Consider the following 57,671-nt stretch of genomic DNA (forward strand, 5'->3'; position numbering starts at 1 on the left):
TGCTGGCTGCTATACCACGCACCCTGGTTCATCGGTTCTTCCTGGCACCACACTACATTCTGCAGGTTGGTGTAAGGCGCAATCGCCTCCATCAGGTCGTCTTCCGGGAACGGGTACAGCTGCTCGATACGCACGATGGCGATATCTTCGCGGCCTTCGGCACGGCGTTTTTCCAGCAGGTCGTAGTAAACCTTACCGCCGCACAGCACCAGACGGGTCACCTTGGCGGCATCGAGGGTGTCGATTTCCGGGATCACGGTCTGGAACGAACCTTCGGCGAGATCTTCCAGGGTAGAAACGGCCAGCTTGTGACGCAGCAACGACTTTGGCGTCAGGACGATCAGCGGCTTACGCAGCGGACGGATGACCTGACGGCGCAGCAAGTGGTAGATCTGCGCCGGTGTAGTCGGTACGCACACCTGAATGTTGTGCTCGGCACAACCCTGCAGGTAACGCTCAAGACGTGCCGACGAGTGCTCTGGCCCCTGCCCTTCATAACCGTGAGGCAGCAACATGGTCAGACCGCACAGACGGCCCCACTTGTGCTCGCCGCTGGTGATGAACTGGTCGATAACCACTTGCGCACCGTTGGCGAAATCGCCGAACTGGGCTTCCCAGATAACCAGCGCATCTGGCTGAGTCGTCGAGTAGCCGTATTCGAATGCCAGCACGGCTTCTTCCGAGAGGAAGGAGTCATACAGATCGAAACGTGGCTGACCGGCATACAGATTCTGCAGCGGGATGTAAGTCCCGGCGTCTTTCTGATTGTGCAACACAGCGTGACGGTGCGAGAACGTACCGCGGCCGATGTCCTGACCCGTCATGCGGATCGGGTGACCTTCGAACGCCAGGGTTGCGTACGCCATGGTTTCGGCGTAACCCCAGTTGATCGGCAGGCCGCCAGCTTGCATCTTCTGACGGTCTTCGTAGATTTTCTGAACCTGACGCTGAACCACAAAACCTTCTGGCAGCTCCATCAGCTTGGCTGACAGTTCCTGCAGAGTCTTGAGGTCAAAGCGGGTGTCGTGACGTGCAGTCCAGGCGTGACCCAGATACGGACGCCAGTCCACGAACAGCTCTTTGTTTGGCTCTTTGACCAGACTTTTCACAACATGCAGACCGTTGTCCAGCGCGTTGCGGTAGTCGTCGATCTTGGCCTGTACGCGAGCCTCGTCCAGAACGCCGGCCTTGATCAGGCTTTCGGCATACAGCTCACGCGTGGTGCGCTGCTTGGTGATTTGCTGGTACATCAGAGGCTGAGTGCCGCTCGGCTCATCCGCTTCGTTGTGACCGCGACGACGGTAGCAGACCAGATCGATAACCACGTCACGCTTGAACTGCATGCGGTAGTCGATAGCCAGTTGGGTCACGAAAACGACGGCTTCAGGGTCATCACCATTCACATGGAGAATCGGCGCCTGAATCATCTTGGCAACGTCGGTGGCGTACTCGGTGGAACGCGAGTCCAGCGGGTTGCTGATGGTGAAACCCACCTGGTTGTTGATGACAATGTGGATCGTGCCACCCGTCTTGAAGCCGCGAGTCTGCGACATCTGGAAGGTTTCCATGACCACGCCCTGCCCTGCAAAAGCAGCATCACCGTGGAGGGAAATTGGCAGAACCTTGTCACCGTTCGGATCGTTACGACGATCCTGACGGGCGCGAACCGAACCTTCAACCACCGGAGAGACGATCTCCAGGTGAGACGGGTTGAACGCCATGGCGAGGTGAACTTCGCCGCCAGTGGTCATTACGTTCGAGGAGAAGCCCTGGTGGTATTTAACGTCACCGGAACCCAGCTCGACTTTCTTCTTGCCTTCGAACTCGTCGAACAACTCGCGCGGGTTTTTGCCGAAGGTATTGACCAGCACGTTCAGACGGCCACGGTGGGCCATACCGATAACGATTTCCTTGGTGCCATAAGAACCAGAACGCTGGATCAACTCGTCCAGCATCGGGATCAGGCTCTCGCCACCTTCCAGACCGAAGCGCTTGGTGCCCGGATACTTGGTGCCCAGATACTTCTCAAGACCCTCTGCCGCGGTGACGCGCTCGAGCAGATGGCTCTGAATTTCGGCAGAGAAAGCAGGACGGCCACGGACACTCTCAAGACGCTGCATGAACCAGTTGCGCTGCTCGGAATCCACGATGTGAGTGAATTCGGCGCCGATGGTGCGGCAATATGTCTTATGTAGGGCGTCCTGGATTTCACGTAGGCTCGCTTCCTCTTTGCCAATGAACAAGTCACCGGCACGGAAAGTGGTATCCAGGTCAGCGTTGGTCAACCCATAGTGATTGATCGACAGGTCAGCTGGCGCCGTACGTTGCCACAGCCCCAGCGGGTCGAGCTGGGCAGCCTGATGGCCGCGCATACGGTAAGCCTGGATGAGCCGCAGTACTTCGACCTGCTTCTTTTCATGCTCGCTGCTCACGCTGCCGGCGGATACCGGTTGGGCGCGGCGCTGGTTTTTCGCCAGCAACACGAAATGATCGCGAATCGTCGAGTGCGATACATCGGTGGCAGAGTTGCCGTCAGCGGGCAACTTCTGAAAGTAGGTGCGCCATTCCTCTGGCACAGCGTTAGGGTCGTGCAGGTAGAGCTCATAGAGCTCTTCCACATAGGCAGCGTTACCACCGGAAAGGTGGGCACTGTTCCACATGCGCTGCATCACGCTTTCTTGCATGCTTGGTCACCCTCGGTAAGGGGACACCACCGGCGAAGACACCACAGCAAACCTGAGATAGTCATGTGCAGCGACTGTATCAAGCCACTTAGGATCACGCAGATAGTCCGGGTACCAGCCCGGATGCCCCTGCTGGTCTTATTTCTTCAAAATAAGAGCCGCAGCGTTACTCGCTGCTGCTCAGGTTAAAACTACGGCGCCGGTTGAAGCCTGCGCCGCAGCGGTTACGGGTATTACGGCATTACGATGTAACAGTCAAATCAGACGCCGTTTTGCAGAAGCATGTTGCGCACGTGACCGATAGCCTTGGTTGGGTTAAGACCCTTCGGACAAACGTTGACGCAATTCATGATCCCGCGGCAGCGGAATACGCTGAACGGGTCATCCAGCGAAGCCAGACGCTCGGCGGTCTTGTTGTCACGGCTGTCAGCCAGGAAACGATAGGCTTGCAGCAGTGCAGCTGGACCGAGGAACTTGTCCGGGTTCCACCAGAAGGACGGGCAGGAAGTCGAGCAGCAAGCGCATAGAATGCACTCGTACAGACCATCCAGCTTCTCACGCTCTTCAGGAGTCTGAAGACGTTCGATGGCCGGAGCCGGGGTATCGTTCAACAGATATGGCTTAACCTTCTCGTACTGCTTGTAGAAGATGCTCATATCAACAACCAGGTCACGTATCACAGGCAAACCAGGCAGTGGACGCACCACCAGCTTGTTGCCCTTGACCACGGCGGACAGCGGCGTGATGCACGCCAGGCCGTTCTTGCCGTTGATGTTCATACCGTCGGAGCCGCAAACACCTTCACGGCACGAACGACGGTAAGAGAACCCTTCATCCTGTTCCTTGATCAGGGCCAATACATCCAGCACCATCAAGTCTTTACCACCGGTATCAACGTCGAACACCTGGGTTTTAGGCGCAGAGTCGCTGTCGGGGTTGTAGCGATAAACTTCGACTTTCAACATAGCGGCCACCTTTAGTAAGTCCGAATTTTCGGTTCAAACGCCGGTACTGTCTTCGGCGCAAAGTTGACTGCACGTTTGGCAACCCGCTTCTCGCCAGGGAAGTACAGGGTGTGGCACAGCCAGTTTTCATCGTCACGATCTTCATAGTCTTCGCGAGCATGAGCACCGCGGGACTCTTTACGCACTTCTGCAGCAACTGCAGTAGCTTCGGCAACTTCCAGCAGGTTCTGCAACTCGAGCGCTTCGATACGCGCCGTGTTGAAGCCCTGGGACTTGTCGTTGATCTTGACATTGCCAATACGAACGCGCAGATCAGCCAGCTGAGCGATACCTTTCTGCATATATTCGCCGGTACGGAACACGCCGAAGTAGTTCTGCATGCAGCTTTGCAGCTCGCGGCGCAGAGTAGCGACGTCCTCACCTTCGGTACGCTCGTTGAGGCCATTGAGACGGCTCAGCGCGGCATCGATATCGGTTTCGCTAGCGTCCGCATATTCAATGCCTTCGGTCAGCACTTTCTCAAGGTGCAGGCCGGCAGCACGACCAAATACCACGAGGTCGAGCAGCGAGTTACCACCCAGACGGTTGGCACCGTGCACAGATACGCATGCTACTTCACCTACAGCGAACAACCCGGGAAGGATCTGATCGTTGCCGTCAGCATCCTGGGTCATGGCCTGACCATGAATGTTGGTGGCAACACCACCCATCATGTAGTGGCAGGTAGGCACAACAGGTACAGGAGCAACGACCGGATCCACGTGCGCAAATGTCTTCGACAGCTCACAGATGCCTGGCAGACGGCTGTGCAGCACTTCTTCGCCCAGGTGATCTAGCTTCAACATCACGTGATCGCCATCAGGACCACAGCCATTACCCGCGATGATTTCCTTGACCATGGAACGCGCAACAACGTCACGACCAGCAAGGTCTTTCGCGTTCGGCGCATAGCGCTCCATGAAACGCTCACCATGCTTGTTGATCAGGTATCCGCCTTCACCGCGGCAACCTTCTGTGACCAGTACACCTGCGCCAGCAATGCCGGTTGGGTGGAACTGCCACATTTCGATGTCCTGAACAGGAACACCGGCACGCAGTGCCATGCCGACGCCGTCACCGGTATTGATGAGGGCATTGGTGGTAGAGGAATAGATACGGCCAGCGCCGCCGGTGGCCAATACAGTCGCCTTGGCGCGGATGTACATGGTTTCGCCGGTTTCGATGCAGATCGCAATCACACCCACGAACGCGCCGTCCTGGTTCTTCACCAGATCAACTGCGTAATACTCGTTCAGAAAGGTGGTACCTGCTTTCAGGTTGCCCTGATAGAGGGTGTGCAGCAGGGCGTGACCTGTACGGTCGGACGCCGCGCACGTACGCGCAGCCTGACCGCCCTTGCCGAAATCCTTCGACTGACCACCAAACGGACGCTGGTAGATACGGCCCTGCTCGGTGCGCGAGAACGGCATGCCCATGTGGTCCAGCTCATAAACTGCAGCCGGGCCTTCCTGACACATATATTCGATAGCGTCCTGGTCACCGATGTAGTCGGAACCCTTAACGGTATCGTACATGTGCCAGCGCCAGTCATCGTTTGGATCGGCAGAAGCGATCGCGCAGGTGATGCCACCCTGAGCAGAAACAGTATGCGAACGAGTCGGGAAAACCTTGGTGACTACGGCGGTCTTGTGGCCGCCCTGAGCCAGCTGCAAGGCAGCACGCATGCCTGCACCGCCGCCACCAATAATGATGGCGTCGAATGAAAGTGTATTTATGTTAGCCATGGATCAGATACCCCAAAGAATCTGCACACCCCAGACGAAGTAAGCGAACATCGCAACGCCGCAGACTGCCTGGAAAAGGAAACGCACAACCGTCGCCGACTTGCCCAGCGCCATCGGCGTCAGGTAGTCAGTTGCGATGGTCCACATGCCGACCCAGGCGTGAGCGCCCAGAGCAACGAGGGCCAGCAGGCTGAAGATGCGCATTGCAGTGTGGGAGAACAGGCCATGCCACTGGGCGTAATCGATGCCCGGATGCGCGACCAGGTATCCGATCAGGAAGATGAAATAAGCCGCGAGCACGACCGCAGATACGCGCTGCGCCATCCAGTCATAGAGGCCCGAACGCGACAGGTTGGTGACGTTGGTTACCATATCCATACTCCCGCCAGAACGATTACCACCACGGATACGGCGATAACGATTTTGGAGCCCAGCTTGCCGCCTTCCAGCGTCTCGCCAATGCCCGCATCCATGATCAGGTGGCGGATGCCCGCTACCAGGTGATAAAGCAGGGCGGACAGCAGAGCCCAGATCACAAGCTTGGCCAGCGGACTGGTCAGATACGCTTTAACTTCACCGAACCCTTCTTCGGAACTCAGCGACTTGTCCAATGCATACAGCATGATGACGAGGCCGACAAAGAGAATGACTCCGGAGACACGGTGAAGAATGGACGTGTAAGCAGTGACTGGGAGTTTGATGGTCCTTAGGTCTAGGTTTACAGGTCGTTGGCTTTTCACGGCTTTATTTCACACTTGAAGAGCCCCTAACTATCAGGGCAAATTATTGGGAAGTGCACTGGTCAGGTACCCACCACCCAGGGAGTGACGACCTCCGGTATACAGGCCCTAAAGCCCCTGGCGGTCGGACGCCGAGTATAGACAGTTAGGTTACTAATGACAACGCAGAGAGGGTCCTCAAATAGGTGATTGCGCTGGCCGGATAAAAAGCGTAAGTGACAGAATGTCGCAGGGTAAATCAAGCCTGAAAGCCTTCTGGAACACGACTTTAGGCAAATTGACTTTAGATTTTATCTAACTATAGTGGTGCGGGCCCTGCGTGGGGGGCCGTCTGATGATTTGAAGCATAAACAGGAGGCCACATGGCTGATAATAAAGCGCAGTTGATCATCGAGGGCGCAGCCCCCGTCGAGCTGCCCATTCTCACCGGCACCGTAGGCCCCGACGTGATCGACGTACGTGGTCTCACAGCCACCGGCCGCTTCACATTCGACCCAGGCTTCATGTCGACCGCCTCTTGCGAGTCGAAGATCACCTACATTGATGGTGACAACGGGATCCTGCTGCACCGCGGCTATCCGATCGAACAACTGGCCGAGCAATCGGACTACCTGGAAACCTGCTATCTGCTGCTGAACGGCGAACTGCCAACCGCCGAGCAGAAAGCCCAGTTCGTTGTTGTCGTGAAGAACCACACCATGGTTCACGAACAGCTCAAGACCTTCTTCAACGGCTTCCGCCGCGACGCTCACCCGATGGCGGTGATGTGTGGGGTGGTGGGTGCCCTCTCGGCGTTCTATCACGACTCTCTGGACATCAATAATCCACAGCACCGTGAAATCTCAGCCATCCGTCTGGTCGCCAAGATGCCGACGCTGGCAGCCATGGTTTACAAGTACTCCATGGGCCAACCCATGATGTACCCACGCAACGACCTGAGCTACGCCGAGAACTTCCTGCACATGATGTTCAACACACCGTGCGAGATCAAACCGATCAGCCCGGTGCTGGCCAAGGCCATGGACAAGATTTTCATCCTGCATGCCGATCACGAACAGAACGCCTCGACGTCCACAGTACGTATGGCAGGCTCTTCGGGCGCCAACCCGTTTGCGTGTATCGCAGCCGGTATTGCCGCGCTCTGGGGCCCGGCACACGGCGGCGCAAACGAAGCCGTGTTGTCCATGCTCGATGAAATTGGTGACGTGTCGAACATCGACAAGTTCATTGCCAAGGCCAAGGACAAGAACGATCCGTTCAAACTGATGGGCTTCGGTCACCGGGTTTACAAGAACCGCGACCCGCGCGCTACCGTGATGAAGCAGACCTGCGACGAAGTCCTCAAGGAGCTGGGCATTACCAATGACCCGCAACTTGAGCTGGCCATGCGCCTGGAAGAGATCGCCCTGACCGATCCTTACTTCATCGAGCGCTCGCTGTACCCGAACGTCGATTTCTATTCGGGCATCATCCTCAAGGCAATCGGCATTCCAACCAGCATGTTCACCGTAATCTTCGCTCTGGCGCGGACTGTCGGCTGGATCTCCCACTGGAAGGAAATGCTCTCCAGCCCGTACAAGATTGGCCGTCCACGCCAGTTGTACACCGGCTACGTGTCTCGCGATATCGTGCCACTGGAAGATCGCAAGTAAGCTTCATGCTGCAACTGAAAAGGGCTGCCAATGGCAGCCCTTTTTTATTTCGCCGTCCCTGCAGGAGTTGCCCCGGTGTCGTTGACACCGCGCTGTCGCGTAGAAAACGGGGACCTGTAGGAGCGCGCTTGCCCGCGATCCGGTCTGTCAGTCGACGAATATATTGCCTGTACTAACGCGATCGCGGGCAAGCGCGCTCCTACAGGGAAAAAGCATTTCAATTCAGTAATTTATGTTTTTTGATGCTCGTGCGCTCTTACAAAAAAGGGAGGGAAGCTTACTTCTCAGCCCTTTCCCTCAACGCCTTCAACGTATTGAACGGCGCCTCCACCACGAACTTGTTGGCCAGCCATGAAGGCACGCTGCCGCCCGGCTCGGTGTGGACCTGATAGGTCACCTGTGTCTTGTTCGGCCCTTGCGGCACGAACTTCCAGAAGCCGTCGACTTGCGATACCCGCACGAAGCCTTTCTCTTCGGGAATGTAGGTGGGCACTTCCTGAAGTTTACGGGTCAGACTGCCGTCAGTGCCCTCTTCCGTCGTCACCAGCAATACAGAATCACGAGGCGTCACCGGCCAGGGCGTATTGATCTGAGTGTATGTCCAGGCCTGATTACCCTCATGCTTGAGTACCTTCTGCGACTTGCATTCATGAATCCAGGCACAGGCACCTGCGACATCTTCCTGAAGACCGCGCAACTTCGCGACGCTCGCGTTGATGACCGTCTCACCGCGATAAGCCTTGTACTGAGAACCAGGCACTTCGCTCAGCGAAACCTTTATACCGGCCTCGTCCTTCGCAACTTTCCAGTCATCAGCCTGAGCACCAGCGGCCACGAGAACCGTCAACCCACAGACAACAGCCATTCGATGCAGCGAACTCATTGTTGTATTCCTTATTGTTGAAGTTCCAGCGAATCAATTCTGTTTTACGGCACAGATCAAGCAACTGCTGTGGCTTTCTCCCACCAGGTAATCAGACGGATGGCATCAGCCTGATCAACGCCACAGACATCCTGCGCCGCCTTGAACTGACTACACACCGCAGGCCGCTCCGGCTGACCAAAGATTGCGCACAGCATGTCGAGCGACAGATGCAGACAACGCTCGCCTGCAGGCTTGCCGTCCGGCATGCCGGGAATAGGAGATGTGATGGAAGGCGCGATGCAGCAAGCACCACAGCCTGAGCGGCAGTCCATGACCAGCACCCTGACAGGTAAAATTGAAGTGAGGATAGTAACCGCTGAAACGCGCGTTTGAAATGCCCGGTGCTACTGCAAGGTGCTACTGCCTGAATTTGAAATCCAGAGCAGCACCTTCCACATCCCGGCGACTGTCGTTACGCATTTGCAAATCCATTTCATTGCTTAAGATGCGCCCATTGAGCTCGAAAGGATCATTACCAGACGCACGCTTATCGCCGAACATCGGCGGCAATATGGGCTTGCGTGGCTTGGCTTTGGCCGTTCCGGCAGGTTGCAGCTCTTCAGCCAGCTCAGGAGGCAGACTCAAATCAAGCTTTGCGTTGTTCAGACTGGTGTCCTTGAGTGTTTTCTTACTTTCCGCCACCGACTTGCGTTTCGCCGCATCACTCTTTTTCTCCTTTGCAGTCTTTGCAGCAGGCGCTTTGGCTACTTCAGTCTTGTTCTGCTTACTGGCAGGCGCAGCATCACCGTTGGTCGCAACCGGAACCACCGGCACATTCGGCGCCAACTCATGCACCTGTGATTTGGCGGGCTCGGAGGCTGACTTTGGGGCCTCAACCACTGGCGGGCTGACAGCGGGTTTCGCTGGCGCCTGAGCCTCGGCCGCCACCTTGGGCTTGGGTGCAGCGTCCTTCTGAGCATCACAGGCACTCAGAAGAACGACAACCGACAATGCAACGCAACGAAAAACATTCATAGGGCAGAAATGGCAAAGGCAGAAAACAACATGCTGGCCTGTTGCACGTCCAATAACAAGACGGAGATTCAACCCACAGACGACAACACTATGTCTGCGGGACCTACATAGCTGACCTCAGTAGAGCTCAACCGTTTCCTGGCATAACTGTTTGGCCAGCATTCCGAGCGTCATGAGCGCTCTTTCTGCTTCACGATTCCACGGAATGCCACAGTTCAATCGAATGCAATGGTTGAACTGTTCTGTATTGCTGAAGATAAGGCCCGGCGCGATGCTGATCCCCTGCTCCAGCGCCCGGATGTGCAATTCCTGAGTGTTGACTCGCCCTGGCAAGCTGACCCACAGGATAAATCCGCCCAGCGGTCGGCTCATCTGCGTGCCCTCGGGGAAGTACTGCTGCACCGCGAGCTGAAAAGCGCTTAGGTTCTTCCGGTATTCCACACGAATAAAGCGCAAATGCCGGTCATAGCCGCCATTTTCCAGATACGCGGCGACGCCCATCTGGGTGACACTGCACGCAGAATGGGTACTGAATATCTGCAAGCGCTGAATTTCAGCCTGATATTTGCCCGCAATCATCCAGCCGATACGCACGCCGGGGGATAGGGTTTTGGAGAAGCTGGAACAATAGATAACGCGCCCCAGACGATCAAAAGCCTTCAACGCCTTGGCTCGCCCCTGCTCAAACATCAACTCGCCATAAATATCGTCTTCAACTACTTGAATATCGAAGTCCGAGGCCAGCCGCAGCAAGTGCTTCTGACGCTCTTCGGGCATAGTACTGCCCAAAGGATTACTCAGGCGCGAAGTCAGTACCAATGCCTTGATCGACCACTGATTGGCGGCCAGTTGCAGCGCTTCAAGACTAATGCCCGTTTGGGGGTCACTGGGAATCTCAATAACCTTGAGCCCCAGAAGATCAGCCAGTTGCAGAAGCCCGTAATAACTTGGCGATTCCGCTGCGATGAGATCACCAGGCCGCGTTACCACCCTTAACGCCATCTGCAGGGCATCCACACAGCCATGGGTGATCACCACGTCAGCCGGATCAACCACTACGCCTGCATCACGCATACGAATGGCAACCTGACGACGCAGTGGTTCGAAACCCGGGCTGAACATGTAGCTGAAGGCTCGCGGACTTTGAAAACGAGTCACTTTTGCTATCTGCTGATGCAGGGCCCGCACCGGCAGATAATCGACGTGAGGCACTGCAGCGCCCAAAGGGAAGACCCCCTCCCGGCGCGACTCCATCAAGACCTGCTGAATGATGCTGCTGCGCGTCACCAATCCCGGCCTTTCGACTCGGGCAATATCAGGTGTAGGCGCCGTCAATGCCGGTGTCTGGTGCACGTAATAGCCAGACTGTGGGCGGGCGCGAATCAACCCCTGATCCTCCAGATTCGCATAGGCCTGCAAGACGGTCGCATGACTCACATTCAACTGCGAACTCATCTTGCGCACTGACGGCACACGCTCGCCGGGCTGATAAACGCCACGACGAATGTCTTCAGCCAGTTGCTGAGCGATTTTTTGGTAGAGCAGAAGGTTGGTCATGACGCAGCCTCGGTACCGCTGGCGACTTGCTTTTGTAGGAAGATAGTCGATTTGTCACCAGAACAGTTGTGAAGTGTACTGGGACAGTTTCCCCCAGGGCTAGCCCCGGCGCGCGCTGATTAAAAAAACTATCAGGCAAAAGCGCCAAATCATCAGGTTTTCAGGCCAAAAAAAATCGACACCCGAAATCAGGCGTCGATTTTTTCAAATTTTCTCAGCGATTGGGACCGAGCAGCCCTTTCGAATCAGAAAAAACGATCTCGACCCGGCGGTTTTTCGCGCGCCCCCGTTCAGATGCGTTGGCTTCCACAGGATATTCATCACCGTAGCCCTGAACATGGATGCGTTTCTCATCAATGCCCAGATCCGTTAGCACGTCAGCCACTGCCTGCGCACGCTCCTGAGACAAGCGCAGGTTTTCCTGCTTGTCGCCAACGTTGTCGGTGTAGCCTTCAATCCGGACGACGCGTTTGGGGTTGAGCTGCAAAAATTGCACGACTTTGAGCACTGTCCGGTTAGCCGAGCTTTTGAGTTCAGCATGACCGGTGTCGAACAATACGTCCCCTAATGTCATGACCAGACCACGCTCGGTCTGTGTGGTAGCAAGACTGACAATCTGGTCTTCCAGCCACTGGCCGTGCTGCTGCGCACTGGCCAGCTTGGCTTCACGCAGCGCCAATTGAAGACGCTGGCGCTCCATCTCCTGCTTTTCCAGACGCTCGGTGTTGAGCAGCAAATTGGCGTGCTCACGGGCAATTTCACTGTATCGGCTGCTGAGATAGGCGTAATGGGCAACGTCACTGCCGCTGCCCAGATAACTCGACAGGCGCTCTGCCTTGCCCAGCAATTCACCCGCCCGCACTACGTCCTTCGGGGCACTGCGCAGAACATCGCTGTCTTCCTTGACCTTCTGAAAGTCAGCATTGGCCTGTTGCAAAGCCTGTTCGCTGCCCTGATGACCTGCGCAGCCGTAGAGTCCGGCCGAGCCCAGCAGCAGGCAAACGCTCAATGCACGGGGAACAAGGTTCATTGGCCCTCCCCCAACTGCTTGCGCAGACGATTGAGGCGGGTATTCAGTTGGGTGACCTGCGCCTCGCTCTTTTCAGTCAGAACCCGTGCTTCCGCCAGACGCGCATCCAGCTCAGCCTGCTCGGCCTGCATGCGTGCAGCCTTGTACGACTCGTTGGTCATGTCGGATCTAGCCTGAGCCAGTTTCGATTCCGCCATTTGCATCTCTGGCTCATCGTCGACAGCACCGACGGCCTTGGCCTGGGCCACGGCCTTTTCGGTCAGTTTCATCTGCTCGATGGGGGCTGGATCACTGGCGCAGCCAGCCAGGGTAACGAGTGCCATGGCGGCCAATAAGGGGCGTCTTTTTACAAAAGAAGTCGCTAGACAGGTCACAAAAGAAATCACAAAAAAACATTCCTACTTGTTTGGGGCGCTGGCCGGCTGCAGTAGTTGAGCCTTCCAGGTTTCCAGATTGCGTTTGATTGCTTCGCCCGACAGGCCTGAGGCGGCCGATTCTGTCATCTTTTTCGCCAGTTGTCCGCGAAGCCAGGGATCGTTGCAGGCCGAGTTGAACGACAAAGCAAGATACAGACCCGGCTGGTCAACCGGTTGTGGACGCGCCACCAGATCTTTGGTCAGGCCCAACGTCTGCACCATCGCCATCCCCGGATAGCGACTGGCGAGAACGTAGTCCACCTGCCCCAGCATCAGTTTTTGAAAGGCTTCAGTCAGATTGGGCAGGCGCTCAAGGGTCAGTTGCGCCTTGACGGCTGCATCGAACGCCTGGGTCATCCGGATTCGTTCGGATGCCGCACCTGTGTGCCCATGCAGATCAGCCAGCGTATCCAGTGGCAGCGATTGATCCTGACGCGTCCAGACCATGATTTCATTCTGAATCAGCGGCGGATGGATGTAATCCAGCGCGTCAAGTTCGGCCTGACTCAGTGGCGCATCCACCAACATGTCCATGCGACCGCTACGCACTTCTTCAAGCGCCTGACTGCGCTTACCGGCGTAGAGCACTTCGACCTTGATCCCAAGCTCATGCGCCGCCTGCTTGAACAGATCAGCACTGGCGCCCATCAAGTGTTTGGGGTCTTGAGGATCACGCCACAGGTAAGGCGGCGCATCCGGGCTGCCGGTCACGATCAGGCGTTCACACTTACCCGCCGCCATTGCGACGCCGGGCCCTGCAAGCAAACCGATGACAAGCGCAGCAAGCAGCCTGTTTGACTGAACCATGGGAAAACCTTTTTTGCTTCAGGACTTTTTCAAGGCTTTAAAACAGCCAATAAAAAACCCGTTCGCCCGGCCCTATGAACTCGCACTGACTGCGATGCTCACCGGCCGAAACGAACGGGGCTTTATAGAAGCACTTATAAGCGAAGCATCTGGATTAGACCAGCTTCTCCAGCTCAGGAATGGCTTCGAACAAGTCAGCTACGAGGCCGTAATCAGCGACCTGGAAAATAGGCGCCTCTTCGTCCTTGTTGATCGCCACGATGACTTTCGAGTCTTTCATGCCCGCCAGATGCTGGATCGCGCCGGAGATACCCACCGCGATGTAAAGCTGAGGCGCTACGATCTTGCCGGTCTGACCGACCTGCATATCGTTCGGCACAAAGCCTGCGTCCACTGCAGCACGGGAAGCACCAACAGCGGCGCCCAGCTTGTCAGCCAGCGTGTACAAGTGCTTGAAGTTGTCGCCATTCTGCATGCCACGACCGCCAGAAACGACGATCTTGGCAGCGGTCAGTTCCGGACGATCAGACTGGGCCAGCTCTTCGCCGACAAAGCTCGATTTACCAGCGTCGTGAGCTGCAGAAACCGCTTCAACCGCAGCCGAGCCGCCTTCAGCAGCAACAGGATCGAAACCGGTAGCGCGTACGGTGATCACTTTGATCGAAGCCGAAGACTGCACGGTAGCGATGGCGTTACCGGCGTAGATTGGACGCTTGAAGGTGTCCGCCGACTCAACCGAAATGATCTCGGAGATCTGGTCGACGTCCAGCAAGGCAGCAACGCGCGGCAGGATGTTTTTACCATTGGAAGTAGCAGCGGCCAGAATGTGGCTGTAGCTACCGGCCAGCTCAACGACCAGCGGAGCGATGTTTTCCGGCAACTGATGGGCGTAGGCGGCGTTATCAGCGACCAGGACCTTCGATACGCCCGATACCTTGCCAGCGGCGTCGGCAACACCCGAAGCGCCAGCACCGGCAACGAGTACGTGAATGTCGCCGCCAATTTTGACAGCAGCCGCCACAGTATTAAGCGTGGCTGGAGCCAGTGTCGCGTTGTCGTGTTCAGCGATTACCAGGATAGTCATGGTCAGATCACCTTCGCTTCGTTTTTCAGTTTCTCGACCAGTTCAGCCACCGACTTGACCTTGATACCTGCGCTACGTGCAGCAGGCGCTTCGACCTTGATGGTCTTGGTGGTGGATGCAGTGGAAACACCCAGAGCATCCGGGGTCAGCACTTCAAGTGGTTTCTTCTTGGCTTTCATGATGTTTGGCAGCGACGCGTAGCGTGGCTCATTCAGACGCAGGTCAGTGGTCACCACGGCTGGAAGGCTCAACGAAACGGTCTGCAGGCCACCGTCGATTTCGCGGGTCACGGCAACCTTGTCGCCGCTGACTTCAACTTTCGACGCGAAAGTGCCCTGAGCAAAACCGCTCAAAGCGGCCAGCATCTGACCAGTCTGATTGTTGTCGCTGTCGATCGCCTGCTTGCCGAGGATGACCAACTGTGGCTGCTCCTTGGCAACGACAGCGTTGAGCAGCTTGGCAACGGCCAGAGAATTCAGCTCATCGGCGCACTCAACGAGGATGGCACGGTCGGCACCCAGAGCCAGCGCGGTACGCAATTGCTCCTGAGCGTTGGTCGGACCAATGGAAACAACGACGATTTCAGTCGCAACGCCTTTCTCTTTAAGGCGTACGGCTTCTTCCACAGCGATTTCGCAGAAGGGATTCATCGACATCTTGACGTTAGCGAGATCGACGCCGGAGTTGTCCGCCTTGACGCGAACCTTGACGTTATAGTCGACCACTCGTTTGACAGCTACTAGAACCTTCATGGATTCCTCGTTTCTCTCCGGTGAAAAGAAAGTCGCCCGGTGCAGCACCCGGCGATGCATGTGTACCCGTGAAGCAACCTCTGGAAACAGCCGTATTCGTACAGAACGAACGGTGACCTTAATAAACAAGCCACCTAAACAGGGATAAACGCCAGATGCCGCACATCTGGGCAATGCAGGCGTGTAAACTTTGCACCCGCAATAATCGTGACCTGGGTTGTCTGCAACGCGCTCGTGACGCCTCAGAGGTGCAGTTCAGGCGATGTTCAGCCTACGGCGAGCGCAAAACCGTCCGTATCTTGACCGCAAGCCGTTATGCGGTCAATACGACAAAACCGCCAGTCATGAGCCGCGCGTCTGCGTTTTATCTGGCCTGCGGCCATTTCAAACAAACGTTTGTATTGGCCCTGCCGGGTGGTGTAGATATACTGCGCAGCATAAAAGATGTGGGTTACTGATGCCCCGCACCGCTGCATATAAAAAATACTGTGAGCCTTGAGTAGGAGATAGCCTGTGGAACGCGAATTTATGGAATTCGACGTCGTCATCGTCGGTGCCGGCCCCGCCGGGCTTTCTGCCGCGTGCCGTCTAAAACAAAAGGCTGCTGAAGCCGGTCAGGAAATCAGCGTCTGCGTGGTGGAAAAAGGCTCCGAAGTTGGCGCACACATCCTCTCTGGCGCAGTGTTCGAACCCCGCGCGCTAAACGAATTGTTCCCGGACTGGAAAGACCTCGGCGCGCCGCTGAACACTCCAGTCAAGCGTGACGACATCTACGTCCTGCGCAGTGCCGAAAAATCAGTGAAAGTCCCGGACCTCTTTGTGCCCAAGACCATGCACAACGAGGGCAACTATATTATCTCTCTGGGCAATCTGTGCCGCTGGCTGGCCCAGCAGGCCGAGAACCTGGGCGTTGAAATCTACCCGGGCTTTGCTGCCCAGGAAGCGCTGATCGATGAAAGCGGCGTAGTACGCGGCATCATCACCGGTGATCTGGGTGTCGACCGCGAAGGTCAGCCAAAAGACGGCCTGTACACCCCTGGCATGGAATTGCGCGGCAAGTACACGCTGTTCGCCGAAGGCTGCCGTGGCCACATCGGCAAGCAACTGATCAAACGCTTCAACCTTGATACCGACGCTGACGCCCAGCACTACGGCATCGGCCTGAAAGAAATCTGGGAAGTTGACCCGGCCAGACATGAACAAGGTCTGGTGGTGCATACCGCAGGCTGGCCGCTGGACGACGAAAACATGGGAGGTTCTTTCCTTTATCACCTGGAAAACAATCAGGTGGTCGTGGGCCTGATCGTCGACCTGTCGTACAGCAACCCTTACCTGTCTCCGTTCGACGAATTCCAGCGCTACAAGCACCACCCGGTAGTTTCGCAGTATCTCGAAGGTGGCAAGCGCATCAGCTACGGCGCACGAGCCATCTGCAAAGGCGGTCTCAATTCGCTGCCGAAGATGGTCTTCCCGGGCGGCGCACTGATCGGTTGCGATCTGGGCACACTGAACTTTGCCAAGATCAAAGGCAGCCACACAGCCATGAAGTCCGGCATGCTGGCCGCTGAATCGGTAGCAGAGGCGTTGTTGGCGGGCAAGGAAGGCGGTGATGAGCTGAACACTTATGTCTCAGCCTTCAAAAACAGCTGGCTGCACGAAGAGCTGTTCGCCAGCCGCAACTTCGGCCCGGCCCTGCACAAGTACGGCGCAATCATGGGCGGCGCGTTCAACTTTGTTGATCAGAACATCTTCGGTGGCAAGCTGCCGTTCACGCTGCACGACACCAAGCCGGATTATGCCTGCATGAAGCTTGCAGCAGACTCGGCGAAGATCGACTACCCGAAACCCGACGGCAAACTCAGCTTTGACAAGCTCAGCTCGGTATTCATCTCCGGTACTAACCACGAAGAAGAACAGCCGTGCCACCTGAAGCTGACCGACCCAAGCATCCCGATTGGCAAAAACCTGCCGCTGTATGACGAGCCCGCTCAACGTTACTGCCCGGCTGGCGTCTATGAAGTGGTGACACAGGAAGACGGCGAGAAGCGCTTCCAGATCAATGCCCAGAACTGCGTGCACTGCAAGACCTGTGACATCAAGGACCCTTCGCAGAACATCACGTGGGTGACACCGGAAGGCAGCGGCGGCCCGACGTATCCTAATATGTAACAGAGCAGCTGCAGGTTTTTAGCTGCAAGCTAAAAGAGAAAAGCCCCCTTACGGGGCTTTTTTTGTATCGCAAATCAAGCAGGGATTCGCAGCTGCAGCCCCTCTTCGCCCGGGTTCCGGTCAAAGTAGCGTTTATACTCACGACTGAACTGCGACGTGCTTTGATACCCGACGCAATGCGCAACCTGCGCCACTCCCATCCCTTCGGCAATCAGCATTTGTTGGGCCTTGAGCAGACGCAGACGTTTCAGATACTGCACCGGCGACAGCAAGGTGCTGCGCTTGAAATGCTCATGGAAGGTCGAAGCACTCATGTTGGCCTGCCGTGCCAGGGTTTCTACATTCAACGGCTCGGCGTAATGGCTGTGCAGATACGCCAGCGATGCTGCAACACGCGAGAAATGGCTCTGCTGGGCGACCAACGCACGTAACACCCCGGCTTGAGGCCCGCGCAACGCGGCATACAGCACTTCGCGCAGCCGCGACGGACCCAGCACCTGACAATCCAGCGGATCGTGCAGGCAGCGCAACAATCGCTCGACACTTTCCCGCATTGGCGCATCCAGCAACACCGACGTCATGGACTCCGGAGTCTGCGCTTCAACGATCTGATCCGGCATCGGCCCCATGGCCTGCACCAACTCGCCCAGCATCACCCGGTCAATCGCCACGGAAACGCCAAACAACGGCGCCTCAGGCGTGGCGAAGGTTTCACACATGAACGGCACCGAAAGCGCCTGAACCAGATAATGCCCGGCACCATAATCGAAGGTTCGCGTACCCAGGCTGGCCAGCTTGCCGCCCTGGGCGATGATCATAAGGCTCGGCTCGTAGATCTGCGGGCTGCTTGCAACATAGGTAGAGAGCGACACTACGTTGACTTCGGGCAGCAACGTCGGCACGAAACCTGGACGCGTCGCCAGTGGCTTGATAAGAGAAACAAGGGTGGCATTGGCATCGGTTTGATGAGGCAACGACATGGGGCACCGGGCGGAGGATTAGACAGCTGCATGATCGCAGAAATGCCACATGTAGCAACATCAAACCCAAAACCTCCGGAGGATCAGGCATGAGTCGCGGAGGAATGGTCATGGCCCTGAAACCTGCCTTGCCGCAAACTGGTAAGCCTCAATTATTCATTGCCTTGCGAGGTTCACCATGTACACAGCTATCGGTTATGCCGCTCAATCATCGACCGCGCCCCTCGCCCCCATGTCCTTCGAACGCCGCAGCCCGCGCCCGGATGATGTGGCCATCGAAATCATGTTCTGCGGCGTCTGCCACTCCGACATCCACCAGGCCCGCGACGAGTGGGGCTTCGCTGCATACCCACTGATGCCCGGCCACGAGATTGTCGGCAAGGTGACGGCAGTCGGTGCTGATGTGAGCAAGTACAAAGTCGGCGATCTCGTGGGTGTTGGCTGCATGGTTGACTCCTGCCGTACCTGCGACGCCTGTAAAGCGGATCTGGAAAACTACTGCCAGAACGGCATGACCCCGACCTATGCCGGGCAGGATCGCATTGACGGCAGCCTGACCATGGGCGGCTACTCCGACAGCATCGTGGTCAGCGAACGTTTCGTGGTGAGCATCCCTGAAAAACTGAACCTCGCCAGTGCAGCACCGATTCTGTGCGCAGGTATTACCACCTACTCGCCGCTCAAGCACTACGGTGTGAAAGCTGGTGACAAGGTTGGTGTATTGGGCATGGGCGGTCTGGGCCACATGGGCATCAAATTCGCCAAGGCGATGGGCGCTGAAGTCACCCTGTTCACTCGCTCCGCCAGCAAGGCAGAAGAAGGTCGTCGTCAGGGTGCTGATCACGTGGTTATCTCAACCGACGAAGCCCAGATGCAAGCGGTCGCAGGGACATTCAACTTCCTGCTGGACACCATCCCCGTGCAGCACGATCTCAACCCCTACCTGCAGACCCTGCGCTTCGATGGCGTGCATATTCTGGTCGGTCTGATCGAGCCTGTAGATCCGCCGGTGAACGCAGTGAACCTGGTCATGTCCCGCAAGGTACTGGCTGGCTCGATGATTGGTGGCATGGCCGAAACCCAGGAAGTGCTGGATTTCTGCGCCGAACACGACATCACCTGCGACATCGAAATGCTCGACATCCGCAACATCAACGAAGCGTTCGAGCGTGTCGTAAAAGGCGATGTGAAGTATCGCTTTGTGATTGATATGGCGACGCTGAAAGCGTAACAACCGCAGAAATACTGTAGGAGTGAGCTTGCTCGCGATAGCGTCAGACCAGTCAGTTATTTGTCGACTGTCATATCGCATCGCGAGCAAGCTCACTCCTACAGAGGCTGGTGTTCAACCTCCCAACTCCGCCGACAACCTGGCCGCTGTCTCCTTGATCAACGGCACCAGCTCGACCATTTTCTCCAGCGGCATGTAGGGCACGGTACTGGCGATGCTGATACCGGCAACAATGTGCTTGCCCGCATCACGAATCGGCGCTGCCACGCAGCGGATCGACGGCTCGTTATCCTCAAGATCAAACGCGTAACCGCCTTCCACGTACTCATGCATACGCTGACGCACCTGCTCCCAGGACTGCTCCTCATGAGCGGGCCACAACGGGTTGCGCGCCACTTCCGGCAAACTGACCTGGTACAGCCGCAGCCACTCGCTTTCCACGCTGTCCAGCAGCAGCGCCTTGCCGATCCCGGTACGCGCCAGCGGCATACGATGGCCAACTCGTGAACGCATTTCCGGACCGTTACGCCCAGGATTCTTGTGCAGATAAAGCACCTCGTCGCCGTCACGAATCGCGAGGTGGACAGTGTCGCCGGTCAACTGTGAAAGCTCATCCAGATAAGGCCGGGCCAATATCGCCAATGGCACCTCTTCCCGCGCCTGAAAACCCAGCTCGATCAACTTGGGCCCCAGCAGGTAGCCGACCTGAGGCAATACCCGCAGATAACGCGCCTCCACCAGGCAACTGACCAACCGGTGCGTAGTGCTGCGCGTGGTGCCAATGCGCCGGGCAATTTCCTTGAGGTCCCGTGCACCGTCGGCGACGGCCTGAACCACGCCCAGCCCGCGCAACAGGGTCTGCGTACCCGTCGGCGCCGAATCTTTGGAAGTGCTGCTTGCTGTGTCGTCGAGCGCTTGCGACATATCAGGCTTATCCCCTCAAAAAACTGGCGGCATTATCGCCGCCAGCTCATCTCCATGCTACTTCCGATATCCGCGGTTAAAGCTCGATACGCTCGACCTTGCCCACCAGCAGGATGTAGGACAGCGCACCCAGCAGCGCCAGCACTGAGATGTAGGTAATAGCAGGCGCAAAGGAATCGCCGGACACCAAGAAGCCAATCACGATAGGCGTGGCAATGGCCGACAGGTTGCCGATGAAGTTGAAGGTCCCGCCCGTCAGGCCCAGCAGACGCGCCGGGGCCAGGGTCGATACCAGCGACCAGGTGATGGACGCCAGGCCATTACCGAAGAACGCCAGCGCCAGAAATGCGATGACCAGCGGCGTCGAATCAACGAAGTTGGCGCCAATGATAGAGGTGGAAATCAGCAGACCGGCAATGATCGGCAATTTGCGCGCAAAACCGACGGTATGACCGCGACGGATCAGCCAGTCAGAGAAAAATCCCGAACACAGCACACCGATGAATGCCGCGAGAAATGGCAGCGACGCCAACAGGCCAGATTTGATGAAATCCATGCCGCGGTATTTCACGAGATAGGTCGGGAACCAGGTCAGAAAGAACCACAGCGTCGAGTTCAGGCAAAACTGACCGAGGTAAATCCCCCAGAGCTTGCGTTTGGTGAGCACGATACCCAGATCCGCCCAACTGAACGGACGTTTTTCTTTGGCGGTGTCAGCCTGGATATCCACCAGCCCGCCGCCCTCGCGAATCAACTCGATTTCTGCCTCGTTGACGCCTTTGAAATCACGAGGCTCGCGATACACCATGTACCAGATAACCGCCCAGAGCACGCCCACCGCACCGGTGCTGACGAATACCATGTGCCAGCCATAGTGCGCTTGCAGCCAGGCCAGCACCGGTGTCAGAAATGCCAGGCCGACAAACTGGCCTGAGGTATAGAAACCAATGGCCGTGGCCCGCTCACGCTCGGGAAACCAGGTGGTGACCACACGACTGTTGATGGGATACGCCGGAGCTTCGAGTGCGCCTACTGCCATGCGCAATACGAACAGCGCGATGAAGCTGGCAGCGAAGCCGAGCATGATCGTCGCGATGGACCACAGCGCCAATGCGACGGTATACAGGATTCGTGGCGGCACACGGTCAACCAGCCAGCCACCGGGTAATTGCATGGCCGCGTAAGTCCAGCCGAATGCCGAGAAAATCAATCCGACATGCACCGGATCGATACCCAGTTCGCTGGTCAGCGCAGGCGCGGCGATGGACAGGTTGCTGCGGTCCAGATAGTTGATCACGACGGTGATGAACAACAGGACCATGATGAAATAACGCTTGCGGGTAGGCGTGACTAAAGACGCCGCCCCTTCGAGAGTGCGGGTTTGCATGTGAGGTGCCTCTTTTTGTCTTTATTGAGGTCTACGGAAACTGAGGTGATGTCCTCCTGTAGGAGTGAACTTGTTCGCGAGACGGTTTATTTGGGAACCCCCTATATCGCCTCGCCAACAAGTTGGCTCCTACCGAAAATCACTCTTGGCTCAGGAAATCACCACTCCGCAAAGCTGCCATCGGCATGACGCCAGATCGGGTTGCGCCAGCGATGGCCGATAGCCGCGCGCTCCTTGACGTACTCTTCGTTGATCTCGATGCCCAGGCCGGGTCCATTGGGAATCTTCACCATGCCTTTGTCGTAATCAAACACCTCGGGATTCTTGATGTAATCCAGCAGGTCATTGCTCTCGTTGTAATGAATACCCAGGCTCTGCTCTTGAATGAAGGCGTTGTAGCAGACCGCATCCAGCTGTAGGCATGCCGCCAAGGCTATCGGTCCCAGCGGACAATGCAGCGCGAGGGCCACGTCGTAGGCTTCTGCCATGTTGGCAATCTTGCGGGTTTCGGTAATACCACCGGCATGGGACGCATCAGGCTGGATAATGTCGACGTAACCTTCGCTCAGCACGCGCTTGAAATCCCAGCGGGAGAACAGCCTTTCGCCAAGGGCAATCGGCGTACTGGTCAAGGGCGCCAGCTCTTTCAACGCCTCGTAGTTCTCGCTGAGCACCGGCTCTTCGATGAACATCAGTTTGTACGGGTCCAGTTCTTTCATCAGTACCTTGGCCATGGGTTTGTGCACCCGGCCATGGAAATCGACGCCGATGCCCACATTCGGCCCGACCGCGTCACGCACGGCGGCAACGTTGGCCAGTGCCAAGTCGACCTTGTCGAAGGTGTCGAGGAACTGCAACTCTTCGGTGCCGTTCATCTTCACCGCAGTGAAGCCCCGCTCCACCGCTTCTTTTGCCGCACGCGCCGTATCCGCCGGGCGGTCGCCGCCGATCCACGAATAAACACGGATCTTGTCGCGCACCTGGCCGCCAAGCAAATCGCTGACCGATACCCCCAGATGCTTGCCCTTGATATCCCACAACGCCTGATCGATACCGGCGAGCGCGCTCATGTGCACCGCGCCGCCGCGATAAAAACCGCCACGATAGAGCACGGTCCAGATGTCTTCGATATTGCGCGGGTCTTTGCCGATCAGGTAGTCAGATAACTCTTCGACAGCCGCTGCAACGGTATGAGCGCGACCTTCAACCACCGGCTCGCCCCAGCCGGTAATGCCTTGATCAGTCTCTACCTTGAGGAAGCACCAGCGCGGCGGGACGATAAAAGTCGTGAGTTTGGTGATTTTCATGTGTGCGATTCTCTTATTTGAAGTGGCGCCTGAAGCGCTCTGGTTAATTCAGAAACGTTCGGTCAATTGTTTCCAGGCCGCGACATAGGCATGAGCGCGCTCGCCCACTTCGGCCGCGCTCATGCCCGGTTTGAACAAACCCGAGCCGAGACCGAAACCTTTGACACCTGCCTCCAGAAAGACCTTCATGTTGTCCGGGGTAATACCCCCCACCGGAACCAGTGCTGTCCCTATAGGCAACACCGCAAGCCAGGCTTTCACCACGGCAGGACTCATTTGCTCAGCCGGAAAAAGCTTCAGCACATCAGCACCTTCGGCCAACGCAGCGAAGGCTTCTGTCGGTGTCGCCACTCCAGGTGACAGAAACAACCCCGCCTCTTTGGCGGCGCGCAACACCTTGGCATCACTGTGCGGCATGACGATGACCTGCCCGCCCGCCTCCTTGACCAGGTTGACCTGTTCAGGAGTCATCACGGTGCCTGCACCGATCAGGCAATCGGCAGGCAGACTCTGGCGCAACAGACGAATGCTGTCATAGGGCTGCGGCGAATTAAGGGGCACTTCAATGACCCGGAAACCCGCCTCATACAACACATCACCAATGGCGGGCGCTTCTGCCGGACGCAGACCACGCAGAATGGCGATCAAACCGTTTTCGAGCAGTGCTTGCTTGAGCATGTCAGACCTCTAATGGAATGTTGGCGAGCAAGCCGGCTTTGAGTGCCACTTGCCAAAGACCGCGCTCAGTGGCCTGTTCTGCCACCGTCACGTGAAGAAAACCGCAGGCGTGCAAGGCTCGCCCGTAACGCAGACACAGCTGCTCGCCACCCAGAAGAATGACGGGAGGCAATTCGGAATGATGGGCACGCTGCAGAGTGGCGAGGGTTGCCAGCTCATGCCCGATCAACAGACCGGACAAGTAATCAGGTTGGGCATCAGCACTGAGTTGGCCGGTCAGGCCCAAGGTGCGGCAACTGAAAATCGTTGATAGCGGCCCTGCTGCGCCGTCAGCCGACAACGCCACCGCGACCCCCAGATCAAACGCCGCCTGATCGAAGACATCGCTGCGCTGCATGGTGCGGCCGAGAATCGTGTGGTTGCTCAGCGCAGCAAAGACTTCGCCGGTCATGAAGGTATCGAAATGCAGGATGCAGCCGTCGGCGGCCTGAACCCATTTGGAATGGCTGCCGGGTAGACCGATCAATAAGGGTTTAAGCACTTCGGTTGCAGAAAGTCCTGCCAAAACACCCAGCACCTGGGTTTCTTCGCCACGCATGACGTTGGGCAGGACCGAACGCTGGAGTACACCGGGGATGATGTGGACATCGACGCCACGCAGGCTGCGCACGGTTTGCAAGGCAGAGCTGAGGCCGGACACGCTGGCCGGGGTTTCACGATAAACCGCTTCACGCCAGCCTTGGGCGCTGCCAACCATGCCACAGGCAATGACCGGCAGGTTGGGTTCGGCATCGAGCCAGTCGCCACACGCCTCGTCAAAGGCCAGTTCGAAACCGTCGCTGCAGAGTGCACCAGCGATCATTCGCGGCGTACTCGGTAATTGCATGATGCCTGCGCTCAGTGAGCGCTGTTCCAGAACCCGGCCGTGATCGCCGAGCCGATAAGCACGAAGAGAGGTTGTCCCCCAATCGAGCGCGATCAAATGCGCTTGCATCGCTTCACCTATTATTTTTTGAGCAGTGAGTGCGAGGAGGACTATAAACCTGAAACGACGAATATCTCAATATGTAAATTTTAATCCCATATTATGGGATTTTTTTGACTCCTGCGAAATCCTGTGGGAGCGGAGCTTGCTCGCGATAAGCCTGGACGAGCTCGAACTGCAATGCGCGGTGTCCTTATCGCTAGCAAGCTCAGCTCCCACAAGGGAATGCATTCCAACCAAAAATCTTCGTCCATAAAAAAACCGCCCCGAAAGGCGGTTTTTCATGTCAGCTACAACCGGACGATCAACGCTCCAGCAGGATCCGCAGCATGCGACGCAGCGGTTCGGCCGCGCCCCACAGCAACTGATCGCCAACGGTGAACGCGCCCAGATACTGCGAGCCCATGTTCAGCTTGCGCAGGCGGCCCACCGGAATGCTCATGGTGCCAGTCACGGAAGTCGGGCTCAGCTCCTGAATGCTCGCTTCGCGATGGTTTGGCACCAGCTTCACCCAAGGGTTGTGCTGGCTGATCAAACCTTCGATGTCGGCGATTGGCACGTCCTTATTGAGCTTGATAGTCAATGCCTGGCTGTGGCAACGCATCGAGCCGATCCGCACGCAGATACCATCGACAGGAATCGGGCTCTTGAAGCGACCCAGAATCTTGTTGGTCTCGGCCTGCCCTTTCCACTCTTCACGGCTCTGACCGTTCGGCAGTTCCTTGTCGATCCAAGGGATCAGGCTGCCGGCCAACGGCACACCGAAGTTTTCGGTCGGGTAGGCATCGCTGCGCATGGCTTCAGCGACCTTGCGGTCGATGTCCAGAATCGCGCTGGCAGGATTGGCCAGGTCGTCAGCAACAGCCGCGTGAGTCGCGCCCATCTGCTTGATCAGCTCACGCATGTTCTGCGCGCCAGCACCGGAAGCCGCCTGATAGGTCATGGCATTCATCCACTCAACCAGACCGGCTTCGAACAGGCCGCCCAAGCCCATCAGCATCAAGCTGACCGTGCAATTACCGCCAATGTAGTTCTTGGTGCCCGCATCCAGTTGCTGATCGATGACCTTGCGGTTAACCGGATCCAGAACGATGACCGCATCATCCTGCATACGCAGGCTGGAGGCGGCATCGATCCAGTAACCCTGCCAACCGGCTTCGCGCAGCTTCGGAAACACCTCATTGGTGTAGTCGCCGCCCTGGCAGGTCAGAATCACGTCGAGGGTTTTCAGCTCGTCAATGCTGTAAGCATCTTTGAGCGGAGCCACGTCCTTGCCGACGGAGGGGCCTTGGCCGCCTACGTTGGAGGTGGTGAAAAACACCGGCTCGATCAGATCAAAATCCTGCTCTTCCAGCATCCGCTGCATGAGCACGGAACCGACCATTCCACGCCAACCGATCAGACCTACACGTTTCATCGCAACTACACCTTGTTTAAAAAGTGGGCCGTCGCATTCGGGTTCGAATTCGCGACGGGCCCGAGATATTACAGATTGCGCAGCGCGGCGACTACAGCGTCGCCCATTTCCTGCGTGCCGACCTTCGCATTGCCCGCCGACCAGATGTCGCCAGTGCGCAAGCCTTGATCCAGAACCAGGCTTACGGCCTTTTCAATGGCGTCGGCAGCGTCGGTCAGATTGAAGCTGTAACGCAGCATCATCGAGACCGAAAGGATGGTCGCCAGCGGGTTGGCAATGCCTTTGCCCGCGATGTCAGGTGCCGAGCCATGGCAAGGCTCATACATGCCCTTGTTATTGGCGTCCAGCGAGGCCGACGGCAGCATGCCGATGGAGCCGGTGAGCATCGACGCTTCGTCGGACAGAATGTCGCCGAACATATTATCGGTGACGATCACATCAAACTGCTTCGGCGCACGCACCAGTTGCATGGCGGCGTTGTCGACGTACATGTGACTCAGCTCGACATCCGGATAGTCCTTGGCGACTTCCTCGACCACTTCACGCCACAGTTGGCTGGAGGCCAGAACGTTAGCCTTGTCTACCGAGCACAGCTTCTTGCCACGTACACGTGCCATGTCGAAACCGACGCGAGCAATGCGGCGAATCTCACTCTCGCTATACGGCAGCGTGTCGTAGGCCTGACGCTCGCCGTTTTCCAGGGTCTGGCTGCCACGCGGCGCGCCAAAATAAATACCGCCCGTCAGTTCGCGGACGATGAGAATGTCCAGACCGGCAACGATTTCAGGCTTGAGGCTGGAGGCATCAGCCAGTTGCGGATACAGGATGGCTGGACGCAGGTTGCCGAACAGGCCCAGTTGCGCACGGATTTTCAGCAGGCCGCGCTCTGGGCGGATATCACGCTCGATGGCGTCCCATTTCGGGCCGCCCACAGCCCCCAGCAATACTGCGTCAGCAGCGCGGGCACGCTCGAGCGTTTCGTCGGCAAGTGGCACGCCATGCTTGTCGATGGCCGCGCCGCCGATCACATCGTGGCTGAGTTCGAAGCCCAGTTGATACTTTTCGTTGGCCAGCTCAAGAACCTTTACCGCTTCGGTCATGATTTCCGGACCAATACCGTCGCCTGGGAGAATCAGAATCTGCTTGCTCATAACATCCTCAAATTTTTGTAACGGCACTGTTGATCAGCGCCTCTTCGTCTACTGAACGGAAAAAGTTAGCGTTCGGCCCATAACACCAGCACATCGGTGCTGAACGAGCCGTCAGCGGTAATCTCGAAATATTCGCGCACTTCTGCGCCCATAGCCTGCTGCAATTCACGAATCGCGACCCGAAAGGCTTGCGGAGTGCGCATGCGTTCTACCCAGGAGTTGTACTCGAGGTGCAGACGCTGACGGCTGTGACTGCGGGTGAACAGGCCCGCCTCGCTGACCTGCCGCAGCCACTCGGCGGCGGAGTAGTCGCGCACGTGGCTGGTGTCACGCAGCACTTCCACACTTTGCAGGTAGGTATCCAGTAACGGGCTGCCTGGAGACATAACGTCGATAAAAGCGGCAACGCCTCCCGGTTTCAGTACTCTGCGCACTTCACGCAGGGCTGGCGCCAGATCACTCCAGTGGTGAGCCGAATAGCGACTGAACACGAAATCGAACTCGCCATCCTCAAAAGGCAGACTTTCCGCAGCGCCGCACACAGTACTGACATTCGTCAGCCCACGTTCCTGCGCTGCAGCGGCCACGACATCGAGCATTTGCTGCGAAAGGTCATACGCCACCACTTCGCTGACTGCCGACGCGACATTGAAGCTCACATGCCCCGCGCCACACCCCAGATCCAGTACCCGCGCACTGCTGCGCCCCGCCACTTCGGCCTGTAGCAGCGCAAATTCGGTGCCTTGCGCGTGCACGGCACTGCTCAGATAGGCGGAGGCCTGCTCACCGAATTGACGTTTTACGACTTGAGTGTGGGCGGAGTTGGTCATGGGATTCTTCCTGATGAAAATCTAACTGAAAAATGCGGTCTCCTGTGGGAGCCGGGCTTGCCCGCGATAAGGCTGGACGCGGTTCACTTTAGATCGCATGGACCTTATCGCGGGCAAGCCCAGCTCCCACATGGGAATGCATTCCAAGCCTTCAATCTCAACCGCGGAACAACCATGGCTGGCTGGCGCGGTGCTTCGCTTCGAAACTGGCAATCGCTTCGCCATCTACCAGGGTCAGACCGATGTCATCCAGGCCTTCAAGCAGGCAGTGCTTGCGAAACGCATCGACTTCAAAGCTGTATACCTTGCCATCCGGACGAGTGACCGTCTGGGCCGCCAGGTCGACGGTCAACTGGTAACCTTCGTTGGCTTCAACCTGCTTGAACAGCTCATCAACTTCAGCCTCGTCGAGAATGATCGGCAGCAAGCCGTTCTTGAAGCTGTTGTTGAAGAAGATATCGGCATAACTGGGGGCGATGATCGCGCAGAAACCGTACTCGTCCAGTGCCCACGGCGCGTGCTCACGGCTTGAGCCGCAGCCGAAGTTTTCCCGGGCCAGCAACACGCTGGCACCCTGATAGCGAGCATCGTTGAGCACGAAATCAGGGTTCAAAGGCCGCTTGGAGTTGTCCTGATACGGTTGCCCGACATCCAAGTAACGCCATTCGTCGAACAGGTTTGGACCGAAGCCGGTGCGCTTGATCGACTTGAGAAACTGCTTGGGAATGATCTGGTCGGTATCGACGTTGGCACGATCCAGAGGAGCGACAAGGCCGGTGTGCTGAGTAAAGGCTTTCATGCTGGGCTCCTTAGTGCTGAATCAGTTCGCGAACATCAATGAAACGACCGTTGACCGCTGCGGCTGCAGCCATCGCCGGGCTGACCAGGTGAGTACGACCACCGGCACCCTGACGACCTTCGAAGTTGCGGTTGGAGGTGGACGCGCAATGCTCGCCACTTTCCAGCCGGTCCGGGTTCATCGCCAGACACATCGAGCAACCTGGCTCACGCCATTCGAAACCGGCCTCGAGAAAGATCTTGTCCAGACCTTCGCTTTCCGCCTGCGCCTTGACCAGCCCGGAGCCCGGCACAACGATCGCCTGCTTGATAGTCGAAGCCACCTTGCGACCTTTGGCGATTTCAGCCGCAGCACGCAAATCCTCGATACGCGAGTTGGTGCAGGAACCAATAAATACGCGATCCAGCTGAATGTCAGTGATGGCCTGATTGGCTTTGAGGCCCATATACTTCAATGCACGCTCAATGGAACCACGCTTGACCAGATCAGTTTCGTGAGCCGGATCCGGAACGTTCTGATCAACGGCCAGCACCATCTCAGGAGAAGTACCCCAGCTGACTTGCGGTTTGATCTGCGCGGCGTCGAGTTTGACCACGGTATCAAAGTGCGCGTCGGCATCGGAAACCAGGTCTTTCCAGGCTTCTACTGCCAACTCCCACTGCTCGCCTTTAGGTGCGAAAGGACGCCCCTTCACGTAGGCAATGGTTTTTTCATCGGTAGCCACCAGACCGACGCGAGCGCCCGCCTCGATGGACATGTTGCAGATGGTCATACGGCCTTCAACCGACAGATCGCGGATCGCGCTGCCCGCAAACTCCATCGCATGGCCGTTGCCGCCTGCGGTGCCGATCTTGCCGATCACCGCCAGCACAATGTCTTTAGCTGTCACGCCGACGGGCAATTTGCCCTCGACGGAAACCAGCATGTTTTTCATTTTCTTGGCCACCAGGCACTGAGTGGCGAGCACATGCTCAACCTCTGAAGTGCCGATACCGTGAGCCAGCGCCCCAAATGCGCCGTGAGTAGAAGTGTGGGAGTCACCACACACCACCGTCATGCCCGGCAAGGTCGCGCCCTGCTCCGGGCTGATCACGTGAACGATGCCCTGACGCACGTCGTTCATTTTGAATTCGGTAATGCCGTACTCGTCGCAGTTGTCGTCGAGGGTCTGCACCTGAAGACGCGACACCTGGTCGGCAATGGCTTCGATACCGCCTTTACGTTCCGGAGTGGTCGGTACGTTGTGGTCCGGGGTCGCAATGTTGGCGTCGATGCGCCATGGCTTGCGGCCCGCCAGACGCAGACCTTCAAAGGCCTGTGGCGAAGTCACTTCATGGATGATGTGACGATCGATGTAAATGAGCGACGAGCCATCGTCACGTTTTTTTACTTCGTGCGAATCCCAGAGCTTGTCGTACAACGTTTTGCCGGCCATCAGGCGAATCCTCATCAGCTTGTTATTTCTATGCCTTCCAGGTCGTCGTGAAATCAGTTTTCACGCTCGCCTGCCGGGCGATCTTAAACAACCGGATGACCCTTTGGCTTGTACGGACATGCTACGAAATATGCTTAAATAACTCAAATTCATAATTTTTATACTTTGGATAACCAACTGGAATCTGAGATGGATCTGGCTAACCTCAATGCTTTTATCGCCATCGCCGAAACCGGCAGCTTTTCTGGAGCAGGTGAACACCTGCACTTGACCCAGCCCGCTATCAGCAAGCGTATAGCGGGGCTGGAACAGCAGTTGAACGTGCGGCTGTTTGACCGGCTGGGCCGGGAAGTCAGCCTGACCGAGGCTGGTAGAGCCTTGCTGCCCAGGGCTTATCAGATTCTGAATGTGCTGGACGATACCCGGCGTGCACTGACCAATCTGACGGGTGAAGTGACCGGCCGCCTGACATTGGCAACCAGTCATCACATCGGCCTGCACCGTCTGCCCCCGCTGCTCCGGGAGTTCACCCGACGTTATCCTGAAGTCGCGCTGGACATTCAGTTCCTGGATTCAGAGGTCGCCTATGAGGAAATCCTTCATGGCCGCGCCGAGCTGGCAGTCATCACTCTGGCCCCGGATCCTCACACGCTGATCAAGGCCGTGTCAGTCTGGGACGACCCGCTGGACTTCGTTGCCGCTCCTGAACACCCACTGGCCAACAGCGGCCCGGTGAGTTTGCAGGACGTCGTCGGCTATCCGGCGGTATTTCCCGGCAACAACACGTTTACCCATCACATCGTCAGCGGACTGTGCGAAGCCCAAGGGCTCAAGCCGAATATCGCCATGAGCACCAACTATCTGGAAACCATCAAAATGATGGTCTCCATCGGCCTCGCATGGAGCGTGCTGCCACGGACTATGCTCGATGAACAGGTGGCGCGTATTCCATTACCGGGCATACAGCTCAGTCGTCAGCTAGGCTACATACTTCACACGGAGCGTACGTTGTCCAATGCGGCCCGGGCATTCATGGCGCTGCTAGATGCCCAGGCTGGCCAATGCTGAAAGCTCCTGATGCTAAAGATCGTATTACTGCCTTTATTACTTACAGGCGCGTGATCCCATGCCAGAACTTGCAGATAGCAACACCTTTCAGTCCTCCGGCCATGCCGCGGCGCTGAGCGAATCCGAAAAGCGTTTTGCAACGCTCTACAATCTCAGCCCCAACGTGGTGATCCTGTCCGCCATCGACAGCGGAGTAATCTGCGAGGTCAATCGCCAGTTCGAAACAATGCTCGGCTGGCCCGCAGCCGAAAGCATTGGTCGGACAGGTGTAGACCTGGGATTATGGGACGATTCCGAACACCGCAACAGCCTGGTCAGACGAGTCATGGCCCAGGACGAGCCCGTGAGGCTGGATGTGCGATTGCGCGCACGCGACGGCCGACTGATTGAAGGCACCTTCAGCGCATTGAAAGTCGAACTGGAGCGTCAGCTTTATTTGCTCAGCACCTTCATGGACAACAGCGCGCACCTGCGCGCCGAACGCGCCTTGAAGGCCAGCGAAGAGAAGTTCGCCAAAGCATTCCACTCCAGTCCTGACGCAATCACCATCACCGAGCGCCTCAGTGGCCGTTACCTGGAGGTCAACGGAGGCTTTTGCCGATTGATGGGGTTTACCCCTGACGAAGTGCTCGGCCGTACTGTCGCCGAGCTGGGCATCTGGGCTCACATTGAACAACGTGAGCAGTTGATTCGCGATCTGCAAGAAAATGGCCGGGTTCATCACCGGGAAATGACCGGCTGTCACAAGAACGGCTCCCACGTCACCGCTGAAGTGTCGGTCGAAACCATTACCCTCAACGATGTCGAATGCCTGCTCATGAATGCGCGGGATATCAGCGAGCTGAAGAGCGCCCAGGAGCAGGTTCAGCATCTGGCCTATCATGACTCCCTGACCAACCTGCCCAACCGGGCATTGCTCATGGATCGTCTCAGCCAGCAAATAATCCTGCTGCAACGCCACAATCTGCGTGGCGCTCTTCTTTTCATGGACCTGGATCACTTCAAGCACATCAATGACTCGCTGGGCCATCCAGTGGGTGACAGCGTGCTGAAGATTGTAACCGCCCGGCTTGAAGCGAGCGTGCGCATGGAAGACACCGTGGCGCGACTGGGCGGCGATGAGTTCGTGGTACTGATCAGCGGACTGGAAGGTAGTCGCGACGATGTGACCGACCAGGTACTGGAACTGGCCGACATGCTTCGCGCCCTACTCGCCCAGCCGATGTTTCTGGACAATCAACGCCTGCAAATCACGCCAAGTATCGGTATCGCACTGATCCCCGACCATGGCCTGACCAGCGCCGACCTGCTCAAACGCGCCGATATCGCGCTGTACCGGGCGAAGGATTCGGGCCGCAATGCCACACAGCTGTTTCATGATTCGATGCAAAAAGCGGCCAGTGAACGCCTGCGCATGGAGAATGATCTGCGCATGGCGTTGCCACGCGGGGAGTTCAGCCTGTGTTATCAACCGCAAGTGGACACTCGCCTCAACCGCATCATTGGCGCGGAGGCCCTGTTGCGCTGGGAGCACCCCGAAACCGGGAACCTGCCTCCTAACCAGTTCATCCAGATACTGGAAGAGAGCGGAATGATTCTGGAGGTAGGCGCCTGGATTCTTGAGGAAGCCTGCCGGACGGCAAGCAAACTGCTGCGTGACAAACTGGTCGACATCCGGCACTTCAGTCTGTGCGTCAACATCAGCCCCCGCCAGTTCCGGCAGACCGACTTCGTTGATCGCGTCAAACGCTGTCTTCGCATCAACAGCCTGCCGAGCAACTTGCTCAAGCTGGAGATCACTGAAGGCATCGTCATTCAGAATCTGGACGAAACCATTGCCAAGATGCATGAGCTGAAAAAGCTCGGTGTCAGCTTTGCCATGGATGATTTCGGCACCGGCTACTCATCCCTTACCTACCTCAAACGCTTGCCCGTGGATGCGCTGAAAATTGACCAGTCGTTCATCCGCGACGCGACCACTGACCCCAATGACGCGGAAATCATCCGAGCAATCGTGGCAATGGCCCAGAGCCTGAACCTGACGGTGATTGCCGAAGGTGTTGAGCAACCCCTGCAACTGGAGTTTCTTGAGCAGTTGGGATGTCGTTTATATCAGGGCTATCTGTTCAGCGAACCGCTGACCTTGAGCGCATTCGAAAAACGCTTGAAGCAGCCCGAGATGTTATTTAAAGAAAGTCAGTTGAATCCTTAGAAACGAAAGAAGGCGCCATAAAGGCGCCTTCTTTTGCTGGCAACTGAACAATCAGCTGTTCAGGACTTTCTGCGCGTTGATCGGAATGCGTTTGGCTTTGGCCTCTTCAGGCACCAGACGCAGCAAATCAATGTTCAGCAAGCCGTTGGACAAACCAGCGTTCTGCACTTCGATGTGATCAGCCAGCCGGAACGACAATTTGAAAGCCCGCTGAGCAATACCCTGATGCAGGTAAGTCACGCCCTCAGCAGTATTTTCACGCTTGCCGCCCGAAACAGTCAGCACGCCCTTCTCGACCTGAAGCTCAAGGTCTTCTTCAACGAAACCTGCGGCCGCGATCACGATGCGATATTGGTCATCCGCATGCTTCTCGACGTTGTAAGGAGGATAGCCGCCAGCGGACTCATTGCGGGCAGCAGCCTCGAACAGGTCATTGAAACGATCAAAGCCCACAGAGCTACGGAACAGAGGGGCCAGAGAAAATGCAGTAGTCATGATAAATCTCCTGTAAACAGCGAGTGGTTTAATCCGCGACCCGAATTCGGCATCGCGTAATCCCCAAACTAGGGTCGCCCAAAAGCTTTTCAAGAGTATATTTTCAAATTTTTTATGACCGTTCGTCGGCACTGACACCGAGCAAAACACTGATCCGCTGACAGTCGGTTTCACGGCGTAATGCATCAAACATCTGCGTCGCTTCAGGGTAGCTTTTGGTCAATAGCACCAGCCACTGCTTGAGTCGGCCAGGCGCTTGAATCAGGGTCATTTTGTCCAGACACTGCAACCAGAAGGTCCGCAGCATGGGCTGCAACTCAGCCCAGGTCATCGGCACAACCTCTTCACCTTTCTGCGCGGCGGCAATCTGTCGGGCCAGATCAGGCCGCGCTACCAGCCCGCGACCGATCATGATGTCCCGAGCGCCGCAGATTTCCCGGCAGCGACGCCAGTCATCCACGGTCCAGATTTCCCCGTTGGCGACCACCGGCACCTTGACCACCTCCTGAATCCGGGCAATCCATTCCCAGTGGGCCGGCGGCTTGTAGCCGTCGACCTTGGTACGGGCATGCACGACAATCTGCTCCGCTCCGCCGTCAGCCAGCGCCCGGGCGCAATCCAGCGCACCATCAGTGTTTTCGTAGCCCAGGCGCATTTTCGCAGTGACCGGAATGTGCTTCGGCACAGCGCTGCGCACCTGACTCAGTATGGAATGCAGCAGCTCAGGCTCTTTGAGCAGAATCGCGCCGCCACGGGAACGGTTGACGGTCTTGGCCGGGCAACCGAAGTTCAGGTCCAGTACCGGCGCGCCCAACTCACAGGCAAACGCGGCGTTTTCCGCCAGACAAACCGGATCAGAGCCCAGCAGTTGCAAGCGCAGCGGCGTACCCGCGTCGGTCTTGGCGCCTTTGTGAAACTCGGAAGCGTACTTGTAGAAGTAATGAGCCGGCATCAAGCGCTCGGACACCCGGATGAATTCGGTCACGCACCAGTCGATCCCGCCGACGTTTGTCAGCGCATCGCGCAGGATGTCGTCAACCAGTCCCTCCATGGGCGCCAGAGCAATTTGCATGGGTCACACTCGAAAAAAAGTCCGGCAGTTTACGGCGCGCTGGCGGGATTGGAAACCAGGGGATCTGCAATGGCGACGCCATACCCCTCGATAAACTCTAAAGGCATGCGTTTAGGCTTGCCGCTGGACAGTTCGATGCAGACAAAAGTGGTCTGAGCGCGCAACAACGTCATGCCATCACGGGGGCGGCGTAGCTGAAAACGTCGAGTCATTTTCAAGCGTTTGTCCCAATCGACAATCCAGGTTGCCAACTCCAGTTCATCGTCCTGATAGGCGCTGGCCAAGTAATCGATCTCATGCCGAACCACCGCCATGGCCCGATCCAGACGACGATACTCACTCAGGTCCAGCCCTAACTGCTGCGAATGACGCCAGGCGCAGCGCTCCAGCCAGGTGACGTACACCGCGTTATTGGCGTGCCCCAGCCCGTCTATATCGTCTGCTGCCACATTGAGGTCGATCACAAAAGGCGTTGTCAAATCCCAGACCATGCTTGCTCCTGCGTTGCTGGTTGTAGGTGCGAGTGAGTGTAACCAAAGCGACGAAGAGAGTGGGCGAATGCTACTGGCGCGTAGCACCCCGAGGCTGTGACAGCGGAGTATCGGCCTGGCCGACGTCGTTTAACCCTCTGATTGGAATGCTTTTTTACCTGTAGAAGCGCGCTTGCCCGCGAAGCGATCTGTCAGTTGACGGGTAAGCGTCTGTACTGACGCTATCGCGGGCAAGCGCGCTCCTACAGGGCCCCGTTTGCTGCGCGACAGCGCGGTGCTCGTGAGCTCATACTGAGGAATGAGGGAACGGGGGAGCATCAGGAGGGAGGATGCGTTTTATCAAACGCCAGAAAAACAAAAGGGCCATTCAATAATCGAATGACCCTTGGTCTCGCAGAGCGAGAAATCGTGGCGTCCCCTAGGGGACTCGAACCCCTGTTACCGCCGTGAAAGGGCGGTGTCCTAGGCCACTAGACGAAGGGGACGCAAAACCTTCGAGCAGATTCGCTTGTTAGCAAACCCTGGCAAAATTGGTGGAGCTTAGCGGGATCGAACCGCTGACCTCCTGCATGCCATGCAGGCGCTCTCCCAGCTGAGCTAAAGCCCCGGATTTATCGCCTCGCGGCTCACATCACTTTCAAATGATGCACTTTAAAATGGCGTCCCCTAGGGGACTCGAACCCCTGTTACCGCCGTGAAAGGGCGGTGTCCTAGGCCACTAGACGAAGGGGACTAAACCTTCTGGATGCTGATGATCGGCGCTGGATCCGGTCATTTTTGCATCGTTTCAAAGCAGTGTAGCCGAGCTTTGAAACTCTAAATTTGGTGGAGCTTAGCGGGATCGAACCGCTGACCTCCTGCATGCCATGCAGGCGCTCTCCCAGCTGAGCTAAAGCCCCACATCAGTGGACGGGGCGCATGTTAAGCGTGAGTCGCAGAGCTGTCAAATTTATTTTTTACAATTTCGAAAGTTTTTTGTCGGTAATACAACCACTTACCATTCAGCCCCCGGAAAACCGGGGGACTGACAGGCACGGGCATTGCTTCAGGCAATAGCGCCCAGAAGCTTTTCCCATTCCTTGTTTTCTTTCTTCGAGACGCCACCCAGCAGATCAAGCGCCTGACGCAAGCGGAAGCGGGTCAGATCCGGGCCCAGGATTTCCATCGCGTCAGTCACCGAGACGGAATTGGCCTGCCCGGTGATCGCGGCAAACATCAACGGCATGGCATCACGCAGCTTGAGCTCCAGATGCTCGACGACAGCCTGGATGCAGCCCATGATCCGGTCTTTTTCCCACTGACGCAGGGACTCCAGTTTCCACAGAATCAACTGCATGACCTGACGCACCTGATCTGCAGACAGTTTCTTGTGCTCGAACAGTTTGGCGTCCGGCGTCACGCCACCGGCGAAGAAGAAACTGGCAAGTGGTGCGACCTGACTGAAGGTCTCCACCCTGCCCTGCACGTGCGGTGCGATCTTCATCATGTATTCAGGGTTCAGCGCCCAGTGCTGCAGGCGCGACGCGAACTCTTCCACCGGAAGTTCACGCAGCCACTGGCCGTTGAGCCATGACAGCTTCTCGATGTCGAAAATCGGACCGCCCAGAGAAACCCGCGACAGATCAAAGTGCTCAACCATTTCTTCCAGAGAGAACTTCTCGCGCTCGTCAGGCATCGACCAGCCCATGCGCCCCAGATAGTTGAGCATCGCCTCAGGCATGAAACCCATGCGCTCGTAGAACGTGACAGAGGTCGGGTTCTTGCGCTTGGACAACTTGCTCTTGTCAGGGTTACGCAGCAGCGGCATGTAACACAACTGAGGCTTGTCCCAGCCGAAGTATTCGTAAAGCAGGATCAGCTTGGGCGCCGATGGCAGCCATTCTTCGCCGCGCAGCACGTGAGTGATGCCCATCAGGTGATCGTCGACGACATTGGCCAGAAAGTAAGTCGGCAGACCGTCGGTCTTCATCAGGACTTGCATGTCCATGCGGTCCCACGGGATTTCGACTTCACCGCGCAGCATGTCCGGCACGACGCAAACGCCCTCGGTCGGCACTTTCATGCGGATCACATGAGGCTCGCCCGCCGCCAGACGACGCGCGACTTCTTCTTTGGAGAGCAACAAGGCACGGCCGTCATAGCGCGGCGTTTCGCCACGAGCGGTTTGCTCGGCACGCATCTGATCCAGCTCTTCAGCGGTGCAGAAACACGGGAAAGCATGACCCAGTTCAACCAGTTGCTGAGCGTACTTCTGATAAATATCGCCCCGCTCGCTCTGCCGATACGGACCGTGCGGACCGCCGACATCCGGACCTTCGCTCCACTCGATACCCAACCAGCGCAACGCGTCGAAAATCTGCTGCTCCGACTCGCGGGTCGAACGCAGTTGATCGGTATCTTCGATGCGCAGGATGAACTCACCGCCGTGCTGCCTGGCGAAGCAGTAGTTGAAAAGCGCTATGTAGGCCGTGCCAACGTGAGGGTCGCCGGTAGGCGAAGGCGCGATGCGGGTACGAACGGTGGTCATGAAAAATCCCGAAATAGGTCAAACAAGCCGTGAATATTAACAGGGGCCAGTGATCATGTGGGAGCTGAGCTTGCTCTGGGCGGCATTCCGACGATAAACGATAACGCGGAATGTCTTCTAGCACCGTCTCATGTATCGCGGGCAAGCCCGGCTCCCACAGGATAGGCTCCAGCCCCCAAACCGCTATACGGTCAACAACCGCTCACGCAGCTTGCCGATTTCGTCGCGCATCTGCGCCGCAGCTTCGAACTCCAGGTCGCGGGCCAACTGGTACATCTTTTCTTCCAACTGACGGATGCGCTTGGTGATCTCGCTCGGTGAACGCAGTTCGTTTTCGTACTTGGCGCTTTCCTCCGCCGCCTTGGCCATGCCTTTGCGCTTCTTGCTGCGCGAGCCCGGCACGGTGGCGCCTTCCATGATGTCGGCGACATCCTTGAACACGCCTTTAGGGGTAATCCCGTTCGCAAGGTTGAAGGCGATCTGCTTGTCGCGACGGCGCTCGGTTTCGCCAATCGCGCGCTCCATGGAGCCGGTGATGCGGTCCGCATAGAGAATCGCCCGCCCATTGAGGTTACGGGCCGCACGACCAATGGTCTGGATCAGCGAGCGCTCGGAGCGCAGAAAACCTTCCTTATCAGCGTCAAGAATTGCCACCAGCGACACTTCCGGCATATCCAGGCCTTCGCGCAGCAGGTTGATCCCCACCAGCACGTCGAAAGTCCCTAGCCGCAGGTCGCGAATAATCTCCACGCGCTCCACAGTATCGATGTCCGAGTGCAGATAACGCACCCGCACGCCGTGGTCGGCCAGGTAATCAGTCAGGTCTTCGGACATGCGCTTGGTCAGCGTGGTGACCAGCACCCGCTCTTCCAGCGCCACGCGCTTGGTGATTTCCGAAAGCAAATCATCCACCTGAGTCAGCGCCGGACGAATCTCGATTTGCGGGTCTACCAGACCGGTTGGCCGCACAACCTGCTCGACGATACGACCCGCGTGTTCAGCCTCGTAGTTGCCCGGTGTCGCCGAAACAAAGATCGTTTGCGGACTGACCGCTTCCCACTCGTCAAACCGCATCGGCCGGTTATCCAGTGCCGACGGCAGACGGAAGCCATACTCCACCAGGGTTTCCTTACGGGAGCGGTCGCCTTTGTACATGGCACCGACCTGCGGCACGCTGACGTGGGATTCGTCGATAACCAGCAGCGCATCCGCTGGCAGGTAGTCGTATAACGTCGGCGGCGGCGCGCCCGAAGGACGTCCTGACAGGTAGCGCGAGTAGTTTTCAATGCCGTTGCAGTAACCCAGCTCCAGGATCATTTCCAGGTCGAAACGGGTCCGCTGCTCAAGACGCTGGGCTTCAACCAGCTTGTTGTTGGTGCGCAGGTACTCAAGACGCTCCTGCAACTCAACCTTGATGCCCTCCATCGCTTCGACCAGGGTTTCCCGAGGTGTGACGTAGTGGCTCTTGGGGTAGAAGGTAAAGCGTGGCAGCTTGCGGATCACCTCGCCGGTCAGCGGATCGAACGAGGAAATGCTTTCTACCTCGTCGTCGAACAGCTCGATGCGAATCGCCTCCAGATCCGACTCGGCCGGGTAGATATCAATCACATCACCGCGCACCCGGAACGTGGCCCGGGCGAAATCCATGTCATTGCGGGTGTATTGCAGGTCAGCCAGACGACGCAACAAGGCGCGCTGATCGAGTTTGTCGCCCCGATCCACGTGCAAGACCATGCGCAGATAGGTTTCCGGGCTGCCCAGACCATAAATGCACGACACCGTGGTGACGATGATGGCGTCCTTGCGCTCCAGCAGCGCCTTGGTCGCGGACAGACGCATCTGTTCAATGTGGTCGTTGATCGACGCATCCTTCTCGATGAAGGTGTCCGACGACGGCACATAGGCCTCAGGCTGGTAGTAATCGTAATAAGAGACGAAATACTCAACGGCGTTGTTCGGGAAAAATGCCTTGAACTCACCGTACAACTGCGCGGCCAGGGTCTTGTTCGGCGCGAGCACCAACGTGGGGCGCTGCACCTGCGAGATGACATTGGCGATGCTGAATGTCTTGCCTGAGCCGGTCACCCCCAGCAGGGTCTGGTGCGCCAGGCCGGCATCGATCCCTTCGACCAGTTGGCGAATAGCCTCTGGCTGATCACCAGCAGGCTCAAAACGGGTTACGAGCTGAAACTCGGACATGACGTACCTCTTTGGTGGTTTACGCGCATACAGGCTCACGCAAGCCACAGCGCGAAAACCAAAGAACGGCGTGCGTCTGACCCGCTAGCGGATCAGTCGTACAGAATATGAAGTGATGAGACTACAGATGGAGTCGCCATCGCCAGCTTTCAACCCACGACTTTCAACCTGCTGAATCGACATCTATTGCTGCGCCCCATTACAGGATGCCGGTTGCAATATGACCAGAGGTCGACAAACGACTGCAAAAAACCCGGAAAAACCCGTCACCGACTGTCGCCCCGGTCGGCGATGCTCTCTATACTGACTCCCCGATTGTGCACCGCTCTGGCGCATTCGGCTCAGAGCGGGTTTCCCCTCACCCCTCACACAGAGCCGCCACAACAATGAGCCTGTTCTCCGCTGTCGAAATGGCACCACGCGATCCAATCCTGGGCCTCAACGAAGCATTCAACGCCGATACCCGCACCACCAAGGTCAACCTTGGTGTGGGCGTCTATTGCAACGAAGAAGGCCGCATCCCCCTTCTGCGCGCCGTTGCCGAAGCAGAGAATATTCGCGTGGCTCAACACGCTCCTCGTGGCTACCTGCCGATCGACGGCATCGCGGCGTACGACCTGGCCGTACAAAAACTGCTGCTGGGTGCCGATTCGCCGCTGATCGCTTCGGGCCGCGTCCTGACCACTCAGGCCGTGGGTGGTACCGGTGCACTGAAAATCGGTGCTGACTTCCTTAAGCAACTGCGTCCTGATGCCGTCGTGGCCATTAGCGATCCAAGCTGGGAAAACCACCGCGCCCTGTTTGAAACTGCCGGTTTCCCGGTGCAGAACTATCGCTACTATGATGCGACCAGCCATGACGTGAACCGTTCCGGCATGCTTGAAGACCTGCAGAATCTGCCCTCCGGCTCGATCGTCGTGCTGCACGCCTGCTGCCACAACCCGACCGGCGTAGACCTGACGCTGGACGATTGGAAAAAAGTCCTGGAAGTGGTCAAGAGCAAAGGCCACGTGCCGTTCCTGGACATGGCGTATCAGGGCTTCGGTACCGGCATTGACGAAGATGCGGTTGCAGTTCGCCTGTTCGCGGAATCCGGCCTGACCTTCTTCGCTTCCAGCTCGTTCTCCAAATCCTTCTCGCTGTACGGCGAACGTGTCGGCGCGCTGTCGATCATCACCGACTCCAAAGAAGAGACCGCTCGCGTCCTGTCCCAGGTCAAGCGAGTGATCCGCACCAACTACTCCAACCCGCCAACGCATGGTGCGACCATCGTTGCTGCGGTGCTCAACAGTCCGGAACTGCGGGCCAAGTGGGAAGAAGAACTGGGTGAGATGCGCGTGCGCATCAAAGGCATGCGCCAAGCGATGGTCGAGCGTCTGGCCAACAACCCTGCGGGCCAGGATTTCAGCTTCGTGGGTCGTCAGAGCGGCATGTTCTCCTACTCGGGCCTGACCACTGAACAGGTGCATCGCCTGCGTAACGAGTTCGGCATCTACGCCCTAGACACCGGTCGCATCTGCGTCGCGGCGCTGAACCAGAGCAACATCGACACCGTCTGCAAGGCGATTATCCAGGTGATCTAAAGCTTCACCGTGGTGAAAAAAGGGAAGCAGACGAGGGTCTGGCTTCCCTTTTTATTTGTATCGCGTTTTATTTGTATCCCTTAGGACCGCCTTGAGCCGGGAGGGCTGAGGCATATCCAGTGGGAGCGAATTCATTCGCGAAGGGGCCGGGATATTCACAGCATCTTCATCCCCAGGAATACCGCCTTCCCGGATGAATCCGGTCCCACTGGATCGCGGTAGACTTGAGGCTGGCGTAAACCCGTGGGAGCGAATTCATTCGCGAAGGGGCCGGAATATTCACAGCATCTTTATCCCCAGGAACACCGCCTTCCCGGATGAATCCGGTCCCACTGGATCGCGATACACTCAAGACTGGCGTAAAACCCGTGGGAGCGAATTCATTCGCGAAGGGGGCCGGGATATTCACGGCCTTTTTATCGCCAGGAACACCGCCTTCCCGGATGAATCCGGTCCCACTGGATCGCGGCAGACTTGAGGCTGGCGTAAAACCCGTGGGAGCGAATTCATTCGCGAAGGGGCCGGAATATTCACAGCATCTTTATCCCCAGGAACACCGCCTTCCCGGATGAATCCGGTCCCACTGGATCGCGGTAGACTTGAGGCTGGCGTAAACCCGTGGGAGCGAATTCATTCGCGAAGGGGCCGGGATATTCACAGCATCTTTATCGCCAGGAACACCGCCTTCCCGGATGAATCCGGTCCCACTGGATCGCGATACATTCAAGGCTGGCGTAAAACCCGTGGGAGCGAATTCATTCGCGAAGGGGCCGGGATATTCACAGCATCTTTATCCCCAGGAACACCGCCTTCCCGGATGAATCCGGTCCCACTGGATCGCGATACACTCAAGACTGGCGTAAAACCCGTGGGAGCGAATTCATTCGCGAAGGGGCCGGGATATTCACAGCATCTTTATCCCCAGGAACACCGCCTTCCCGGATGAATCCGGTCCCACTGGCTTTAGGTCGCCTATCAAATCGCGAGCAGACCGTGAGTCCTCCTTTGAGAAAAGATATACAGCCGGTTAAGTGGCACGCTTTGTATCACCCCCGATACATTCCAGACACGCCCCCGACACCCCCTCACGCCACCCTTTCGCCGCGCCCGTCGGCGAAGTAGCATGGCGGGCAGCGTTGATCTTCAATAGCGGCCAGTGATGGCGGCATCACCAGGCAGTGGTCGCATCATGCAATCAACCGAAACTTCAGCTGAAACCCCACAAAGCAGCGACCCGCGCTGGAACACCCGCGCCCTGATCGTCGATGACGACGTACCGATTCGCGAACTGCTCTGCGACTACCTTGCGCGCTTCAACATCCAGTGCCGAGGCGTAACCGACGGCACTGAAATGCGTAAGGCGCTGGAAGAAGAAAACTTCGACGTCATCGTCCTCGATTTGATGCTGCCCGGCGAAGACGGCCTTTCTCTGTGCCGCTGGCTGCGCAGCACCTCGGACATCCCGATTCTGATGCTCACCGCCCGCTGCGAACCCACTGACCGGATCATTGGTCTGGAACTGGGTGCCGACGATTACATGGCCAAACCTTTCGAACCTCGCGAACTGGTCGCCCGCATCCAGACCGTGTTGCGCCGCGTACGCGACGACCGCAACGATGAGCGCTCCACGGTACGTTTCGATGCCTGGCGCCTCAACAGCGTGCTGCGCCAGTTGGTCGCCGCCGATGGTCTGGTGGTGCCACTGTCCAACGCGGAATTCCGCCTGTTGCGGGTGTTCCTCGAACGCCCGCGTCGAGTGTTGAGCCGCGAGCAACTGCTTGATGCCGCTCGCGGACGCTCCATAGAGGCCTTTGATCGCAGCATTGACCTGCTGGTCTCGCGTCTGCGGCAGAAGCTCGGGGATGACCCGAAAAACCCACAGTTGATCAAGACCGTTCGCGGTGAGGGTTACCTGTTTGACGCAAGGGATATTGGTTGATCCGCTCCGCTGACACCCTCTTCGCCCGCCTGTTCGGGGGGGCGTTGATTGCTATTTTGCTCGCGCATCTGCTGGCGTTCATGTGGTTCAGGTTTTACGGGTTTCCACCACCACCGCCTCCACCCATGTCCGAGTCAGGGCAGCAGATCGAGGGGCGTGCTTTTCAGCGTCCGGAGGACGGTCCGCCGCCTGGCCACAGACCACCGTTTTTCCGTGGCCCTGTCGTGCCGCTGATCTTCCAGCTGATTACCCTGGTGATCGCTGCCTGGTACGGCGCCAAGGCGTTGAGCAGACCGATCCAGCACTTGAGCAACGCCGCCGAACGGCTCAGCGAAAACCTCGACAGCCCGCCCATGGAAGTCAAAGGTCCGCTGGAAGCGCGGCAGGCCGCGCAGACATTCAATCTGATGCAGCAACGCATCCGCGAGCAGGTGCAACAGCGCGGGCGCATGCTTGCGGCAGTCTCCCATGACCTGCGCACGCCGCTCTCGCGCCTGAAATTGCGGGTCGAGCAAATCGACGAACCCAGACTGCACGGGCAGATGACTCAGGATCTGAACGACATGATTGGCATGCTCGATGCCACGCTGACCTATCTGAATGAGCAACGCACCAGTGAAATCGTGCAGTTGTTCGATCTGCAGGCCTTGATCGAATCCCTCGCTGAAAACGCTCAGGACAATGGCGATGATGTGCAATCCAGCGGGCAATGCCTGCCGTTGAAGACTCAGCCCATGGCGCTGCGTTCGTGCATCAATAACCTGATCGACAACGCTCTGCGCTATGCCGGTCAGGCGCGGGTCGAGATTATTGATGACCCGCAACACGTACGCGTCAGGGTGATTGATCACGGCCCCGGGATCAGCGCCGACCACCATGAAGCCGTGTTTGAACCCTTCTATCGTCTGGAGGGTTCGCGCAATCGCAACTCCGGTGGCGTCGGCATGGGCATGACCATCGCCCGCGACGCCGCCCGGCGCATGGGCGGCGATCTGTCACTGGCCGAAACGCCCGGTGGCGGTCTGACAGCAGTGCTGTTCTTGCCGCGCTTCTGAACGGACACGTAACGACGCCGATACACAACCCACATACCCTCGACACCTGCCATCTAGAGGCTTGACAAGCCGGTGCACCGTCACCGGATCAATCAACCTGAGGGAGTCAGCCTGATGATCAGTGGCGTTAGTAATAACAGCTATTCGAGCTACACCAGCTCCAGCGCGAGTACCGCTGCGAGCAAGAAATTCCAGGAGCAATTGCTGGCTAAACTGGACACCGATGGCGACGGCAGTGTCAGCAAAGACGAGCTGAGCGCTGCAAACTCGTCTTCTGACAGCAAGGACGGCATTACCGTCACGCTGAGTGAAGCGTTCAGCAGCCTGGACGCCAACGAGGATGACAGCCTCGACGCCGACGAACTGGCAGCCCTCACCCCGCCGCCTCCACCAAGCGGCCAGCCTGCGACCGATGTTGCCGAAGACCTGCTCAGCGCGCTGGACACCGACGGCGACGGCGCAATCAACAGTGACGAGTTGACCGCAGGCTTGAGCAGCGCGGGCAGCACCGCCGACAGTGCTCAGGTGTTTGATGCACTGGACACCAACAAGGATGGCACGGTCAGCCTTGACGAATTGACCGCAAGCCTGCAACCGCAGCAGCCACCCGCTCCACCGGCTTCGTCACTGGAAGCCAGCGAGCAGTTGTTCAGCTCACTGGACGCTGATGGCGACGGCAGTATCAGCGCCGATGAGCTGACCAGCGCTCTTACCGCCACATCAAACGACAGCACCACCGCCGAAAACAAAGCTTCCGAGGCTTTGGGCCGGATGGTTGCAGCACTGACCGAACGTTACGACACCAGTGGCAGCAAGCCGGTCGGCAAGTATCTCGATACGGCTGCTTGATGTGAAAGATTTGCCTGATAGGCCTCTGTCAGGCAAAGCACAAAACCTGTAGCGCCTCCGTCGTCCAGACAGCCGCGCTGTCGCGAAGAAAACAAGGGCCTGTAGGAGTGAGCTTGCTCGCGATAGCGGTCGATCTGTTAAGAAGATGTCGGCTGACCTGACGTGATCGCGAGCAAGCTCACTCCTACAAGTCCGGCGTTTGCCACACGAGATCAGCGTTCCTGCCACATCAAAACGCATCCCGATTCTGCGCCACTGGACGAACTTGTCCACGTCGTCACCGGTCTGACATTTGCCTGCCTATTGAGTACCGCAAATGCCCGCATTCGACCCCGCAACGGTTATCTGGATTGTCGCCGCTTTAGCCACTTGTGGCGTCATCATGCGACCTTGGCGGGTGCCGGAATTTGTCTGGGCGTTGGGGGCCGCGGTGCTGCTCACAGCGTTGGGGTTTATCCCGCTGCACAAGGCGCTGGGTGCGGTGGCGGAAGGTGGCGATGTCTACCTGTTTCTGATCGGCATGATGGTTCTGGCCGAACTGGCCCGGCAACAAGGTCTGTTCGACTGGCTGGCCATGCTTGCCGCAAAACATGCAAAAGGCTCAGGGCAACGCCTGTTTGATCTGGTGTTTCTGGTCGGCACCCTGGTCACGGTGTTCCTGTCCAACGACGCAACTGCGGTTGTCCTGACGCCCGCCGTTTACGCGGCAGCCCGCGCTGCCAAGGCCGAGCCACTGCCCTATCTGTTTATCTGCGCCTTTATCGCCAACGCGGCCAGTTTTGTCCTGCCGATTTCAAACCCGGCCAACCTGGTGATATTCGGCAACAACATGCCACCACTAGGAACCTGGCTCTGGCATTTCAGCCTGCCTTCGATTGCCGCCATCGGCATGACCTATCTCGTGCTGCGCCTCACGCAACGCAGCCATCTGCGTAAACCTCTGGAAACAGACATCACGCTGCAACCGCTATCCAGCGGTGCACGTCTGACAGCGTTCGGGATCTTGCTGACGGGGATCGTATTGCTGAGTGCATCGGCGCTCGATATGCAACTTGGGCTACCGACGTTCTGTGCAGGTATCGCTACCGCTGCATTGATCCACCTGCGTCAGCGGCTTAACCCGCTGCCGGTGCTCAAGGCGGTTTCCTGGAGTGTATTGCCACTGGTGGCGGGTTTGTTCGTCCTGGTAGAGGGCTTGGCACTGACCGGGGTTATCGATCATCTGGCCCACGCGCTGAAATCACTGGCCGACGATTCGGCCACTCAGGCGACGTGGACCGCTGGCGTGATCGTGGCGATTGCCAGCAACCTGATCAACAATCTGCCGGCCGGTTTGATTGCGGGTTCGGTCGGACATATCGCTCATCTACCCACCGAAACCACCAGTGCGCTGGTCATCGGCGTGGATCTGGGTCCCAACCTGTCGATCACCGGATCACTGGCAACCCTGCTCTGGCTGATCGCCATCCGCCGCGAAGGCGAAAATGTCACGGCGATGGGCTTTCTAAAGCTGGGAATTCTGGTCATGCCACCGGCGTTGATCGGTGCATTGGCGGCGTTGTCGATCACCACCGGCGGATAAAAAGTGTGTCAGGCCGCGGCACTGGCAGGCTGCAGCAACCTTGCCTCCAGTTGCCGGGCGATGCCCTGCAGATCCATCAGCGTGGCGCGCCAACTATTTGCACCACTGCCAATGCTCACCAGCGAACGTGCCCGGTCATTGACCGACACCACCTTGCCGGCATTGGTCTGCCAGCCCTGAGCGAGCATCGTCGGGTCAAACTGGTTGAACGAGTCAATGGCTTCAACCTGAGACACTGCGAAGCCAAACGTCAACGTCTCTCCCCTGACCACCAACACCCGCGACAGCGGCGTGTGGGGTTGTGGCGACGATTCGATCAAGCTGCTCAGGCACACCAGTGGAAGCTGCTCGCCCCGCAGATTGAACTGCCCCAACAAGTGATTTTCCGGCTGGGCAAGGCCAATCATTTGCGTGGGTATCGAGAGGATTTCCAACACCTGACTGAGTGGCGCGACGAACTGGGTCGGCGACTTGAACAACAGGCAGGCCTGACGCATGACCGCTTTCGCCTTGCTGGCACGACTCTCTGATGACTGCGGCTGGGTCTGGTAAAGCTCGGCGTAGTTCTTGACTCCGGATCGCTCCAGCAGAGACTGATGATTGATCAGGACAGCCTGCAATCCGTCACCGAGGTTCATCACACCGGCCAACAACTCTGGCTCCCGCAAGCCATAGACGGGCATCGGCAGCAGGCTTTGCGGGTCCCGACGTTCAATGGCGACCATACGATCGTAGCCAAACCCAGACACCCTGCCGTCGGTGGCCGTCAGCAACAGAAGCTGGCTCTTGACCTGCACGTTACTGCAGTCAAAACCCAACACTTGAGACAAGCTCAGGACCGGAATTTTAGTATCACGAATCACGGTGACGCCCAGGCAATAGCCATTCCCGAAATCGGTAGGCGCGACCTGCGGCTTGTCGACCAACTCGGTGACTACGCTGGCATCAATGCTGAAATGCTGCCCGTCACATTCAAAGACCAGGTAATGACGCAACTGGCTTTTCGCTTGCAACGTATCGCGACTGATCGGCCCTGCCGCTGTATCTGCGGCAAACAGTACGCCGGGCAAGCTGGCGAGGAACGCCAGATCCAGCATGTAGATCAAGCGACTGTCTTCACCGGTCATGATCAGCGTGGGTATCAGCCCGCTGCCCTCGCCGCCCGGTCCCAAAGGACAGAGCTGAGAGTCGGCGGCCTTGACGATGTCGCAGACGGCATCAATGGCAACGCCCAACAAGCCGCCTTTGTACTTGAGGATGGCGACCAGCGGAGTTGGCGCTTGCTCTGGCATGTCGTCGCTGAGCACAGATCGCAGATCCACAAGCGGAACCGGTCTGCCACGCAAGGTGAAAACCCCAGCCAACACACCGCGCGTCACCGGATGGCGCTGCAGATTGGTCGGCCAGTGAACGGCTTCCATCAACGAGGTGGCTTCGATGCCCAGAAACGCACCGTTTATCTGCACCACGCCGTAGGCGCGCAGCGTGTTCATGCAGGCAGCCCGGAAGGTTTGCTGGTACGGGCACTGACATTCACAGCGCCTTGCTCATTGCCAACCTTGGTCTGGTGCAGCTCGAAAATCAGCGTTTCCACCTGGCCTGCCGAGTCCATTTGCTTGGCGGTTGCGGCATTGATGCTGTCGATGGCCACGGTGGTCTCGTTGACGCCTTTGACGATCTGCTCGAACGCACTGCCGGCACTCAAGGAGATCTCGCTGCCGGATTTTATCCGGCTGACGGTTTCCAGAATCAGTTTGTTGATTTCCTTGGTGGCCTGGGAAGACTTCTCGGCCAGCTTGCGCACCTCATCTGCAACCACCGAGAAGCCCAGGCCATGCTCACCGGCCCTTGCGGCTTCGATGGCTGCGTTGAACGCGAGCATGTTGGTCTGGCTGGCGATTTCACTGATGACCTGAATGATGTCCTGAATATCTTCAGCAGACTTGCCAATCATGGTCATGGCTTCGGCTGCCCGGACGAGTGTTTCCGACCCCTGACTAGCCTGTTCACGGGTCAGCCTGGCCAGGTCAGTGGCTTGATCAGTGCTCTGCGCCACATAGGAAATGGCGCTCATCAGGTTTTGCACTGAAGCGTCCATGGCCCGGGTTTTAGCTTCGATGGCTTCTTCCAGTTCGACCTGTTGAGTGATGTCCGTGGCGAACTTCACCACTTTATAAGGTTTGCCATCGCTGTCGAACACCGGGTTGTAAGTCGCCTGAATCCAGATGTGCTGGCCGAACTTGCTCAAGCGCATGAAACGTCCGGAGAAAAACTGCCCTTGAGACAAGTCATGCCAGAACTCGCGATAGGCCGTGCTGCGCACGTACTCTTCCTCGCAGAAAATCCGGTGGTGCTGACCACGCAGCTCTTGCAGGCTGTAACCCAGCGACTTGAGGAAGTTGGCGTTGGCATCGAGGATATTGCCCGCCATATCGAACTCGATCACCGCTTGCGCGCGATCAATCGCATTGACCTTGCCCTGGCGCTCAGCGCTGCTTTCTTTTATTTCGGTGACATCCAGCGCGAACTTGACCACTTTGTAAGGCTGGCCATGGGAGTTGAGAATCGGGTTGTAAGTGGCTTGAATCCAGATTTCCTTGCCGTCTTTGCGTTTGCGTCGATATTCATTGGTGTCGTATTCGCCGCGACCGAGTTTTTCCCAAAACTCGCGGTAGCCCATGCTGGCACCAAACTCTTCGGTGCAGAACATACGGTGGGGCTGGCCGATCACTTCGTCCAGCTCATAACCAAACACGGCGAGGAAGTTAGGGTTCGCAGACAGGACTTTGCCAGTCAGGTCAAATTCGATAACTGCCTGAGAACGCTCGATGGCAGTGACCTTGCCGACGAACTCAGCATTGCGGGCCCGCACTTCAGTCACATCGTTGGCAAACTTCACGACCTTGTAAGGACGACCATCGGGGTCAAAAATAGGGTTGTAGGTGGCACTGATCCAGACTTCACGCCCGCCCTTGCCCAGCCGCATGTACTCGCCTGAATCGTATTCACCGCGCTCAAGCTTGGCCCAGAAGGCCCGATAGGCCGGGCTGTTGAGGTATTGGTCATCGCAGAACATGCGATGGTGCTGGCCCAGCACTTCGTCCAGACGGTAGCCGAGCACCTTCAGGAAGTTGTCATTGGCTGCAAGCACCCGACCATTCAGATCAAACTCGATCACGCCTTGAGAACGCTGAATAGCTTCGACTTTGCCTTCGTATTCCGCGTTGCGCATGCGCTGATCGGTAATATCCGTGGCAAACTTCACCACTTTGAATGGCTCGCCAGCCTGATTGAGAATCGGGTTATAAGTCGCCTGAAGCCAGATTTCCTTGCCGCCCTTACCCAGCCTTTTGTATTGCCCCTGATCAAATTTCCCGGTCGCCAGCGATCGCCAGAACTCAGCATATTCAGGGCTGGAAGCGTATTCCGGAGTACAGAACATACGGTGATGGCGGCCCTGCACTTCTTCGAGACGATAGCCCACCCTGTCGAGAAAATTGGCGTTGGCCTGCAGGATGTTGCCTTCCAGATCAAACTCGATCATTGCCTGGGAATGATTGATGGCATTCATCAAAGAGTTCAGATCGATGGCAGAGTCGACAGACGAGTTTGCGGAAGGAGTGGACATGGGCGGGTCTCGAAAAGGGAGCGATCATCGGGTTCTTATTGTTTCGTTGTCGGCCCTGACTGAAACTTCCTTAATAAAACATCACCATCATCCGATCAGCGGGTGGCTATGTGCCATTAATGATGAATTGAGCGTAACTTACGTCATTCCGCGGCGCTTGATAATCGTTATTTTCAATGGACACGATAATATTTTTTGGAACTTTTCCATTAACGTCACGGTCAGGCCCGCCGAGGCATACACGCGGCGCCACTGTCCAATCGCCCGCCTTGGGTTCAAACATGGATCCAATAAGCGTGAGGTTAAAAGTGAACCTCAGGACAACGGTGATTAATAAACTGTTACAGCACTCATACTGAAAAGGCATAACAAACTTGAGTGATATCGCAAAAAAAAGCCGCCCGACTCATCAGTCATTAAGCGGCCTTAACTTCCTTACCTACGTTATTTACTGCTGACTCAATGCACTACCTGCGAATTGCAGCTTGCAGCATTGAGCGACCATCCTTACTTTTCCAGCGACTCGACACCCATTTCGTCCCAGACCTCTTCCGCCAGATGGAACGTAGCGTTGGCCGCCGGAATACCGCAGTAGATTGCGCTCTGCATCAGCACTTCCTTGATCTCTTCTCGAGTCACACCATTGTGCTTCGCAGCCTTCAGGTGCAGGCGCAGTTCGCCTTCGCGGTTCATGCCGATCAGCATGGCGATCGTCACCAGGCTTCGGGTGTGACGCGGCAGACCGGGGCGAGTCCAGATGTCGCCCCAGGCGTGGCGGGTGATCATCTCCTGAAACTCTTCATTGAACGGCGTGAGTTTCTTCAGGCTGTTGTCCACGTGGGCATCGCCCAACACAGCACGGCGCACTTGCATGCCGGCTTCGTAACGTTGTTTTTCGTCCATTGGAAACTCCGGGTTCAGGCTTTCAGGAAGGTCACGACGCGCTCACCAAATTCACTTTCCGCTTCGATGCTGGAAAGATGCGCAGCATGAAATTCGGCGTATTCGGCACCGGCGATGTGCTCGGTCAGAAAACGTCCGTCGGCAGGTGTGGTGACCGCGTCCTGGGTGCCGCAGACCACCAGCACCGGCAGCGTGATTGCGCTGATCTGTTCACGGAAGTCCGCGTCGCGTACCGCTGCGCAGTTGGCGGCATAGCCCTGAGGTGAGGTCTGGGCCAGCATGTCCACCACCGGCTCCACCCGCTGCGGGTCGGCTTTGGCAAACTCCGGGGTGAACCAGCGCGCAATTGACGCTTCGCGCAGGGCTTGCATGGCGGCTTTGCCGTCACGAAGAACGGTCTCGATACGAGGGTTCCAGACATCAGGGGTGCCGATTTTCGCGGCGGTGTTACACACCACCAGCCGTTGCACACGCTGCGGGGCATTGATCGCCAGCCATTGGCCAATCAGACCGCCCATGGACAGCCCGCAGAACAACACGCTCGGCAGTTGCAAGGCGTCCAGCAAGGCCAATGCATCGCGACCATTCTGCTCGATGCTGTAAGGCCCTTCGGGCACCAATGATTGACCATGCCCGCGCGTGTCATAGCGCAGCACCTGGAAATGCTCGGTGAACACCGGCATTTGCGAATCCCACATGCTCAGATTAGTGCCCAGCGAGTTGGACAACAGCAAAACCGGCGCGCCTTGCGGGCCATCGAGTTGGTAATGCAGATCGCCGTCGGGGAGTTGGATGAAGGGCATAGAGGGCTCCTGAAAATTGAAGATTGAATCTGGTTCCTGTGGGAGCAGAGCTTGCTCGCGATAAGGCTGACGCGATTCTGCTTGAGAGTTGTGTTGCTCTTATCGTCGGAATGCCGCCCAGAGCAAGCTCTGCTCCCACAGTTCGAGTTAAATGTTCGCCAAAGCCACCGCCCTCTCCACCCACTGCTGCGCAAGGCCCAGGTAGTTGGCGGGATCAAGCAGATGGTCCAGCTCTGCGGCTGACAGCTCGGCACCGACCTGTGGATCTGCGCCAAGCACTTCGCGAAGATGCAGCCCATGCTGCACGGCTTGGCGGCAGCTTTGTTCGATCAGATGATGCGCAGCATCGCGACCGATGCGCTGGGCCAAGGCAATGCTGACCGCCTCGGCAAGCACCAGGCCTCGGGTGGAATCAAGATTAGTGAGCATCTGCTCCGCGTTGACTTCCAGCGCTGGAATTACCTGCAAAGCCTGTTGCAACGATCCCGACACCAGGCAACACAGTTCAGGCAGGGTTTCCCACTCGGCGTGCCACAGACCGAGGCTGCGCTCGTGCTCCTGAGGCATGGCCGCGAACATCGTTGCGACCAGCCCCGGCGCACGCACTGAAGCGCTGATCATCACCGCCGCACCGACCGGATTACGCTTGTGGGGCATGGTCGATGAACCGCCCTTGCCCGCTGCCGCCGGTTCGAAGACTTCGCCCACTTCGGTCTGCATCAACAGACTGATATCCCGGCCCATCTTGCCCAGGCTACCGGCGATCAGACCCAGCCAACTGGCGAACTCCACCAGCCGGTCGCGCTGGGTGTGCCACGGCTGCTCCGGCAAAGTCAGTTGCAGTTCACGGGCCAGTGCTTCAGCGACGGGCAATGCTTGCGCGCCCAGTGCCGCCAAGGTGCCGGACGCGCCACCAAACTGCAGGCTTAACAGCCGTGGTTTGAGCTCCTGCAAGCGCTGACGATGACGGGTTATCGCACCCAGCCAACCGGCGATTTTCATGCCGAGAGTGACCGGAGTCGCCTGCTGTAACCAGGTGCGCCCGGCCAGTGGCGTCACCGCGTAGCGCTGGGCCTGTCGGGCCAGAGATTCAGCCAGCTCGGCCAGATCCCGTTCCAGCAACACGATGGCTGCGCGCAGTTGCAGCACCACTCCGCTGTCCATCACATCCTGGCTGGTAGCGCCCATGTGTACATAACGTTCAGCCGTTGGATTGCGCGCCGCGATCTTCTTGCCCAGCGCCTTGACCAGCGGGATTGCCGAATTACCGGCATTGCCAATCGCAACCGCCAACTCGGCAAAGTCGAACAGCTCGGCGTTGCAACTGGCCTGAATGTCTTCGACCACTTCAGCGGGAATCAACCCCGTGCTCGCCTCGGCGCGGGCCAGCGCCGCTTCGAAGTCGAGCATGCCTTGCAGCCGACCATGGTCAGAGAAGATTTCGCTCATCTGCGGCTGTTTGAAGTACGCGTCGAAAAGTTGCTGACTCGATCTATTCAAAACATGACTCCAGAATTCATGTGGCATCCGAATGGCTGACCCAGCCCTTGATCAGCACCGCAATGGCCGCCAGTGCCGCCGGCACCACCAGCGCAGTCAGTACCTGCTCGAAATTCCAGCCCAGCCCCAACAATGTGGCGCCAGCCCACGCACCGAGGATGGCACCGAAACGGCCGATGCCCAGCATCCACGAAACGCCCGTGGCACGCCCTTGGGTAGGATAGAACCGCGCAGCCAGCGAAGGCATCGCCGATTGCGCGCCGTTGATACACATACCGGCCAGCAGCACCAGGGTCGCCAACACTGCGACGTTACCCAGGCTCTGCCCCACCAGCCAGGCGAACACGCCCGCCAGAAAGTAGGCACAGCCAATTACTTTGTGTGGGTTGTACTTGTCCATGGCCCAACCTACGCCGACCGCGCTTAACACGCCGCCAAATTGAAACAGAGCCCCGATGAAGGCGGATTGTTCCATGCTCGCGCCGCTGTCGCGCATCAGGGTTGGCAACCAGCTGGTCAGCAAGTAAACAATGACCAGCCCCATGAAATAGGTCAGCCACAGCAATAAGGTCCCGGCGCTGTAGGTGCCGGAAAATATGACCTTCAAGACGTTACGGCTGCGTACTGTTTTCTGTTCCGGCACGCTGAAGTCTTTGGCGGCGTTGACTTCCTGACGGGAGATCGGTGCCAGCACCTTGCGAATGCGGTCCACCCCGAGGTTGCGTACCACCAGAAAGCGCGCCGACTCCGGCAGCCAGATCATCAGCACAACCGTGAGGATCAGCGGCAAAATCCCGCCAAGCATCAACAGGCTGTGCCAACCCATGGCGGGAATCAGTTTGGCGGAAACAAATCCGCCGCAGGCCATGCCGAGGTTGAAGCCGCAGAACATGCTGGTCACCAGCAATGATTTGAGACGCTCCGGGGTGTATTCCGAGAGCAGTGTCGTGGCGTTGGGCATCGCAGCGCCAAGGCCTAGACCGGTGAGCAGACGCAGGATCAGCAGTTGATCAATGTTGCTGCTGTACGCCGACAGCAGGCTGAACAGACCGAACAGAAACACGGCCACGACCAGCACGACCTTACGCCCGAAACGGTCAGCCAGTGGACCGGACCCCAGCGCGCCGAAGACCATACCGATCAGCGCGGCACTCATCACCGGGCCAAGGCTGGCGCGATCAATGCCCCACTCAACACTCAACGCCGGAGCAATAAAGCCCATGGCGGCCGTGTCGAGACCATCAAGGAACACAATCAGGAAACACAGAATCACCACTCGCCACTGATAGCGGGACAAGGGTTGGGCATTGATAAAGGCCTGCACATCCAGTGTGCCGGCCTCGGGCACGCGAGCCGAAAGCGTCATGGTGGTTCCTTTTATTATTATTTGGGTCGCTCGCTGCTGCGAGCGCCCTGTTTCTGATCAAACTAAATACAACTTTCTGGTCGCCCCTTTCCTGCGAGAGCGGCCTGGTATCTATGACACCGCGCTGTCGCGAAGCAGACGCGGTTTATGTGGGAGCGGTGCTTGCCCGCGATAAGGACGACGCGGTCTTGAGCATACACCGCGGTGTTCTTATCGCGGGCAAGCACCGCTCCCACATAAAAATCGCATCTATTCAGTAACTTATCATTGGCCCCTATAGGTCATGCGTCGGCTGGACGGACGATCAAAAATCGAAAAACACCGTCTCGTCTTCACCCTGCACGCGGATGTCAAAACGGTACGCCAGCTTGCCGTCGACCGTACAGCGTTTGGCGATCAGGGTTTCGCGGCGGATCGGTTGTTCGATCAGGTTCAACACCGGATCCTTGGCGTTGGCTTCAGCTTCATCGTCGAAATACAAACGGGTCTGCAGATGGATATTGATGCCACGGGCAAACAGCGACACGTTGATGTGCGCTGCCATGGGCACGCCAGCCGCGTTACTCAAGATGCCTGGCTTGATGGTGTTCAACAGCCACTGACCATCTTCCCCCGTGGCAGTACGACCGAAGCCGTTGAAGGGTTTTTCCGGGTCGTAAATCGGGTCGTAATGACCTTCATGGTCGGCTTGCCAGAATTCCAGAAAGGCGTCACGAATCAGGTGGCCGTTACCATCAAAAACATTACCCAGCAGGACGATATGTTCACCCGGGGCATTGGGCAGGACCATTTCGTGAGTGATTTCCAGATCCCGGGGCGGATTGCCCGCAGCCTCCAGCGCCAGGCCGATATGCACGTACGGGCCAGCAGTTTGTGAAGGAGTTTCAGGCAGCAATTGAACCGGCATGTCATTAGCTCCTTAGCGATTTTCGAAGTGCGTCGCGCGCTGACCGCGCAGGACGATATCAAAGCGATAAGCCAGGCTGTCCATCGGATTGGCCATGCCCATGTCCAGCCGGGCAATCAGACTTTGCACCGCATCCGGGTTGGCAATCGACTTGACGATCGGGCACAGCGGGATCAGCGGATCGCCTTCGAAATACAGCTGAGTGATCAAGCGTGTCGCAATCGACGGACCGCTGATTGACACATGAATATGCGCCGGACGCCAGTCATTGGGACCGTTGCGCCACGGGTAAGGACCGGGTTTTACCGTGCGGAAACTGTAGTTGCCATCGCGATCGGTCAAAGCCCGACCCACGCCGCCGAAGTTCGGATCGATGGGCGCCAGATAAGCATCGCGTTTGTGGCGATAACGGCCACCCGCGTTGGCCTGCCAGATCTCGACCAGTGTGTGTGGAATCGGCTTGCCGTATTGGTCGCACACCCGCCCGGCCAGAATAATACGCTCGCCAATCGGCAGACCACCGTTGTTGAAGTTCAGCAACAGGTCGTTGTCGTGCTCGCCAAATTTGAGGTGGGAAAAGTCCGGGCCAGTGGCCTCGGAGACCGATTGCGGAATACTCACAAGGGCCTGTCGCGGGGAGCGCAGGATCGAGGTCTTGTAATCGGGGGTCAACGCTTTGGGGTGCCAGTTTCGGTCACGGACGACGAAACGACTGCTGCTCGCATCAGACATGCGGTTCTCCCTGGTTTTTATAATGAGGAGTGTTTATTGATGTCGCGCAGTTTCTCTCGACTTACCCGAAACCTGAACTGAATAAATCAATCATAT

General features: G+C 57.5%; 48 protein-coding genes, 4 tRNA genes and 2 pseudogenes (1 of these 54 cut by a window edge). 11 read left to right on the plus strand and 43 right to left on the minus strand.

The genetic code is table 11. The annotated features are described in order from the left end of the window. From K3169_RS18860 to sdhC, 5 genes are all read right to left on the minus strand, one after another. Window positions 1-2,684, minus strand: partial view of a 2-oxoglutarate dehydrogenase E1 component gene (locus K3169_RS18860; protein WP_095096968.1) — the 5' portion only. Its footprint begins 148 nt before the window's first position; the window shows 2,684 of its 2,832 coding nt (coding positions 1-2,684); its start codon is at window positions 2,682-2,684; the stop codon falls past the left edge of the window. Between the two features lie 260 nt (window positions 2,685-2,944). After that, the gene (locus K3169_RS18865; protein WP_027900895.1) at window positions 2,945-3,649 is read right to left on the minus strand and encodes a succinate dehydrogenase iron-sulfur subunit; all 705 of its coding nucleotides are present in this window, start codon (window positions 3,647-3,649) and stop codon (window positions 2,945-2,947) included. Between the two features lie 11 nt (window positions 3,650-3,660). Continuing rightward, window positions 3,661-5,433, minus strand: a complete 1,773-nt coding sequence (sdhA, locus tag K3169_RS18870) for a succinate dehydrogenase flavoprotein subunit (protein WP_027900894.1) — start codon at window positions 5,431-5,433, stop codon at window positions 3,661-3,663. Window positions 5,434-5,436: 3 nt separating this feature from the next. Next, a complete protein-coding gene (gene sdhD, locus K3169_RS18875; protein ID WP_027900893.1) occupies window positions 5,437-5,805 on the minus strand; it encodes a succinate dehydrogenase, hydrophobic membrane anchor protein in 369 nt (122 codons plus the stop codon). Then, window positions 5,799-6,173 (minus strand): succinate dehydrogenase, cytochrome b556 subunit, encoded by a 375-nt coding sequence (gene sdhC / locus K3169_RS18880; RefSeq protein ID WP_080238188.1) that lies wholly within the window; start codon window positions 6,171-6,173, stop codon window positions 5,799-5,801. Before sdhC ends, sdhD begins: the two co-directional genes overlap by 7 nt. A gap of 362 nt (window positions 6,174-6,535) precedes the next feature. Here sdhC and gltA point away from each other — a divergent pair, with 362 nt between their 5' ends. Next, window positions 6,536-7,825 (plus strand): citrate synthase, encoded by a 1,290-nt coding sequence (gene gltA / locus K3169_RS18885; protein WP_027900891.1) that lies wholly within the window; start codon window positions 6,536-6,538, stop codon window positions 7,823-7,825. A 277-nt stretch (window positions 7,826-8,102) separates the two neighbouring features. Here the strand turns inward: gltA and K3169_RS18890 are convergent, their stop codons facing one another. From K3169_RS18890 to K3169_RS18930, 9 genes are all read right to left on the minus strand, one after another. Continuing rightward, window positions 8,103-8,708: an START domain-containing protein gene (locus tag K3169_RS18890; RefSeq protein WP_231667108.1), complete on the minus strand. Its 606-nt coding sequence runs from the start codon at window positions 8,706-8,708 to the stop codon at window positions 8,103-8,105. Window positions 8,709-8,764: 56 nt separating this feature from the next. After that, window positions 8,765-9,022, minus strand: a complete 258-nt coding sequence (locus K3169_RS18895; protein ID WP_263267424.1) for a YkgJ family cysteine cluster protein — start codon at window positions 9,020-9,022, stop codon at window positions 8,765-8,767. Between the two features lie 85 nt (window positions 9,023-9,107). Then, a complete protein-coding gene (locus K3169_RS18900) occupies window positions 9,108-9,725 on the minus strand; it encodes a translation initiation factor 2 (protein WP_263267425.1) in 618 nt (205 codons plus the stop codon). A 117-nt stretch (window positions 9,726-9,842) separates the two neighbouring features. Further along, window positions 9,843-11,282: a PLP-dependent aminotransferase family protein gene (locus tag K3169_RS18905; RefSeq protein WP_122397135.1), complete on the minus strand. Its 1,440-nt coding sequence runs from the start codon at window positions 11,280-11,282 to the stop codon at window positions 9,843-9,845. A 214-nt stretch (window positions 11,283-11,496) separates the two neighbouring features. After that, entirely contained in the window at window positions 11,497-12,312 is an 816-nt protein-coding gene (locus tag K3169_RS18910) for an OmpA family protein (protein ID WP_122708789.1), read from the minus strand. Beyond that, window positions 12,309-12,635: a DUF4398 domain-containing protein gene (locus tag K3169_RS18915; RefSeq protein ID WP_263267427.1), complete on the minus strand. Its 327-nt coding sequence runs from the start codon at window positions 12,633-12,635 to the stop codon at window positions 12,309-12,311. Before K3169_RS18915 ends, K3169_RS18910 begins: the two co-directional genes overlap by 4 nt. 75 nt (window positions 12,636-12,710) lie before the next feature. Then, a complete protein-coding gene (locus K3169_RS18920) occupies window positions 12,711-13,535 on the minus strand; it encodes a substrate-binding periplasmic protein (protein WP_231677248.1) in 825 nt (274 codons plus the stop codon). 154 nt (window positions 13,536-13,689) lie between these two features. Next, on the minus strand, window positions 13,690-14,619 hold the full coding sequence (locus K3169_RS18925) for an electron transfer flavoprotein subunit alpha/FixB family protein (RefSeq protein WP_027900883.1): 930 nt from the start codon (window positions 14,617-14,619) through the stop codon (window positions 13,690-13,692). A gap of 2 nt (window positions 14,620-14,621) precedes the next feature. After that, the gene (locus K3169_RS18930; protein ID WP_027900882.1) at window positions 14,622-15,371 is read right to left on the minus strand and encodes an electron transfer flavoprotein subunit beta/FixA family protein; all 750 of its coding nucleotides are present in this window, start codon (window positions 15,369-15,371) and stop codon (window positions 14,622-14,624) included. 155 nt (window positions 15,372-15,526) lie between these two features. On the opposite strand from K3169_RS18930, the gene K3169_RS18935 reads away from it, so the two are divergent. Beyond that, window positions 15,527-15,829, plus strand: a complete 303-nt coding sequence (locus K3169_RS18935; RefSeq protein WP_263267430.1) for a hypothetical protein — start codon at window positions 15,527-15,529, stop codon at window positions 15,827-15,829. Window positions 15,830-15,884: 55 nt separating this feature from the next. Continuing rightward, window positions 15,885-17,540, plus strand: a complete 1,656-nt coding sequence (locus tag K3169_RS18940) for an electron transfer flavoprotein-ubiquinone oxidoreductase (RefSeq protein WP_231677251.1) — start codon at window positions 15,885-15,887, stop codon at window positions 17,538-17,540. Window positions 17,541-17,614: 74 nt separating this feature from the next. Here K3169_RS18940 and K3169_RS18945 read toward each other — a convergent pair whose 3' ends face one another. Next, window positions 17,615-18,520, minus strand: coding sequence for an AraC family transcriptional regulator (locus K3169_RS18945; protein WP_027900879.1), 906 nt, complete (start codon window positions 18,518-18,520; stop codon window positions 17,615-17,617). Between the two features lie 178 nt (window positions 18,521-18,698). Between K3169_RS18945 and K3169_RS18950 the strand changes: the two genes are divergently transcribed. Then, window positions 18,699-19,751, plus strand: a complete 1,053-nt coding sequence (locus K3169_RS18950) for an NAD(P)-dependent alcohol dehydrogenase (RefSeq protein ID WP_095097008.1) — start codon at window positions 18,699-18,701, stop codon at window positions 19,749-19,751. 114 nt (window positions 19,752-19,865) lie between these two features. Here K3169_RS18950 and K3169_RS18955 read toward each other — a convergent pair whose 3' ends face one another. From K3169_RS18955 to leuC, 10 genes are all read right to left on the minus strand, one after another. Continuing rightward, on the minus strand, window positions 19,866-20,675 hold the full coding sequence (locus tag K3169_RS18955) for an IclR family transcriptional regulator (RefSeq protein WP_263267432.1): 810 nt from the start codon (window positions 20,673-20,675) through the stop codon (window positions 19,866-19,868). A gap of 76 nt (window positions 20,676-20,751) precedes the next feature. Next, the gene (locus K3169_RS18960) at window positions 20,752-22,062 is read right to left on the minus strand and encodes an MFS transporter (RefSeq protein ID WP_099270800.1); all 1,311 of its coding nucleotides are present in this window, start codon (window positions 22,060-22,062) and stop codon (window positions 20,752-20,754) included. Between the two features lie 158 nt (window positions 22,063-22,220). Then, entirely contained in the window at window positions 22,221-23,369 is a 1,149-nt protein-coding gene (gene dgoD, locus K3169_RS18965; RefSeq protein WP_027900875.1) for a galactonate dehydratase, read from the minus strand. Window positions 23,370-23,417: 48 nt separating this feature from the next. Next, window positions 23,418-24,047, minus strand: coding sequence for a 2-dehydro-3-deoxy-6-phosphogalactonate aldolase (locus tag K3169_RS18970; RefSeq protein WP_231677253.1), 630 nt, complete (start codon window positions 24,045-24,047; stop codon window positions 23,418-23,420). Between the two features lies 1 nt (window position 24,048). Next, window positions 24,049-25,041, minus strand: coding sequence for a 2-dehydro-3-deoxygalactonokinase (locus tag K3169_RS18975; RefSeq protein ID WP_231677254.1), 993 nt, complete (start codon window positions 25,039-25,041; stop codon window positions 24,049-24,051). A 295-nt stretch (window positions 25,042-25,336) separates the two neighbouring features. Next, window positions 25,337-26,449: an aspartate-semialdehyde dehydrogenase gene (asd, locus tag K3169_RS18980; protein ID WP_027900872.1), complete on the minus strand. Its 1,113-nt coding sequence runs from the start codon at window positions 26,447-26,449 to the stop codon at window positions 25,337-25,339. 68 nt (window positions 26,450-26,517) lie between these two features. After that, window positions 26,518-27,600: a 3-isopropylmalate dehydrogenase gene (gene leuB, locus K3169_RS18985; RefSeq protein ID WP_122396969.1), complete on the minus strand. Its 1,083-nt coding sequence runs from the start codon at window positions 27,598-27,600 to the stop codon at window positions 26,518-26,520. Window positions 27,601-27,665: 65 nt separating this feature from the next. Next, complete coding sequence (locus tag K3169_RS18990) at window positions 27,666-28,430, minus strand: class I SAM-dependent methyltransferase (RefSeq protein ID WP_231677255.1); 765 nt, start codon at window positions 28,428-28,430, stop codon at window positions 27,666-27,668. A gap of 157 nt (window positions 28,431-28,587) precedes the next feature. Beyond that, a complete protein-coding gene (leuD, locus tag K3169_RS18995) occupies window positions 28,588-29,229 on the minus strand; it encodes a 3-isopropylmalate dehydratase small subunit (RefSeq protein ID WP_027900869.1) in 642 nt (213 codons plus the stop codon). A gap of 10 nt (window positions 29,230-29,239) precedes the next feature. Continuing rightward, window positions 29,240-30,664, minus strand: coding sequence for a 3-isopropylmalate dehydratase large subunit (gene leuC / locus K3169_RS19000; RefSeq protein ID WP_231677256.1), 1,425 nt, complete (start codon window positions 30,662-30,664; stop codon window positions 29,240-29,242). A gap of 189 nt (window positions 30,665-30,853) precedes the next feature. On the opposite strand from leuC, the gene K3169_RS19005 reads away from it, so the two are divergent. Together K3169_RS19005 and K3169_RS19010 are read left to right on the plus strand one after the other, a co-directional pair. Then, window positions 30,854-31,732 carry a LysR family transcriptional regulator gene (locus K3169_RS19005; protein ID WP_263267438.1) on the plus strand — a complete coding sequence of 293 codons (879 nt, stop codon included), beginning with the start codon at window positions 30,854-30,856 and terminating at the stop codon, window positions 31,730-31,732. A 112-nt stretch (window positions 31,733-31,844) separates the two neighbouring features. After that, window positions 31,845-33,944, plus strand: a pseudogene (locus tag K3169_RS19010) (putative bifunctional diguanylate cyclase/phosphodiesterase); the annotation flags it as partial. Between the two features lie 51 nt (window positions 33,945-33,995). Here K3169_RS19010 and K3169_RS19015 read toward each other — a convergent pair. The 9 genes from K3169_RS19015 to uvrB form a co-directional block, all read right to left on the minus strand. Continuing rightward, entirely contained in the window at window positions 33,996-34,439 is a 444-nt protein-coding gene (locus K3169_RS19015) for an Hsp20 family protein (RefSeq protein ID WP_027900866.1), read from the minus strand. A 112-nt stretch (window positions 34,440-34,551) separates the two neighbouring features. Next, window positions 34,552-35,511 (minus strand): tRNA dihydrouridine synthase, encoded by a 960-nt coding sequence (locus K3169_RS19020; protein ID WP_263267442.1) that lies wholly within the window; start codon window positions 35,509-35,511, stop codon window positions 34,552-34,554. Window positions 35,512-35,540: 29 nt separating this feature from the next. After that, on the minus strand, window positions 35,541-36,002 hold the full coding sequence (locus K3169_RS19025) for an acyl-CoA thioesterase (protein WP_027900864.1): 462 nt from the start codon (window positions 36,000-36,002) through the stop codon (window positions 35,541-35,543). 409 nt (window positions 36,003-36,411) lie between these two features. Next, window positions 36,412-36,487: transfer RNA gene (locus K3169_RS19030), tRNA-Glu, on the minus strand. A gap of 46 nt (window positions 36,488-36,533) precedes the next feature. Continuing rightward, a tRNA-Ala gene (locus K3169_RS19035) sits at window positions 36,534-36,609 on the minus strand. Between the two features lie 50 nt (window positions 36,610-36,659). After that, window positions 36,660-36,735, minus strand: a tRNA-Glu gene (locus K3169_RS19040). 90 nt (window positions 36,736-36,825) lie between these two features. After that, window positions 36,826-36,901 (minus strand) — tRNA-Ala (locus K3169_RS19045). 146 nt (window positions 36,902-37,047) lie between these two features. Beyond that, on the minus strand, window positions 37,048-38,529 hold the full coding sequence (gene gltX / locus K3169_RS19050; protein WP_263267444.1) for a glutamate--tRNA ligase: 1,482 nt from the start codon (window positions 38,527-38,529) through the stop codon (window positions 37,048-37,050). Between the two features lie 183 nt (window positions 38,530-38,712). After that, entirely contained in the window at window positions 38,713-40,728 is a 2,016-nt protein-coding gene (uvrB, locus tag K3169_RS19055; protein ID WP_099270791.1) for an excinuclease ABC subunit UvrB, read from the minus strand. A gap of 386 nt (window positions 40,729-41,114) precedes the next feature. Between uvrB and K3169_RS19060 the strand changes: the two genes are divergently transcribed. From K3169_RS19060 to K3169_RS19080, 5 genes are all read left to right on the plus strand, one after another. After that, on the plus strand, window positions 41,115-42,311 hold the full coding sequence (locus K3169_RS19060) for an amino acid aminotransferase (protein WP_122806012.1): 1,197 nt from the start codon (window positions 41,115-41,117) through the stop codon (window positions 42,309-42,311). A gap of 1,189 nt (window positions 42,312-43,500) precedes the next feature. Further along, window positions 43,501-44,250 carry a response regulator gene (locus K3169_RS19065; protein ID WP_263267445.1) on the plus strand — a complete coding sequence of 250 codons (750 nt, stop codon included), beginning with the start codon at window positions 43,501-43,503 and terminating at the stop codon, window positions 44,248-44,250. Further along, window positions 44,247-45,305: a sensor histidine kinase gene (locus tag K3169_RS19070; RefSeq protein ID WP_263267446.1), complete on the plus strand. Its 1,059-nt coding sequence runs from the start codon at window positions 44,247-44,249 to the stop codon at window positions 45,303-45,305. Before K3169_RS19065 ends, K3169_RS19070 begins: the two co-directional genes overlap by 4 nt. A 114-nt stretch (window positions 45,306-45,419) precedes the next feature. Continuing rightward, window positions 45,420-46,154, plus strand: coding sequence for a XopAW family type III secretion system calcium-binding effector (gene xopAW, locus K3169_RS19075; RefSeq protein ID WP_231671552.1), 735 nt, complete (start codon window positions 45,420-45,422; stop codon window positions 46,152-46,154). A 316-nt stretch (window positions 46,155-46,470) separates the two neighbouring features. After that, entirely contained in the window at window positions 46,471-47,736 is a 1,266-nt protein-coding gene (locus tag K3169_RS19080) for an arsenic transporter (protein ID WP_263267449.1), read from the plus strand. An 8-nt stretch (window positions 47,737-47,744) separates the two neighbouring features. Here the strand turns inward: K3169_RS19080 and K3169_RS19085 are convergent, their stop codons facing one another. The 9 genes and pseudogenes from K3169_RS19085 to pcaH all read right to left on the minus strand — a co-directional run bounded on the left by K3169_RS19085 (window position 47,745) and on the right by pcaH (window position 57,575). Then, window positions 47,745-49,229, minus strand: a complete 1,485-nt coding sequence (locus tag K3169_RS19085; RefSeq protein ID WP_263267451.1) for a chemotaxis protein CheW — start codon at window positions 49,227-49,229, stop codon at window positions 47,745-47,747. Then, complete coding sequence (locus tag K3169_RS29830; protein WP_411567057.1) at window positions 49,226-49,834, minus strand: methyl-accepting chemotaxis protein; 609 nt, start codon at window positions 49,832-49,834, stop codon at window positions 49,226-49,228. Before K3169_RS29830 ends, K3169_RS19085 begins: the two co-directional genes overlap by 4 nt. Before the next feature lie 33 nt (window positions 49,835-49,867). Further along, window positions 49,868-51,364, minus strand: a pseudogene (locus K3169_RS19090) (PAS domain-containing protein); the annotation flags it as partial. A gap of 507 nt (window positions 51,365-51,871) precedes the next feature. Continuing rightward, complete coding sequence (gene pcaC / locus K3169_RS19095) at window positions 51,872-52,267, minus strand: 4-carboxymuconolactone decarboxylase (protein WP_027900854.1); 396 nt, start codon at window positions 52,265-52,267, stop codon at window positions 51,872-51,874. Between the two features lie 14 nt (window positions 52,268-52,281). Further along, window positions 52,282-53,070 (minus strand): 3-oxoadipate enol-lactonase, encoded by a 789-nt coding sequence (pcaD, locus tag K3169_RS19100; RefSeq protein ID WP_263267455.1) that lies wholly within the window; start codon window positions 53,068-53,070, stop codon window positions 52,282-52,284. Window positions 53,071-53,217: 147 nt separating this feature from the next. Next, a complete protein-coding gene (locus K3169_RS19105) occupies window positions 53,218-54,570 on the minus strand; it encodes a 3-carboxy-cis,cis-muconate cycloisomerase (protein WP_263267456.1) in 1,353 nt (450 codons plus the stop codon). Window positions 54,571-54,586: 16 nt separating this feature from the next. Continuing rightward, complete coding sequence (locus K3169_RS19110; RefSeq protein ID WP_027900851.1) at window positions 54,587-55,936, minus strand: MFS transporter; 1,350 nt, start codon at window positions 55,934-55,936, stop codon at window positions 54,587-54,589. Window positions 55,937-56,240: 304 nt separating this feature from the next. Further along, window positions 56,241-56,843 carry a protocatechuate 3,4-dioxygenase subunit alpha gene (gene pcaG / locus K3169_RS19115; protein ID WP_263267458.1) on the minus strand — a complete coding sequence of 201 codons (603 nt, stop codon included), beginning with the start codon at window positions 56,841-56,843 and terminating at the stop codon, window positions 56,241-56,243. Window positions 56,844-56,855: 12 nt separating this feature from the next. Next, window positions 56,856-57,575 (minus strand): protocatechuate 3,4-dioxygenase subunit beta, encoded by a 720-nt coding sequence (gene pcaH, locus K3169_RS19120; RefSeq protein ID WP_027898127.1) that lies wholly within the window; start codon window positions 57,573-57,575, stop codon window positions 56,856-56,858. Between the last annotated feature and the right edge of the window lie 96 nt (window positions 57,576-57,671).

It is taken from the genome of Pseudomonas phytophila (genome assembly GCF_025643095.1).
GTDB classification, from domain to species: domain Bacteria; phylum Pseudomonadota; class Gammaproteobacteria; order Pseudomonadales; family Pseudomonadaceae; genus Aquipseudomonas; species Aquipseudomonas quasicaspiana.

What these genes read in the sequence shown, in the direction of transcription:
- K3169_RS19060 (WP_122806012.1), top strand. Translation starts at nt 41,115, where the DNA reads ATGAGCCTGTTCTCCGCTGTCGAAATGGCACCACGCGATCCAATCCTG.
- K3169_RS18935 (WP_263267430.1), top strand. Translation starts at nt 15,527, where the DNA reads ATGCCGCACATCTGGGCAATGCAGGCGTGTAAACTTTGCACCCGCAAT.
- K3169_RS18970 (WP_231677253.1), bottom strand. Translation starts at nt 24,047, where the DNA reads ATGCTCAAGCAAGCACTGCTCGAAAACGGTTTGATCGCCATTCTGCGT.
- pcaG (WP_263267458.1), bottom strand. Translation starts at nt 56,843, where the DNA reads ATGCCGGTTCAATTGCTGCCTGAAACTCCTTCACAAACTGCTGGCCCG.
- K3169_RS18955 (WP_263267432.1), bottom strand. Translation starts at nt 20,675, where the DNA reads ATGTCGCAAGCGCTCGACGACACAGCAAGCAGCACTTCCAAAGATTCG.
- K3169_RS29830 (WP_411567057.1), bottom strand. Translation starts at nt 49,834, where the DNA reads ATGGACGCTTCAGTGCAAAACCTGATGAGCGCCATTTCCTATGTGGCG.
- K3169_RS18905 (WP_122397135.1), bottom strand. Translation starts at nt 11,282, where the DNA reads ATGACCAACCTTCTGCTCTACCAAAAAATCGCTCAGCAACTGGCTGAA.
- pcaC (WP_027900854.1), bottom strand. Translation starts at nt 52,267, where the DNA reads ATGGACGAAAAACAACGTTACGAAGCCGGCATGCAAGTGCGCCGTGCT.
- pcaH (WP_027898127.1), bottom strand. Translation starts at nt 57,575, where the DNA reads ATGTCTGATGCGAGCAGCAGTCGTTTCGTCGTCCGTGACCGAAACTGG.
- K3169_RS18920 (WP_231677248.1), bottom strand. Translation starts at nt 13,535, where the DNA reads ATGGTTCAGTCAAACAGGCTGCTTGCTGCGCTTGTCATCGGTTTGCTT.
- K3169_RS18975 (WP_231677254.1), bottom strand. Translation starts at nt 25,041, where the DNA reads ATGCAAGCGCATTTGATCGCGCTCGATTGGGGGACAACCTCTCTTCGT.
- asd (WP_027900872.1), bottom strand. Translation starts at nt 26,449, where the DNA reads ATGAAACGTGTAGGTCTGATCGGTTGGCGTGGAATGGTCGGTTCCGTG.
- sdhD (WP_027900893.1), bottom strand. Translation starts at nt 5,805, where the DNA reads ATGGTAACCAACGTCACCAACCTGTCGCGTTCGGGCCTCTATGACTGG.
- uvrB (WP_099270791.1), bottom strand. Translation starts at nt 40,728, where the DNA reads ATGTCCGAGTTTCAGCTCGTAACCCGTTTTGAGCCTGCTGGTGATCAG.
- K3169_RS19005 (WP_263267438.1), top strand. Translation starts at nt 30,854, where the DNA reads ATGGATCTGGCTAACCTCAATGCTTTTATCGCCATCGCCGAAACCGGC.
- K3169_RS18890 (WP_231667108.1), bottom strand. Translation starts at nt 8,708, where the DNA reads ATGAGTTCGCTGCATCGAATGGCTGTTGTCTGTGGGTTGACGGTTCTC.
- leuC (WP_231677256.1), bottom strand. Translation starts at nt 30,664, where the DNA reads ATGGCCGGCAAAACGTTGTACGACAAGCTCTGGGATTCGCACGAAGTA.
- K3169_RS18990 (WP_231677255.1), bottom strand. Translation starts at nt 28,430, where the DNA reads ATGACCAACTCCGCCCACACTCAAGTCGTAAAACGTCAATTCGGTGAG.
- K3169_RS18960 (WP_099270800.1), bottom strand. Translation starts at nt 22,062, where the DNA reads ATGCAAACCCGCACTCTCGAAGGGGCGGCGTCTTTAGTCACGCCTACC.
- xopAW (WP_231671552.1), top strand. Translation starts at nt 45,420, where the DNA reads ATGATCAGTGGCGTTAGTAATAACAGCTATTCGAGCTACACCAGCTCC.
- leuD (WP_027900869.1), bottom strand. Translation starts at nt 29,229, where the DNA reads ATGAAAGCCTTTACTCAGCACACCGGCCTTGTCGCTCCTCTGGATCGT.
- K3169_RS18910 (WP_122708789.1), bottom strand. Translation starts at nt 12,312, where the DNA reads ATGAACCTTGTTCCCCGTGCATTGAGCGTTTGCCTGCTGCTGGGCTCG.
- K3169_RS18945 (WP_027900879.1), bottom strand. Translation starts at nt 18,520, where the DNA reads ATGTCGTTGCCTCATCAAACCGATGCCAATGCCACCCTTGTTTCTCTT.
- K3169_RS19080 (WP_263267449.1), top strand. Translation starts at nt 46,471, where the DNA reads ATGCCCGCATTCGACCCCGCAACGGTTATCTGGATTGTCGCCGCTTTA.
- pcaD (WP_263267455.1), bottom strand. Translation starts at nt 53,070, where the DNA reads ATGCCCTTCATCCAACTCCCCGACGGCGATCTGCATTACCAACTCGAT.
- K3169_RS19020 (WP_263267442.1), bottom strand. Translation starts at nt 35,511, where the DNA reads ATGCAAATTGCTCTGGCGCCCATGGAGGGACTGGTTGACGACATCCTG.
- K3169_RS18950 (WP_095097008.1), top strand. Translation starts at nt 18,699, where the DNA reads ATGTACACAGCTATCGGTTATGCCGCTCAATCATCGACCGCGCCCCTC.
- K3169_RS19025 (WP_027900864.1), bottom strand. Translation starts at nt 36,002, where the DNA reads ATGGTCTGGGATTTGACAACGCCTTTTGTGATCGACCTCAATGTGGCA.
- K3169_RS19085 (WP_263267451.1), bottom strand. Translation starts at nt 49,229, where the DNA reads ATGAACACGCTGCGCGCCTACGGCGTGGTGCAGATAAACGGTGCGTTT.
- K3169_RS19015 (WP_027900866.1), bottom strand. Translation starts at nt 34,439, where the DNA reads ATGACTACTGCATTTTCTCTGGCCCCTCTGTTCCGTAGCTCTGTGGGC.
- K3169_RS18930 (WP_027900882.1), bottom strand. Translation starts at nt 15,371, where the DNA reads ATGAAGGTTCTAGTAGCTGTCAAACGAGTGGTCGACTATAACGTCAAG.
- K3169_RS18895 (WP_263267424.1), bottom strand. Translation starts at nt 9,022, where the DNA reads ATGGACTGCCGCTCAGGCTGTGGTGCTTGCTGCATCGCGCCTTCCATC.
- gltA (WP_027900891.1), top strand. Translation starts at nt 6,536, where the DNA reads ATGGCTGATAATAAAGCGCAGTTGATCATCGAGGGCGCAGCCCCCGTC.
- gltX (WP_263267444.1), bottom strand. Translation starts at nt 38,529, where the DNA reads ATGACCACCGTTCGTACCCGCATCGCGCCTTCGCCTACCGGCGACCCT.
- sdhA (WP_027900894.1), bottom strand. Translation starts at nt 5,433, where the DNA reads ATGGCTAACATAAATACACTTTCATTCGACGCCATCATTATTGGTGGC.
- K3169_RS18915 (WP_263267427.1), bottom strand. Translation starts at nt 12,635, where the DNA reads ATGGCACTCGTTACCCTGGCTGGCTGCGCCAGTGATCCAGCCCCCATC.
- K3169_RS19065 (WP_263267445.1), top strand. Translation starts at nt 43,501, where the DNA reads ATGCAATCAACCGAAACTTCAGCTGAAACCCCACAAAGCAGCGACCCG.
- K3169_RS18865 (WP_027900895.1), bottom strand. Translation starts at nt 3,649, where the DNA reads ATGTTGAAAGTCGAAGTTTATCGCTACAACCCCGACAGCGACTCTGCG.
- K3169_RS18925 (WP_027900883.1), bottom strand. Translation starts at nt 14,619, where the DNA reads ATGACTATCCTGGTAATCGCTGAACACGACAACGCGACACTGGCTCCA.
- dgoD (WP_027900875.1), bottom strand. Translation starts at nt 23,369, where the DNA reads ATGAAAATCACCAAACTCACGACTTTTATCGTCCCGCCGCGCTGGTGC.
- K3169_RS18900 (WP_263267425.1), bottom strand. Translation starts at nt 9,725, where the DNA reads ATGAATGTTTTTCGTTGCGTTGCATTGTCGGTTGTCGTTCTTCTGAGT.
- K3169_RS19110 (WP_027900851.1), bottom strand. Translation starts at nt 55,936, where the DNA reads ATGACGCTTTCGGCTCGCGTGCCCGAGGCCGGCACACTGGATGTGCAG.
- leuB (WP_122396969.1), bottom strand. Translation starts at nt 27,600, where the DNA reads ATGAGCAAGCAGATTCTGATTCTCCCAGGCGACGGTATTGGTCCGGAA.